Here is a 57,671-nt window from a genome sequence, read left to right as displayed (position 1 = left end):
GCCTAAGCGCAGGTTATCTCTAAAGAAAGCAAAATTTTAGCAGTTGCTAGTTTAATTTTGGTGCTAATATTTTAGGCAACACCTAAGCATGAGGTTTGGTAAATGAAAGCATCAAAAGTCATTCTGGGAATTATATTAACTGTAAATATTTTAGGGATTGGGGCTAGACAGTTAGAAATCCAAAAAGCACAAGCTGCCGCTGCCTTTGAAGAATTGCAGAACCGGGAGGAATATTTAACGTTGGTTTTTCCCAAGCTAATTAGGGAAGTTCAGGTTAGGTTAAACTTGGTGAACGTTCCAGGAAATATTAAGTCTGATTTAAAAGAATATGACCCCAGATACAGAAGAATAATAGAAGCCGCAGGGCAAGAAGCAGACGAAAACCTGGCTGAGTATCCAAGAGAGATAGGTTTTAGTCATATGTTCTGGGCAGAGAAGAAACGCATTTTAAACCAGAAGTACGGAATAAATTGGAAAACCCCACCAGAAATGAATCCAGAAGTCATTTTTGATTGAACCGAGGGCAGCAAAGGTCAAGAGAAAGCTAAAATAGAGCAAATATAGTTGCAAAAGTTGCGATCGCTTAAAGAGCTACTATGACGACTGCTGCTCCGGTAAAAACTCAATACGAAGCCATCATCGGTCTGGAAACCCATTGTCAACTGAGTACCCAAACCAAGATATTCTGCAATTGCTCCACCGAATTTGGTGCAACACCCAATCAGAATGTCTGTCCGGTATGTATGGGAATGCCTGGGGTATTGCCAGTGCTGGATCAAAAGGTGCTAGAGTACGCAGTCAAAGCTGGACTGGCTCTCAACTCTTGCATCGCTCCCTACAGCAAATTTGACCGCAAGCAATATTTTTATCCCGACCTACCCAAAAACTATCAAATTTCCCAGTACGACTTGCCCATCGCCGAACACGGTTATCTAGAGATAGAGTTAACTGATGCGGAAGGCAAACCAATTCGCAAAAAAATCGGCATCACCCGCCTGCACATGGAAGAAGATGCGGGGAAATTGGTTCACGCGGGTAGCGAACGACTCTCAGGTTCCACCTACTCCCTGGTAGACTACAACCGCACAGGCGTTCCTCTAGTAGAAATTGTCTCAGAACCCGATATGCGTTCGGGAGTTGAAGCCGCAGAATACGCCCAAGAACTGCGTCGGATTCTGCGTTATCTTGGCGTGAGCGACGGTAATATGCAAGAAGGTTCCCTGCGCTGCGACGTGAATATCTCCGTGCGTCCAGTTGGTCAGGAAAAATTTGGCACCAAAGTCGAAATCAAGAACATGAACTCGTTTAACGCCATTCAACGGGCGATAGAGTACGAAATCGACCGCCAAATTCAAGCCATCGAATCGGGCGAAAGAATTGCCCAAGAAACGCGGTTGTGGGAAGAAGGCTCTCAACGCACTATTAGTATGCGGAGTAAGGAAGGCTCTAGCGATTACCGCTACTTCCCAGAACCGGATTTGACACCTATCCAAGTTTCCCCGGAACAGCTGGAACAGTGGAAGTCACAACTTCCGGAACTGCCAGCCAAAAAACGCGATCGCTATGAAAGCGAATTGGGTTTATCTCCCTATGATACCCGCGTCCTCACCGAAGACCGCACAGTGGCAGAATATTTTGAAGCCGCTGTTGAGCATAAAGCTAATCCCAAACAAGCTGCTAACTGGGTGATGGGCGACATCACAGCCTACATCAACAACAATAAACTCAGCATCACCGAAATTGCCCTGAAACCCGAAAATCTAGCTGAACTCATCTCCTTAATTGAAGATGGCACTATCAGCGGCAAAATCGCCAAAGAAATTCTGCCAGAACTACTCACTAACGGCGGTTCTGCGAAAGCACTGGTGGAAAGCAAAGGTTTAGTGCAAATCTCCGACACTGGCGAACTTGAAAAAATCATCGATGCGGTTATAGCAGCAAGCCCCAAAGAACTAGAACAGTATCGCAGTGGTAAAACCAAGCTACTTGGTTTCTTTGTGGGACAGGTGATGAAGCAAACTGGTGGACGTGCAGATCCCAAAGTGACGAACCAGTTGATCCAACAGAAGTTGAACAGTTAAACCCTATCCCAACCCCTCCCCGTCCACGGGAGGGGTTAATTGTAATGGGAATATTGCGCCATGTAACGGACATGCAACAGGCGATCGCCTTTTTCACGTTGCTACTCTCGATTGAAATTGTAATCCGTCACAAATAGCTGCAATTCCTTTGGCTGTTGATTTAAGAGAACTTTCAATTGTCTGTGCTTCACAAAAAATCAGAAAAATTTATCAAAAAAACAAAATAGGGGGTGACACCCCTCACCCCTAACTGCTATATTTTGTTTAGTAGATGCACCCTGATGATCGGGAGAGTCGCCCAAGTGACTCTCCTTTTTTTTTTGTTCCGAGTTGTCAATACTTCTGCGATCAGACCGACCTAATCCCCTAACCGTGCCACCCTATTCCGGGAAGGGGAAAATTAAAAGCCATCCCGTAAAAATCTTCCTTTTCCGTGTCCGTATAGGAGAGGTTGAGCCAGAGGTGAAGCGGGATTGGGGAGAGGTTAAGCGATGTCATTAATTAATGACCAATGACCTGTGACAGCTTGGTATAATCTGCTTTCAACCAGGCTTGAGGAAAGAATGATGGCAGGCTGGCAAGAAATATCAGGCGGTGTGACGGCTCCCAGAGGATATCGGGCGGCGGGGATAGTAGCAGGACTGAAACCATCAGGTTTACCAGATTTGGCGTTAATTTATTCAGAAGTGGAAGCGATCGCAGCTGGTGTCTTCACCACCTCTGTTGTCCGCGCTGCTCCCGTAGACTATTGCCGCCAACTTCTGCAAGCTAAGCACGGTGCCAGAGCTATTCTCTGCAACGCCGGACAAGCCAACGCCGCCACCGGCTCTCAAGGCTGGATCGATGCTATCGAAAGCGCCCAGATGTTAGCGCAAGTGCTGAATATTCCCTCGGATACTGTCTTGCTGGCATCCACAGGCGTGATTGGACAACGAATTAAAATGGATGCACTGAAGGCAGCAATTCCTCAGCTAGTCGCAGCAGCATCCGAAGATGGAGGCGACGCAGCTGCAAAAGCCATCTGTACAACTGACTTAGTACCCAAATCTATTGCTCTGGAAACAACTATAGGCGATCGCCCAGTGCGAATCGGCGGCATTTCCAAAGGTTCAGGCATGATTCATCCGAACATGGCGACAATGTTATCCTTTGTAACTTGCGATGCTGCGGTTGCGCCTTCCTTGTGGCAAAAAATGCTCAGTCGCGCCGCCGATCAAAGTTTCAACCAAATTACTGTAGATGGCGATACCAGTACCAACGATACCCTGATTGCTCTAGCGAATGGTCAGTCTCGCACCCCAGCGATTACGGAAATGGGTGCAGAAGCCGAAAAGTTGGAAGCAATGCTGACCCAAGTGTGTCAATATTTAGCGAAAGCGATCGCGCGTGACGGCGAAGGTGCCACCTGCTTAATTGAAGTGCAAGTCACAGGGGCGCACGATGACAAAGATGCGCGTCAAGTTGCCAAAACCATTGTCGGTTCATCCTTAGTTAAGTCAGCAATCTTTGGGCGCGATCCCAACTGGGGACGAATTGCCGCTGCTGCTGGACGTGCTGGCGTAATATTCGATCAAGAAAATCTCCGCATTCAACTTGGAGATTTGTTATTAATGGAAAATGGTCAACCTTTACCCTTCGATCGGGCGGCGGCGAGTGCATATTTAAAAGCAGCAGCAGCAGGCGCTTACCTCAAAGAAGACACGGTTTTAATCTCTGTCAGTATTGGTTCTGGTTCTGGTTCTGGTAAAGCTTGGGGTTGCGACTTAAGTTATGACTACGTGAAGATTAACGCCGAGTACACAACTTGAAGTTTCAGTAGGTAGTTGAATCCACATTTTGTAGCAGTAGTATTAACCGCCTGGGGTTTAAGCCCCAGGCTAACAGCTAAAGTCTTCTTTAGAAGAGTGAGTAAAAATTTGGGTCTATTTCAATGGACATATGCTCACACCCTAGAACTGATGGGAAAGAGACAGTTGCAGAGGTTGAGATGATTAAATCCGAGAAATCAAAGAATATCACTAAATTTCAATCCTATAAGTCTGCTTTGGGAAGAATATAGGGGGCTATTGAAAAAGAATTTTTCCTTCTCCTCGCTAGCAGGAAATGAATTAACAAATCAATTAAATTGTAGTTTGGGATGCGATCGCTATCTTGGGCATCCCCTTGACTTGGGTATACAGCAAAACAGAAAAATTTGCTCTCCCCAAGACGGAGTTGATTTGATGTAACTGATGCTAACCTCAGCTGATAGGAGCTTTCGGGGCTGGGAGCGTAAGTTATGGTCAAGAAAATAGCGTTGTTTTGCCTCAGTTTGATTTTGGTAGTTGTCATTATGCCTCCTTTGACGCTGGCGCAGGGGACATCTTATCTGGAATCACGCCTCTCTAGACTGGAAGCAGAAAACTATCAAATGCGATCGCTTATCACCCAGCTAGACGCTCAAGTAGATGCTCTTCAACAGTCGGGAGCAAGTAGGCGATCGCCGACCGTTCCTTCCATCACTAGAACAACACCTTCATCCGATCCAATGTTTGACCGACTCGCTACTTTGGTAGTTGAACTCAAGCAGCGCATCAACAAACTAGAGGCGCAAGTAGCCAAACTTCAGAAAAAACGCAGTTAATTGAGAATTGGAAATTGGGCAAAAGTCTTACAGCGAATTTTGTTAATTTGCTCATTGTATCCATAGAAATTCCTGCTCTTGTGCGTAGGAGCTATTACAGGTTTTATGCACGTTCAAATAGCTCTAGTTTGTGGCGATAGACATCTTGTAACGCCAAAACAATTGAGAGTCTTTTGTCGTAAAGTGACCCTGCTAAAGATAGCAGCAGAAAGTTAAAGGAAAATGTATTTCAATAGATAGAGATTTTTTCTGGAAACTGTACTGTTTTGCCTTGTCAAACGTAAAAATCTTATCCAGACTTCCTCTAAATTGAGAAGCCTGAATGAAGTTGATAATTTTGCGCTCTTAAGGAAGCAATGCCAGCCTGGAAGGTGGCAACTATTCGGGAGGTGCAGGCGGCGGTGTAGATTCTTCTACAGGTGGCGGCGGTGTAGATTCTTCTACAGGTGGCGGGGGCGTAGGTTCGATTGTAGGCAAGGGTGTAGGCGTTTGCCGCTGTTCCCGTTCTTTTTGTTCCCTAGCTTGACGTTCTCGTTCTTGCTGTTGGGCTTCCCTGGCTTGACGTTCGCGTTCTTGCTGTTGGGCAAGTTCCCTCAGTTGCTGTTCGCGATCGCGAGCTTGACGTTCGCGTTCTTGCTGTTGGCGTCGTTCGCGGGCTTGACGCTCTAAATCGGAGCCTCGCTGAGCAAAGGTAAATGTTTGGGAGATGCCATTCCATCCAGTTTCTGATGACGCTAATTTCCAATTGTTTACTGCTTGTTTAACAGCTTGATCAATAACATCGTGACCGCTAGAGCTGTCAACCCTGACATTATTCACATTTCCGTCGCGATCGGCATCAAATACAACCTTTATGGTGCCTTCCAAACTTCTCGCCCTGCGGGGAAGGGTGGGATCGGGACATTTGCGACAATTGACACGATTCCATCCTGAACCAGACTGAGGATTTGGTTTTGGTATGGGTGGGCTTGGGGCAGTCGCTACCTGCGAACCTGTGCCTGAACCAGAGCCACTTCCTGAACCAGAGCCACTTCCTGAACCAGAGCCACGCCCTGTACCAGAACCACGCCCTGTACCAGAGCCACTTCCCGAACCAGAACCGCTTCCCGAACCAGAACCGCTTCCCGAACCAGAGCCACTTCCTGGTTGCTTGCCGCCAGTACCAGAGCCATTACCTGAAGGAGGTTTACTACCTGCTGCGTTTCCGGAACCGCCCGTAGGTGAGCGATCGCTTCCTCTACTGCTATTACTCGCTCCTCCAGCGTCATTTTTGGCAATTTCTTGATTATTGCTGGAGTTTCTTGGCCTTTGGAAAAAATCTCTAACTCTATCCGAAACCGATCCTCCACTAGAAGGCGGTGGTGTTGGCACTTGCCTTGGTGGGGTTGTAGATGATGGCGTACTAGCTGGCAAAGGTGGCTGCTGTGCAATCCTCGGCGGCGGCGTAGTAGCTGGTTTTGGCGGTAAACCCCCAACTGGTGTTGGGGTTGGGGTTGGCGTTGGCGTTGGTGTTGGGGTTGGTGCTGGGGTTGCTACTGGTTCCGTCGCTAGACGAGGAACGGTAGGAACCGGAGGCAGAGTTTTGCTGACTTCCGGTGTCTCGACTGGCTCTGGCGGCATCGGGACAGGTGTCGGGATCGGTTCCGGTGTTGCTACTGGTGACGGCGGTACACTAGCCACAGGTGTCGGGATCGGTTCCGGCGTTGCTACTGGTGACGGCGGTACACTAGCCACAGGTGTCGGGATCGGTTCCGGCGTTGCTACTGGTTGAACCGACTTACGGAATCTTTTAGAACTAACCGATGGCGGCGATAGCGCGATCGCTTCTGACGCAGAACTGCCACCACCGCCACTACCACCGCCGCCACCACCTCCAGCTTCTGACACGCTTTTGGCTGGAGCCGGCTCTTTTGGTTTTTCTAGCTCGGCGCTAGGCGGTTTAAGAACTATCACTTCAATCGATTCATCTGCCAGTCCAGGCGGTTCCACCGCCAAACTGCCGAAAATCAGCACCGCAATATGCAGCGCCAGCGAACCGATCAGGCTGTAAGTGAGAAAAGACTGCCTAGTTTTGTCTTCTCTTTCTCGTTGCTCCACAGCGATGCTGGACAACCCCATACGTTTTATTGCGAACAATTAGCACTTGATTGAGTAAAGTAAGATGCCAAGTAGCAAATGTCAAGTGAAAAGTCCAAAGATAGGAATTCGCCTGCTTTACTTAACAAGCCTTATAAGTTAGGCTCCGTGGGGCTTTCCGCCCATTTAATATTGGCTAATAAAACTTTTTTTGCTAATTATAGGCTACGATTGCTTGACATTAATTGTCATTAGCCTTACTTTTTTTTGAGAACTTATATCAGTTTTGCCAGTCGAGGACGCTGATAGACTTTCGCTGCTTCCTTTATTGCCTTAGAGACAGTAGAAGTAATGGAAATTAATAAAATCTTTGCGGCGGGCGGCGTGGTAATGTGGCCGTTGCTGGCGTTTTCTGTGACTGCGATCGCGTTAGTTGCAGAACGTGCTGCCTTCTGGTTTCGCATCAATCAACGGCAACGCCGTGTGGTGCGCGATGTCCTATCTCTGTATCAGAACGACACAGCAGCAGCTTTGCAAAAGCTCAAAGCCAATGCCGATCTACCCATTGCGCGAATCTTTTTGGCAGCAATGGAACTGGAGGAACCCACCCCAGAAGAATTTAGATTAGCGCTAGAAAGTGAATCTCAGGCAGAAATCCCTGTACTCAAGCGGTTCAATACCGTCTTTGACACAATTATCAGCCTTTCCCCCCTGCTGGGTTTGCTGGGAACAGTTTTAGGCTTGATTAATTCCTTTGCCTCCCTGCGCTTGGGTGATGTCGGGGGGACTCAAACTACTAACGTCACATCTGGGATCAGTGAAGCGTTGGTTTCCACCGCCGCCGGATTAGTTGTTGCTATTTTTACACTTTTGTTTGCCAATGCCTTTCGGGGATTCTATCTGCGACAAATAGCATTAATTCAAGAGTACGGTGGTCAGCTAGAACTGCTCTACCGTCGTCGATATGAAAAAGGAATATCTCACTATGCGCCTACCCGATGAACCAGATATCCCAGCTCAGATCAACATCGTACCGATGATCGATGTGATCTTTGCAATCTTGACTTTTTTCATCATGTCAACCCTGTTTCTTACCCGTTCTCAAGGGTTGCCAGTAAACTTACCCCAAGCAACAACCGCTAAAGCTCAACCTTCAACTCAAATTACCGTAACGATTAGCCCTCAAGGACAAATTGCACTCAACCGCAACTCAATTCCCATCGAGGCGTTGCAAGGTGAGGTGCGACAACTAATTCCACAAAATCAAGAAGCGCTAGTAATTGTGAATGCTGATGCAGCAGTCGATCACGGTCAAGTCGTCGCCGTTATGGATCAGTTGCGTCAAATTCCCGGTGCCAAGCTAGCGATCGCTACCCAAAGACCATAAACCACAAACCGCAACCATAGGGTGTGTTAGCGATCGCCTAACGCACCTATCCTGGCGTTTTGATATTCGCGTGATATCATCGGAATATCAAGCTAAGCAAAATCCTAGGAGTGAATATGGAGCAGATTAGAGAAGTTCCTGCGTTTAAAGTCAACGGCTTCGCGGTTCTTATCATCCTTCTAGCCTTAGCCATATTTGGCGTATGGGAAGCGTGGCATAGCATACAGGGATTAGCAGAAGTATTAGGCAGAAGCATTAGAGTAGGAGATTTTTTCGGAGACGATATAACCGCAGAACTCGGCGCAACTTTAGGAGCAACACTAATAGCAGTAGTAATTCCCTCCGTGTCCGGCTTCTTTACAGTTGAGCCAAACCAAGCAGTAGTGCTAGTCTTTTTAGGGCGTTACGTCGGTACTGTTCGAGAAGCGGGGTTTTGGTGGAGTAACCCCTTTGCCAGTAAACGGAAGATTTCTTTACGAGTTCGCAACTTTAACAGCAAGCAACTCAAAGTCAATGATGCCCAAGGCAGTCCCATTGAGATTGGTGCTGTAGTAGTTTGGCAAGTAGTAGACTCAGCCAAGTGTCAATTTGATGTTGATGACTACGAAGAATTTATCGCTATCCAAAGCGAGACAGCGATTCGAGCCTTAGCAATTCGCTATCCTTATGACGCGCCTGATGAATCGTCTATTCCTTCCCTGCGAGGAATTCCTGACGAAATCGCTAACGCACTCCAGAAAGAATTGCAAAGTCGATTAGAAGTTGCTGGAATCGAAGTGTTAGAAGCCAGACTCTCCCATCTAGCCTATGCTCCCGAAATTGCCCAAGTAATGCTGCGTCGCCAACAAGCCAAAGCGATTATTGATGCGCGGCGACAAATTGTTGAAAGTGCAGTGGGAATGGTTGATGAAGCGTTAAAGCGGCTAAGCCAACAGCAAATTGTTGAATTGGACGAAGAACGCAAAGCCGCTATGATAAACAATCTGTTGGTAATTTTAACCTCAGATCAGAACGCCCAGCCTGTAATTAACACTGGCAGCCTTTACACCTAACACATGACCCAGAAAAAGCGGTTTTTGCTGCGTTTAGACAACAAACTTTACGAAATCCTTGAGAAATGGTCTGCTGACGAGTTGAGGAGCGTGAATGCCCAAATTGAATATCTTTTGACGGAAGCAGCGCGTAAGCAGGGAAGATGGAAAGAAGATAAGCAGCAAAAAGTTGTCGATGAACAGAAAACTGAGACGGAGGATGCTTGAGTTTTGAGATTTGAGTTAATAGGTTATACCCAATTGAAATAACTTTTATTTTGAGCAACACCAAATAACTCAACACTCCGGAGACGTTTCGCCTCTGGCTTTGCAAAACTTTTTTATTGACCTCCACTTCCAGCAACAGGAGAGCAACCAGTAAGCGTTCCCGCAGGGATAACTTCTTTATTTCTAGCCATATTTTGTAATCGTCCCCGATATGTTACCAATTGCTCCCGCACTCCTCCTGACTTAGGTGCCATATTTATCATTTGGTTAACTGTTGCCACGGCTTGCGACCAATTTTGATTGCAAACTGCTTGTTTCAGCTTGGCGTTAAGCTGTTCTTGGACAACCTTGGGAGAAACTGTAGGTTTTTTAACTTGGCGGCTCTTTGGCGATGCTGCTGGTTTATTAATTACTTGGAATGAATTTAAAAAACCATTAATACTTTTAGATAAGCTTTCTTCCTTTTTTGTTACCGCTAATGTCTGATAAAGCCGTTGCTTGACCAAATACATTCGACTTTTAGCAGTAGCACCTCCGAATATCTGAACTTTTATTTCTCTTCCCGGATAAGTACCCAACTTAATATTCCGTTGACTTACCACACTACCTTGAACGCTCTGTGCAAAACCCTGAATGGTTCCGTTAAATAAATCATTGACATCCTTAGGAGTTTTTATAATTTTACTAGGTACATCAGAGTAAGTAACCCCATACACTGCTTCGTTCGGTCGGATAGATCGAAACCCATACACAGTAATTTTTCCCGCTTCAGTGTTTACAATACGCTTCAATTGGCTTGTTTGACCGGGCATCAATACTTTAAAGTTACCTTTACTTGAAGAAAACTGTTTCCATATCGACTGAGCTGCTTGAGTTGGTTGACTTTGTTGAAAGGCATCAATTGCTAGATATCCACCTACTAACACAGTTGTTAGGAAGAATGGTAAAATGATTTTATTTTTCATAAGTATTTACTCGTTTCCTAGTGGTAGATCATAACTTTAAGCTAAAGCCTACCACAAGAGTATTTTCCCGTAATTAACCAAGTTTCACAAAAAACTTTTACCTGGGATTGGTAATTTGTAGTTGGGAGGCAAAGGAGAAAACGTCAAGTCCTCTTTGTCCCCTACTCTCCAATCCCTTCATTTTTGAGCCTGAATCACCTGGAGACTTCCACCAGCATACAATTCTGGTTCGCATGCCTGAAAACCAACTGCCTCTAGCAACCCAGGTAAATCAGTTTGTAGGAGCTGCCAAGATGTCTGTGTTTCAAACAACCATAGAAATATAGACAAACCAGGCAAAAATAGGGGATTCGTGGGACTATGAAAATCAACTAAGGCGAAGATACCGCCCGGTTTCAGCACTCGGTACACTTCTCGGAAAATTGCCCTTAGTTGTTCGGGTTCCATTTCGTGCATTGCCACACTGGTATGTACTATGTCAAACTGATGATCTGGAAACGGCATTTCTTCAGCTAAAGCTTCTACATATTTCGCTTGGGGGACGTTGTGTTGCGCTCTAGCGAGAGAGACTGGTGAGATATCCAAACCTGTGACATCCTGGGAATATTGCACTAAAAATTGAGTTGCCTGACCGCTGCCACAACAGAGGTCTAGAACTTTGGTTTCTGAGTCAATGGTTAAACCTTTCAAAGGCAGTTGGCGAAATCTTGCCTCTCCACCTACACTCACAGCAGCAAGACGCGCGATCGCATCATACAACCACTGATACTGATAACTCCACGTTCTTAAAATAGTAGCCATTGCTCCACCTCGAATTAAGATGTGTATCCCTTGTTGCAGACCTAAACCGTTGAAAGCATATTATTGTTAAAATCAGTAACGAAAATGAAAGATTGGGAAACTGAAACCGCTATGGGTCGTGTAGGAGTTTTGCTGCTAAATCTGGGTGGGCCGGATGAATTAGACGATGTTGGGCCGTTTTTGTTTAATTTATTTTCTGACCCAGAAATTATTCGCATACCCTTTCGCGGTTTACAAAAACCCTTAGCGTGGCTGATTTCCACGCTGCGAACCAAAAAATCTCAAGAGAACTATCGGCAAATTGGCGGCGGTTCCCCTCTACGACGAATTACAGAAGCGCAGGGTCAAGCACTACAAGAACAATTAAACTCAAAAGGAGAAGACGCTAGGATTTACATAGGGATGCGTTACTGGCATCCTTTTACAGAAGAAGCGATCGCTCGCCTCAAACGCGATGCCATAGATCGTCTGGTAATCCTACCCCTCTATCCCCAATTCTCTATCAGCACCAGCGGTTCCAGCTTCCGCCTTTTGGAAAGACTCTGGCAAGAAGACCCAGCACTCAACAAAATTGAATACACTGTTATCCCATCTTGGTATCAACAACCAGGATACCTCCAGGCAATGGCTCAGCTGATTGCCCAAGAACTCGACTCTTTACCGAATCCCGACCAAGTTCATATCTTCTTTAGCGCCCACGGTGTCCCCGTAAGCTACGTCGAAGAAGCTGGAGATCCTTATCAAAAAGAAATCGAGGATTGCACAGCGCTGATTATGCAGACTCTCAATCGACCAAATCCTCACACCTTAGCTTATCAGAGTCGTGTAGGCCCGGTGGAATGGCTCAAGCCCTACACCGAAGATGCTATCAAAGAATTGGGAGCCTCAGGAATCGAAAATTTGCTCGTAGTGCCAGTTAGCTTTGTCTCTGAGCATATCGAAACTTTAGAAGAAATTGACATCGAATATCGAGAAATAGCAGAAGAAGCTGGTATCCACAACTTTAACCGCGTACCAGCTTTAAATACGCATCCAGTATTCATTGAAGCCTTGGCAGATCTAGTCGTTGATGCCCTGAATGCCCCCAGTTTAAAGCTGTCTCAGGTTACACAACTCAAGAAAAAAGTCAAAATGTACCCACAAGAAAGTTGGGAGTGGGGCATGACCACAACCGCAGAAGTCTGGAATGGGCGGCTGGCAATGCTTGGCTTTCTTGCCTTGATATTAGAGTTAATTAGCGGTCACGGCCCTCTGCACTTTGTGGGACTGCTGTAGAGGAATTTGAGAGTAAGGAGTGAGCAGTTATTAATTCAAAACTGTTTACTCCTTACTTTTTAGTCTGGTTCCTGATAGCCCTTTCTAGAAGGTTTTCGTCCTCGATACCAGCGATACCAGTCCTTAGAACTGCGAAGGGCTAGCCATAACAAAATTAAAGCAATTAATCCTCCCTGCTCAGGCGCGTCAAAGGCGAAGATGACTAGGAAAATGCACAAAGCATCTTCGATAAAGACAGCCCACAGGGGTAAACCACGCAAACGATAGAACCAACCAACCTGAACTAGCTGGAGTACGAAAGCTAATAAGCCACCGACCACAGCAACTATCCAGAGTAACCATGTTGAAGTGCCAGTAATTTGAGCAACGGCGATGCCCAGAATTGCTCCGACAATTGGGCTAAAGACTAGCTGCATAACTTGCAATACGCGCTGTCCCAGAAGCTTTTTAGAGGCAAAAAGCTCAAATAACGACCAGCTGGTAAGCACTCCGATTACCACAGGGGGAGGAAAGCGTGACAAAATTGGTACGCTAGCCCAGAGACTGGTGTTCGGCAATATGCCAATGACTAGCAGGGGCAGAGCTATTCTCATCCCTGCCGCCGACGAAGCAGAGAGCGCGGCGAGGATTTCAATCATAAGACACTTCAGCCGAGGAAGGGAAACTTATTGCTTGACTTTAGGACTCCCTTTTAGGGAGTCTCTATGCTTCTAGTGTCACACTCCTGCACTAAGAACAGCCACTAATCTCCAAGATATTGTATGGATTGCGATCGCATAAGGGGGCTTTCTCCCCCATTCCGATTTTTGTAGCTTTTTGTTAATTTGTTACTTATGCTACAGCGAATCTCGTGTTTTAATGAGTGATAGGAGATGTAAAATCCCAAGACAAGGAATTGATTGCGATACGTGTGAAGCGTAGCAAAGCGGCTGCTAACGCAGCATCGCTTAATAAGTAGGTCGTCAAAATATTCCCCAAATATCCCTAAACCTGAGAAACCCGCGTACTTGCCAAAAGAAGAAACGGGTTGGAAGGATTTTTGTATGTTTTTCACCTATTTATTAACGACCATAGCCAAAGCAATTCATTTCTACTTCCGTGAATCTACTTAGGAAGAAAGTTAAATTTGCATCTGCATACCAACCCAATCGTACAAGAGGAGAAATAGTGGGATGTCAGATTCATTATTTGCTGATGCTAGTCAAAGATTGGAACAAGCCTTGAAATATGTTTCTCTTTCCGACGATGCAACGGAACACCTAAAATATCCTAAAGCAAGTTTAGCCGTTTCAATTCCCGTCCGGATGGACAATGGCACTTTGAGAATTTTTCAAGGTTATCGGGTTCGGTACGACGATACCAGAGGGCCAACCAAAGGAGGCGTGCGTTATCATCCCAATGTATCAATGGATGAAGTGCAATCATTAGCGTTTTGGATGACCTTTAAATGTGCAGTGCTAAATCTACCTTTTGGCGGTGCAAAAGGGGGAATAACGCTAAATCCCAAAGAACTCTCGAAAATGGAATTAGAAAGGTTAAGTCGAGGTTATGTGGATGCGATCGCAGATTTTATTGGCCCTGACATAGACATTCCCGCACCCGACGTTTACACCAACCCAATGATTATGGGTTGGATGATGGATCAATACAATATCATCCGCCGTCAAATTACCCCCGCCGTTGTCACCGGAAAACCCCTATCAATGGGCGGTAGTTTGGGTAGAGATGCCGCCACCGCCACAGGTGCTTTTTTTGTAATAGAAAGCATTATGAGCAAACTTAATCGCCCCCCCCAAGAAACAACAGTAGCCGTTCAAGGATTTGGCAATGCTGGCGCAGAAATAGCCGAATTACTCTCCAAAGCAGGTTATAAAATCGTTGCAGTGAGTGATTCTCAAGGTGGCATCTATACCAAACAAGGACTAGATATTCCCAGCATCAGACAATACAAAAGATCTAGCCAAGGAATCAAAGCCATCTACTGCAAAGGCACAGTTTGCAACATCCACGAACATGAAGTAATCACCAATGAGGAACTTTTAGCGTTAGATGTTGACATTCTAATTCCCGCAGCTTTGGAAAATCAAATTACTGAAGCAAACGTGCAGGACATCAAAGCCAAATATATCTTTGAAGTTGCTAACGGTCCAATTAACTCAGTAGCGGATAAAATTCTCGAACAACGGGGAATCCATGTTTTTCCCGATATTTTAGTCAATGCAGGCGGTGTCACAGTCAGCTACTTTGAATGGGTGCAAAATCGCAGCGGACTCTATTGGACACTAGAGGCAGTAAATCAACAATTAAAAGAGAAAATTGTCAAAGAAACTGAGCAAATTTGGGCAATTTCTCAAACATTAGCCATTTCAATGCGAACAGCCGCTTATGTCCATGCCTTAAACAGATTGGGAGAAGCCATCAACGCCAAAGGTACGCGAGACTACTACATTAACGGTCGAGTTTACGGGTAGCAAGTAGTTGAGTTAAACAGAACCTTCAGAAATAGGGCAGGGAAATTCCCTGCCCTATTTCATTGATATAATTCATCTAATAACCACAGCAACTCCCCAAAAGCCAGCCTTACTCTACTTAGAGGATGTTTGAAAAGTGTTTTCTCTAACGTTACAGGTTAAAGATCCCCCTAAATCGGGAGCATCCCGTATTTGCAAATCGCCAGGGAATGATTTCCTTTTTTATTGTGGAATCCTTTTACTAAGCTACTTGAGCCATTGCGGTGCGAAAAATCAGGGGAATCGACTTTTAATTTTTATTTAGATGATGAGGCAACAATTATCTCACCTGCTTGTTGGCGAGAAAAGTAACATCAGCAGAACGTAGGGAATCGCCCTTGGAACGAAACTTAATATCCCGTAAAGGAGAGCAAGTTTTTGGGTTTCCAAACGGTAATCGCAACCTACAAATTACTGGAACCCTGAATAATAGAAGTCTTGCCATAGTTGGATAGCCACAACTAACTGTCTCTGCAATCATTAAGGTAGACCCATAGAGCCTAAGTAATTGCAATGCCCATAGTCTCGGTTGAAAACCTGAGCAAAGTCTATCCCGTAGCTGTCAAAGAACCTGGACTCAAGGGAACGTTACAGCACTTTGTGCGCCGCACTTACCGCCAAGTTAAAGCTGTGCAAGATGTTTCCTTCCACATTGAAACAGGGGAAGTGGTGGGGTTTTTGGGTGCCAATGGTGCGGGAAAGACTACTACACTGAAAATGCTCACCGGGTTGATTCATCCCTCGGCGGGTGTTGTGAGAGTAGCTGGACACGTTCCCTTTCGCCGTCAAGCGCCTTTTTTACAACAAATAACCTTGGTTATGGGGCAAAAGCAGCAGCTACTTTGGGACTTGCCAGCGATGGACTCATTGAGAATAAATGCTGCTGTTTATGACATCCCCGATAAACAGTTTCGGCGTATCTTGGGAGAACTGACCGAGATGCTTTCGCTAGAAGGGAAGCTGACTCAACCTGTGCGGAAACTTTCCTTGGGGGAACGGATGAAGGCTGAGTTAATGGCAGCACTTTTGCACCAACCCAAGGTACTGTTTTTAGATGAGCCGACGCTGGGATTGGATGTGAATGCACAGGTGGGGGTGCGGGAATTTTTACGCGAGTACAATCAGCGATATCAGGCTACTGTACTTTTAACCAGCCATTACATGGCAGACATTACGGCACTTTGCCAGCGGGTGCTGTTAATTCACCAAGGACAGCTGATTTACGATGGTAGTTTGGATGGACTGCTGGAACGTTTTGCACCCTGTCGCGAGGTTAAGGTGGAATTGGCGCATCCTCTACCTGAATCTGAATTGCCTTATGGCGAAATCAAAGCTTTGGATGGTCAATCTGTGCGTTTCTTGGTGCGTCGGGAGTTGCTGACTCGCACGGTGGCAAAGATGTTGGCAGAATTGGAGGTGCTGGATTTGACGGTGACTGAACCGCCTATCGAAGAAGTTATTGGTCAACTGTTTCGGGCGGGAGAGGTTGTATAAAATACCCGACGACTGTTGGGGGAGCCTGCGCTCTCTTCGCTTAGTCGCGGCTAAACAAACAAAGCCCGCCTGCGTGGGCTAAGAAATAAGTGCGGCTAAACAAATAAATAAAGCCGCGGACTAAGAAATAAGAAATATGATGACTTCATTTGTTAGAAAATCTCAAGTTTTGCTCTTGACGTACTACGCTCATATGGTGGAGTACCGAGCGGAGTTATTTTTGTGGGCGCTGTCGGGTTCTGTACCTTTTATATTGATGGGTATCTGGATGGAAGCGGCACAGGGCGGGAGGTTTGGGCTGTCACCAGTGGATTTTGCCCGCTATTTTATTGCGGCTTTTCTTGTTAGGCAGTTTACGGTAGTTTGGGTGATTTGGGAGTTTGAAAAGGAGGTGGTGCAGGGGAAGTTGTCGCCGCGACTTTTGCAACCTTTAGATCCGGTGTGGCATCACGTTGCTGCCCATATTTCCGAACGCTTTGCCCGGTTGCCGTTTATTGTGGGGCTGGTGATATTATTTTTCACGCTTTACCCGAAGGCTTTGTGGTTTCCTGGCGTGGGGAGAATTTTGTTGTTTTTTGTGGTGGTAGCGATCGCTTTCACTCTTCGCTTTCTCATACAATACACTTTTGCTCTGTTCGCCTTTTGGACGGAACGCGCTAGCGCCATTGAGCAATTCTGGTTTCTGCTATATCTATTTCTCTCTGGTATTGTTGCACCCCTAGAAGTTTTTCCGCCACCTGTGCGCGAAGTGGTGCTGTGGACACCGTTCCCGTATTTGATTCATTTCCCGGCGGCGTTGTTGGTGGGTTTACCAGTAGATTTAGGGCGGGGTTTGTTGGCAATGTTTGGTTGGAGTTTGCTATTTTTTGTGTGGAATCGTTGGATGTGGAGGCAAGGTTTGAAGCAGTATTCGGGGATGGGGGCGTAGGAAGGAAGGCAAAAGGCAAAAGAAAGATGATTTGTCTAATTTGAGAGTTGATAATTTCTGTTGTGGTTATTAAACCGCGAAGATGCAAAGAGCGCGAAGGAAGAGCGGGAAGAGTGCGATCGCGCTTACTCAGTAAGTTACCTATCTACTAACCCGGTTTACTGATAAATTTGCTGCAATTCATCTATAGTGTTCACCATCATCACTCCCCGCTGAATTGCTTTTAATAACTCTAAGTCCGAAATCTGAGATATTTCTGGCATTAGCTGTAACCCCTCAGTGCCGAATTTTACCTCTAAACCGAGTTCAATACTTGCTAGCCGTTCTTGGCGTATCCCGTTTTGCTCGCCCTGTTGTAAAATTTCTTGATACCAAGGAGATTCTTGTAATACTGCCATATCCCACCTCATTATTTGCTGGACTAAAATAACGTGAGTTCGGGTTAAACAGAGTTAGGCAAAAAAGCATCAGATATGAGGGATGGTTTCTTGGGCTGGTGGCAATAGGCAATCAATCCGCAGACCAAATTGACCAAGCAGTTGACGGGTGAACGGTGACGAGAATGCTCAATCTGAGAAATGTTCTTCAACTGGTCAATCACTGATTCAATAATGGCTCGTCGCCGCAGGAGCAGCCGATCTGCCAATGTCATCAAGCGGTTTTTCATGTTTCGTTTGAGCTTGGTAATCAGTTGAATCCCCCAATCGTGCCATAGCTGAAGGGCGAGTTTTTGGGAGACATATCCCCGGTCGCCAAACACCTTGCCAAAAAGCCGTTGCAGCAATTGGGACACAGGCTGACGGTCATCCACATTGCCAGGAGTGAGGATGGCGTTCAACAACTCTCCTCGCTCGTTAATCACCAGGTGCAGCTTAAACCCAAAGAACCAGTCCACGGACGTTTTGCCCCTCGCGGCTAGGGACTTGAACACTTTGTGGGAGGAAATGCGGCGGTTGTGGCAGACCTTGATGCTTGTCGAGTCAATAAAGCTGATTCCAGTACAGTGACCAAAGCAGTGGCGCAAGTAGGCGCACAGTGGCATGAGGGTCGATGGCATCCATTCGACGAGGCGTTGGTAACTGACTAATCGAGGAAAGGCTTTGCGCCAGTAACGACAGACTAACTGAGTATAGAACCACTTGAAGTTACGATACGCGGATTGATGGAAGGCAATCAAGATCGTCATAATCTCGCTTAAGCTCAGAGTGCGGGAGCGGGAACGACGCTGTAACCCCTCACCCAACAGGCGTTGCTGCCAGAGTGGTTCAAACCCTCGGCAGAAATCATCGACATGGCAAAACAAGGCTTCTAGACTAAGCATAGGGTGGTCAGATGCGTTGAGAATTAGGCACTTTCAACTTTATCTGTTCCACCCCTCCTTATCCCGAACTCACGTTAAACTACTTCCTAATACGAAAGTAGCAAAAAATGCCATGACTGTTTCAAAATTACTCAATCGCTCATCGGCACGTAAAACTTGTAATGCTCTTTGTATTGTGGATTCGTCTGAACCATTTTTCAGTACGGGTACAAAGGGGATGAGAGGTGAAGATGGTTCGGCAAATGCTACTTCAGCATCGACTTCCCAAAGATTGATTACGCGGTAGTCTTGACGCGCCTGCAAGCCTGCAAATTCTGACTCGTAGCGAGTGGGAATTTCAACGTCACCTTCTTTTATGATATTAACCAGTACGGGATAGGTGGGTAGGTTGTACTTTTCTTCTGCCAGTGCTGCATAAGCCCGCATCCGTTTGGGCATAGTAGGCTTGTAACGCAGTTGTATCTCATTGAGTACCAAAAAATCGCCATACTCGACACTTCTTGCTTTGATCAGCGCGTCATTCTCGCGGCTTATCCACTGGAATTCGGAGTTAAGAATCTCTCCGGCTACTATGTCAGGAATCTGTGTTGCCCATTTTACCCAGATTTCTGGTGAGAGACTAATTAATCGTTTGCTGCTGATATCTGCGGCTTTTGGCATAAGAGTAGATGCGATCGATCGCTTCTGTTGTAGTTTATGGGTAAACGAACCGCGTTGGCGAAGCCTGCGCCTTAGCGCTTAGACGCTAAGGGTGCGAAGGAAGAGGGAGAAGAGTGCGATCGCGTTATCTTCAAAATGGCAGATTTTGATAGCTTAAGAAGATGCAACGATATCTGACGGTACTGGGGTTATTTTGGAATACAGCGATCGCTGCTGAACTCGAATATCGAGTAAACTTTGTCTTGGCAGCATTCAGCAGTTTGGGAAACCTCGCCGGGAGTATGTTCGGGTTGTCCCTGTTCTACAGCAACGGTTACACTTTTGACGGGTGGAGTTGGGAAGAAGCTTTGGTGGTGTTGGGAATTTTTACACTTTTGCAAGGCTTTTCTGCTACTTTCCTGGTTCCTAATTTAAACCGCATTGTGGATCTGGTTCAGCAAGGAACTTTAGATTTTGTACTTTTAAAGCCAATTAGCAGTCAATTTTGGCTTTCTACTCGCACAATCTCCCCTTGGGGTTTGCCGGATTTATTATTTGGAATTATCCTAATTGCTTATGCTGGTTTCAAGTTGGGTTTGCATATCGGTGACTATTTTCTAAGTGCAGTTCCGCTAATATTTGGTTTTGCCATTCTCTATAGTTTGTGGTTTATGCTAGGTGCGACTAGCATCTGGTTTGTGAAAATCTACAATGTTACTGAGGTACTGAGAGGCTTTCTGGAAGCTGGGCGGTTTCCAATGGTTGCTTATCCTACCGCTTATCGTTTCTTTTTTACCTTTATAGTGCCAGTAGCATTTTTAACAACTATACCAGCGGAGACGATGCTAGGACGTGGCGAAGTTAGTTGGATACTAAGCGCAGGTGTGTTGGCGTTGGTACTGTTAGTTGCTTCACATTATTTGTGGCGATTTGCGTTGCGTTTTTATACCAGTGCTTCGAGTTAGAATTACCCTCTTAGACGTAGAGACACGACAATGCCGTGTCTCTATAGCGTGTTGATAGACAGAATTTGCGATCACTTGTTGAGAACTAACCGTCAGACAGACGATTTCTATCCGCCGATCTTTAATCAATTGAAGGGTAGAAGACGAAGGCAAGGTTTAAGGATGCAAACGAAAGAACTGGGAAATACTGGTGTCAAAATAAGCGCGATCGCACTCGGTGGAATGCCGATGTCTTTAAGTAGCAGACCGCCGGAATCAGAATCAATCAAAGTCATCCATCGCGCCCTCGATTTGGGTGTCACAATGATTGATACTGCTGATTCTTACTGCCAAGATGAATCAGACAAGCACCACAACGAACGACTAATTAGTAAAGCACTTTCATCTTATGGCGATACCAGTAATGTCATCGTTGCTACTAAGGGCGGGCTGATGCGCCCGAATGGTAGCTGGACTCGCAACGGCAATCCGCAGCATTTGCGGGAGACGATTAAGATTAGTTTTGAAGCTTTGGGTGGCAAGAAGCCGATTGATGTTTGGCAGTATCACGCACCAGACACAGATTACACCATAGAGGAGTCGCTAAAGCCAGCAAAAGAAGCTGTGGATGAAGGTTTAATTCGGTTTGTCGGCGTTTCCAACTTTTCCGTAGAACAAATTAAACGCGCCCGTGAGGTTGTTGATATTGTCTCGGTGCAAAATCAGTACAATCCTTGGTATCGTCAGCCAGAGTTTGATGGTGTGCTGGAATATTGCGAGAAAGAAAAGCTGACGTTTTTGCCTTGGAGTCCGCTTGGTGGTAGTCGGCGGGTGGGGAATTTGGAAGATATAAAAGCGATCGCTACCCTATCCCAAGAAAAAGGCGTATCAGTTTACTGTATCGTCTTGGCGTGGTTGCGGGCAAAGTCTCCAGTTGTTGTACCTATTCCGGGTGCGAGTAAAGTTTCCAGCATTGAGGACTCGGTGCGTGCTGTCGATGTGCAACTATCTGATGAGGACGTAGCAAAAATTGACAGCGCTACAGCATCCTGAAACTTTTCTAACATCAGGTGATGTTCGTAATCGCGGCTACACAGACAAAACCTGCCTTCGCAGGTTGTAAAGACACGAAATTTCACGTCTCTACATTAGTCCGCGCAGGCGGACTTTGTTGAATAGAAGCGAAGCAACTTCTGCCCCCCTTCTTCTTGTTGGCGAAGCCTGCGCGTTGGCGTTAGCCTCGCTTTAGCGATAGCGCATAGGGGGGTTGGCGTAGCTGCGATTTCAATCGCCAGGACTAAAGTGCTTCTGTAGTAGGGCTTACGCACGCCAACACGCTGTAGGGGGATGGCAATGCCATGCCCCTACGACAGAATCAGGCATTCACTAATTAACTGCGTAAGTCCTGTGTAGGAACGCCATATAGTCCGCGCAGGCGGACTTTGTTCGTGCGGTTGCGATTTCAATCGCCAGGGCTAAGCTTTGTTTGTGTAGCCGCGATTTCAATCGCCAGGGCTAAGCCACTGCTAGTTCTGACTCTTCCTCAGACTCTTCTGTAGGAACGCCATCCTGAACCAGTGAAGACATCTTTCCGCTTTTCTGCATCATATTACTCACCATTGCCAGCAGCGCGTTTACCTTGCGAGTCCGCCATTCATCCACAATCTGTTGCACAGTCGCCTCTGGGAAACGACGCTGTAACGCCTCGTAAAGATAAGCTGCGTGTCCGGTTTCGTCCTCGGCGATGCTGAGGAGTCCCTTTTTCAAGGCGACACTGTTCGACTCATCCTCTGGCAATACGTTAGCCATGCGAACGAAGTCTTTGCTGGCATCTAGTTCTAGGATATAAGTGCTTGCCATGAACACCGTCCAGTCCATATTTTCTGGTTTTATGGCTTCTGGCGGATATCCCTGAAAGTAAGCCTCGAAAAAGGGACTGCGACGACGTTCGTCTGGCTTTCCTTCGGTTGTGGTTTTGGGAATACTCTTAAAGTCGATGACTTGCTTGTTGATTCGCTTCAGGGCCTGGGCGAAAATTTGACCGTGACGCTTTTCGTCGGAGGCGTGACGGGCAAGTTTTTCAGCTAACCAAGTATCGCCTTCAGCGGCGGCGCGATCGCTTAAAGCTTGCAGAAACGGAACTGAACCAGATTCAGCTAGCTGAAATCCAGCGATAACGTTGGGGCGCGTCAGCGGATCGCGGATCTGGCTGGCACCAATATAAGCGCTGGCGCTGGAACCAGCTAGGTGTAAAAGGTAAGTAAAGAAGTTCATTCGTAAATTTCGTTGATTATGAGGAAGCTACAAATGCGATCTTATCGTTGCCAATAGCAATTAGCTATTGGCTTATTGCTAATGTTCCAAGCAAAAGGGTGTGAGGTGATGTTAGAAAATTTGACTGATTATCCTTATTCTTCCGCCCGACGAGTCGTGATGGGGCAGCAGGGCGCTGTGGCAACTAGCCAACCTCAAGCAGCGATCGCAGGGATGGAAATGCTGTTGGCTGGGGGAAATGCGGTGGATGCGGCTGTAGCGATGGCGATCGCACTTACAGTTGTTGAACCTACTTCCAATGGCATTGGTTCCGATGCTTTTGCTTTAGTCTGGGATGCGCAATTACACGGTTTGAATGCTTCTGGTAAAAGTCCCCAAACCTTGTCGCCGGAACATTTTGCTGGGATGTGGCAAATTCCTCCTTTGGGTTGGTTGACTGTAACTGTGCCTGGTGCTGTGTCAGCTTGGCGGAAATTATGGGAACGTTGGGGAAAGTTACCTTTTGAGCAATTATTTGCACCAGCAATTCGCTATGCCGAAGAAGGTTTTCCGGTGTCGCCGGAGACGGCGCGAGCTTGGAAACGTGCGGCTGATATTTATTTACCTCTAACTGCGCCAGAATTTCAACCGTTTAAAGAGGTATTTTTCCCTTCTGGTCGCGCACCTGCGGTTGGGGAAATTTGGTGCAGTGAAGTTCATGCCAAAACGCTGAAAGCGATCGCGCAAACTGGCGGTGAAAGTTTCTATCGCGGCGAACTAGCCCAAGCGATCGCGTCCTTCGCCGCCAACACAGGTGGCATTTTATCAAAATCTGACTTAGCCGCCCATCAAGCCGACTGGGTGCAGCCAATTTCTACCAATTATCGCGGCGTTACCGTCTGGGAAATTCCCCCCAACACTCAAGGCATCGCCACATTGATTGCTTTAAATATCCTTGAAGGTTACGACTTATCCCAGTATCCCCGCGAATCAGCTTCTAGCTACCATCGGCAAATTGAAGCAATGAAGTTAGCTTTTGCCGATATCCACCGCTACGTTGCAGATTCTAACTTTATGGAGATACCTGTCGAATACCTTTTAGATAAAGCTTATGCGGCTCAACGTCGAAGTTTAATTGGGAAAAATGCGATCGCTCTAGCCGAACCTGGGCTACCCAAAGGCGGAACCGTATATCTCGCCGCCGCTGACTCAGAACTGATGGTTTCCTTCATCCAATCCAACTATAGTGGCTTTGGCAGTGGCATTCTCATCCCCGATACAGGCATCGCCCTGCAAAACCGAGCATCAGGATTCACCTTAGAGGCGGGACACCCAAATCAAGTAGCAGCAGCTAAACGTCCCTTTCACACCATTATTCCCGGCTTTTTGACGCAAGAAAACCAACCCCTCGGCCCATTTGGTGTCATGGGCGCACCGATGCAACCGCAGGGACATCTACAAGTCGTGGCTAACTTGGTGGACTATGGAATGAACCCCCAAGCCGCACTCGATGCCCCTAGATGGCGGTTTATCGCCGGAAATACGGTGCTTTTAGAGCAAGCGGTATCCCGGAATATAGCACTGGCTCTGGTTGAGTGCGGTCACAATGTGCAAATTAGCGCCGAACCTGGAATGTTTGGTAAAGGTCAGATTATTTTACGGCGAGGCGGGGTACTTGTCGCCGCCTCCGAACCTCGTGCTGATGGTTTGGCACTAGCGTGGTAAATCTCGTTCCCAGCCCCCAACTGGGAATGGATTCTGTCCCACCGTGCCCCCTTCCGGCAGAAAAATAAGGCTTCTACGAGGTAGAACCTCATTCAAGGCATTGCCAGTCGGAGACTGGGGAGACGAACTTTTAACTCTCTCTCTCTTTTGGCTGAGTACATTACTCAATTTATCTATTAAGTTTTGTTAACAGGCTATTTAACTTATCTTTACAACCACAGGTAATTCATGAAAGCAAGCAAACAGATTTTAGGAAAACTTTTGTTCAGTGTTCTTAGTGTTGGTAGCCTTGTAGGTCTGTCTGCCTGCGGCAACCCAGAGACAACAGCCACAGCTCCTACTAGCGAGTCTCCCGTTGCAGAAGCTCCCGTAACTACAGAATCACCAATTGCAGAAGCTCCCACAGCTACAGAATCACCCGCAGCTACAACTGAAGACAAAAACCTCGGAGAACTTGCACAATCAGCAGCTAGCGCTGGTTCCTTCACGACGCTAACCAAAGCAGTGCAAGCGGCAGGCTTGACTGAAAACCTGACTGGTAGCACTCCTTACACAGTATTCGCTCCGACTGATGCAGCTTTCGCCGCCTTACCAGCAGGGGTTTTAGACAAGCTACTGCTGCCAGAAAACAAACCAGCGTTAGTGGAGCTTCTGAGCTACCATGTGGTGCCTGGGAAAATCTCTTCTAGCGAACTGAAAGCTGGAGAAGTGAAAACAGTTGAAGGTACTCCCGTCACCGTTGCGATTGATAGTTCCACCAATGACATCACGGTGAACAATGCCAAGGTGATCCAGCCAAACATCCCAGCCAGCAACGGAATTATCCACGTCGTTGACAAGGTAATTCTGCCTCCCGATGTGCAAGCAGGTCTTGACGCTCCCAAGACGGCACAGTAAGCGATCGCTTGACGCTTTGTCACTAAATTCATCAAACTCTTGAAGGGTGGGCAATGCCCGCCCTTTTTAGCTGTCCCTTGTAAGAATTCTTAACACCATTTCTCATGAAATCGGTCTACTGTAACGTTTTAGGTGCTTTTTCAGCCTTTTGAAAAACAGTTACGCTCCTCAGTAGATATTAGGGACAAAAATTTAGCATGAGCAGCAATTTAGCAACAAAATTGCGTGTGGGAACCAAAAAATCTCACACAATGGCAGAAAACGTTGGTTTTGTCAAGTGCTTTTTAAAAGGAGTAGTTGAAAAGAACTCCTACCGGAATCTAGTAGGCAACCTCTACTTTGTCTATTCAGCAATGGAAGAAGAGATGGAACGGCATCGCCAGCACCCGCTTCTCTCCAAGATTTACTTCCAAGAGCTGAACCGGAAAAAGAGCCTGGAACAAGACCTCAGCTACTACTACGGAACCAACTGGCGCGAGCAAGTCTCTGCCTCACCAGCCGCAGAAGAATACGTCAGCCGGATTCGGGAAGTATCTGCCAACTCACCAGAATTACTAATCGCCCACTCCTACACCCGCTACCTGGGTGACTTATCCGGCGGTCAAATTCTCAAGGGAATTGCTCAACGGGGGATGAACCTCAGCGAAGGGCAAGGCACCGCTTTCTATGAGTTCAACGACATTCCCGATGAGAAGGAGTTCAAAGCAACCTATCGCCAAGCGATGAACGACCTGCCGATTGATGATGCCACAGCAGATAAAATTGTGGACGAAGCCAATGCTGCTTTTGCCATGAACATGAAAATGTTCCAAGAACTGAATGGCAACTTGATCAAAGCAGTTGGTCAAATGTTGTTCAACTCGATTACACGCCGTCGCTCTCGTGGTAGCACGGAACTGGCAACTTCCGAAGGGTAAAGCATAAGGAATGAAGGAATTTATTCTTTCTTCCAAATAGCGTTTACTTCTGAATTGAGTTCTGATTTCTAGACAATATCTCCTTTTTTCAAACAATCCTGAAAACTTGGTGATGGTGGTGCCATTATCATCAAGTTTTCAGGATTGTCTGCTTTAATTCAATAATTGTAGGTTGGGTTAAAGGACAGTGAAACTCAACAAATGCTTCAACAGAGCGACAACTTGACATTTTTAAGTGCTTAGAAGACGTGCTTGTTGAATCCATTGCACTATTTCGCCTCTTGATGGGCATAAATCCCGGCGTTGCATTGTTGCCACTTGCAGGCGCAAAATTTGTTGATGTACCTTGTGGATGTGCATTTGAGCTAGTTGCGCGGCGGAAGCAATCCCCGCATGAAGCAGCAACCCGCAATATTGACAACCTACACTAGGAATGCGGGATAAATCGGACAGAGCCACCCATTTAGAAACGTGGTGAATATGAACTTGTAACTTCTCTGATAAGGCGTGTTTTTGCTCTTGGTTATGGCATTGCTGTAATAGTTGCAATGTAGTTGTAATTCCACACTCTATCAGTCGAGCTTGATCTTCAGAACTTATTCCAGGCAATTGCTCAATTCGCCAATTAGTCGGTTTCAAGCGATTTTGAACAGAACGATGAGTATTCATTTTTCTTGCATCACAGCTGATGGACTTTTCGAGGGGCATACAACAATTGTAGGTACTGCAAGCAAGACAATAGCAACGTCCGACCTCAGCAACCACTGTATCAAAACTTCTACACCCAAAAAAGCCACAACCTACCTGTAATTTAAGAATATACACTCTATCAGATACTAATTATCGAAGCAACTGACAGCAGTATTATCTCTTGAGTTCATCCCAAAAGTTAGTATAAAATATTTCCCTCTGCGGAGAGAAGCACAACAAAAATTTATTTTTTAAAGTAACTAAAGCTGAAGTTTTCTTACTCAGCAAACCAACTTTATTAGTTTTACTTGGAGGAGTTTCTCATGGAGTCACATCACCCTTTCTTAGAAAAAGTCAGACAAAAGGCTGATTTGAAGGATCTGGATGAAGCTCGCCGTGCGACAGAGGTACTGTTTCGCACCATGCGCGATGTAATGACCAATGAAGCAGTAGAGCGAGTAGAAGAAGAACTGGATAAAAATCCAGCCTCCGATGAAGTGGAAGAGCTTTGGGAAGATACTAACCCCATCGTCAATTTTTTGAGCAAAATTAGACCCCAATTAAAAATCAAGCCAGAAAACTTTTTAGTAAGACTGAGACAAGAAGGAAATTTACCAGGAGCCGACGCAGAAAAAATTATTAAAGCAATATTTTCTGCTACAAAAGAAGAGTTATCTCCTGAACGTATGCAGGAAGTTGCTAGCTTTCTACCCGGTGAAATTGGCGAAATGTGGGAGCAAGCTTAATTAGCCTTGCATATGAACGCCTAAGTAGGTAAAAGTAAATAAACCGAACTCTAAGGTGGGCTTTTAGCCCGCCTTAATTGATAAGACAGTATTTTAAGCTTGTGTTAATAATCCCAATTGTGCTAATTTAGAGAGCTGTTGATTACAAGTTACTAATTTAAACTTTTTCAAAAAATGGCTACAAAACTCCCCGTAACAGTAATCACTGGCTTTCTAGGCAGTGGCAAAACAACTTTGATTCGCCATCTACTACAAAATAACCAAGGACGACGCATCGCCGTTTTGGTGAATGAATTTGGTGAATTAGGTATTGATGGCGAATTACTGCGTTCTTGTGGCTACTGTCCAGAAGATGGGGACAGCAGCAGTAATATTGTTGAATTGACGAATGGTTGTCTGTGCTGCACGGTGCAGGAAGAATTTTTGCCGACGATGCTAGAGTTGCTGAAGCGGCGAGATAAACTCGATTGCATCTTAATTGAAACATCGGGACTGGCGTTACCAAAGCCGTTGGTGAAGGCGTTTCGCTGGCCGGAAATTCGCAATGCGGCTACTGTGGATGCTGTAATTACAGTCGTTGATTGTGAGGCCGTGGCTGCTGGAACTTTTGCTAGTGATCCAGATGCGGTAAATGTACAGCGTCAAGCAGATCCGAATTTGGAACACGAAACGCCTTTGCAAGAATTGTTTGAAGATCAGCTGGCGTGTGCGGATTTGGTGGTGTTGAATAAAACTGATTTGGTGGATGCTACGCAGCAAGCTGGGGTGGTGGATTTGATTAAAGGAGAGTTGTCGAGAGCTGTTAAGATTGTGGAAAGCAACAGATCGCAACTCGATCCCTCTGTTATTCTTGGCTTGCAAGCTGCTGTAGAAGACAACTTAGATGCCCGTCCCAGTCATCACGATACGGAAGAAGACCACGACCACGACGAGGAAATCACTTCAGCTCACGTTATTTTAAACCGTGCTTTTGATCCCCAGCAGCTGCAAAAACAATTAGAAGCACTGGTGCAACAACAGGAAATTTACAGAATCAAAGGTTTTGTTGCTGTTCCCAATAAAGCGATGCGGTTAGTATTGCAAGGTGTGGGAACAAGATTTGATCAATTTTACGATAGACCTTGGCAACCAGAAGAGAATCGGCAAACTCAGTTAGTCTTTATTGGTCAAAAACTCAATCCAGTTGAAATTGAATCGCAGTTGGCAGCATTAGCTGGGTGAGATTTATTGTAAGCGATCGCATCCACCACATCTTACTCTTGCTAACCCGATAAGCGATCGCTACTGCCATAAATTATTCGATTGCTTAGATAATGCTTGCGGATATCTTTGTCGAATCTTCTAGGTGCAAGACATTCTAGCCAAAAAGCCCTCAAGTCGTATAATCCAACTGTTGCCTTCTTAAAAGTAGCAAATTCTATTTAGCAATACGACTGAATATCCAGCCCACACCGATCTACTAAATAACACAGAGCGCGAAAACGCAAGCCTACCAGTTGCTCGTAAAGTGGATTCAGCTTGCACAGTGGGGGAATATGCGCGATTATGCGACCAAAAATCTTGATATCGCGTTCAAAAGGACACTGTGCAGGAATAGTCTTGGCGAGGAAATGAGCCATCTTAGGGGTATGAATCTCTATCCCGTCCAGCCATTGACGCAATGGTTGTAAGATATCAAATTGTCGTTTTGGAAATTTCGCAGGCTTGGCGGCGTGTACGCTTTCTGCTGAAGCTATTGCTAACGCTTGTAGGGCGCTAGGTTCTTCTTTCGTACATATCCTACTCATAAGTTTACCTTGTTGATATCCGGTTAATTGAGTAATTTGCTCATTTCTATTTACCACGTTACAAACCTTAAAGAATAGTGTGGTAAAAGTTTGAACAAAGTTTCTGATAGTTTCATAAAGTTTTGATGAACTAACCAGAAGTTCAAACTATGACACATAAAAATAGCTAAGGCAAGCTTTTCCTAGCAAATTTCTGCTTTTATATTAAGGGCTGGTTAATATTGATAAGCGCTATTTATAGCTAGGTAAAAATTAGCTTCAGTTAAATGAAAGTTCCGAAGACACTTATCTAACCTCAGTTAGCCACTAGCTTTTATTTATTGCGTCTATAAGTTTATTCAAACGTGGCAAGCCGCGAAATCATAAGTACCCAACGGAGTAATCTTTTTTACCTCAATTGGTGCATTTTCTGACTAAAGATTGAGAGCTGTATCCAAAGCTACAATTCTCTAGAAATTACCGACAATTATTAGGAAAGTCAATTTTTACTTGATAAATATAACACTCTATTGTAGGTTGGGTGAGGTTCCTCAAGCCAACCTACAGAATGTACTATTTGGGTTAAATTTAAACGAGTGCGGGTTCTGGCAATGCTCCCTGCATTTTACCCAACCAAGTTATCAGACTTTCCATCTGTTGATCGGCGCTTAAGGCACCTAAACCGCGAACAGTGACTTTACCAGGGGTATAGACAAAACGAGTTTTCAGGTGTTCTGGCAGATTTGCTCGGATAAGGTTCCAGGCGGGTTCCTCCATTGGTGTCTCTAAGATAACGTGTTGTTTGCCTTCGGGTTTGATGCGACTGAAGCCTAGAGACTTGGCTATTTGTTTAAGTTCCATCACCCGCAACAACTGAGTAGCAGATTTAGGGATGTTACCATAGCGATCGCTCCACTCTGCGGCAATACTTACTAATTCTTCCTTAGAACGAGCCGCAGCAACAGAGCGGTAGGCACTCATCTTTTGATCCAAATCTGTGATGTAGTCAGCGGGGATGAATGCAGTCAGAGCCAAGTCAATCTGAGTATCATCAACTTGGGGAATTTCCTGTCCGCGAATCTCTTTAATGGATTCTTCCAACATTTCCATGTAAAGGTCGAAACCAATTGCATCCATTTGACCAGATTGTTCTGCACCCAACAAGTTCCCGACACCGCGAATTTCCATATCGCGCATCGCCAGTTGATAACCAGAACCCAACTGAGTAAACTCCTGAATTGCTCGTAAGCGTTGCCGGGCGGCATCAGATAGGGCCTTGTGTTTGGGATAAAATAACCATGCGTGAGCTTGGATTCCTGCACGTCCGACTCTTCCTCGCAGTTGGTAAAGTTGCGATAAACCAAATTTCTGCGCGTCTTCTATTAAAATTGTGTTGACTCTGGGGATATCCAAACCGGATTCAATGATGGTGGTACACAGGAGGATATCTGCTTCGCCAGCACTGAAAGCAAGCATCGTCGCTTCTAGTTCAGATTCGTCTAGCTGACCGTGCGCGATCGCTAGTTTAACTCCCGGCACCATTTCCCGCAAAGCGGTGGCAGTTTCTTCAATTCCCTCAACTCGCGGAACAACATAAAATACTTGTCCCCCTCTGTCAAGTTCTTGGCGAATTGCAGTGCGTACCGCATCAGGATCGTATCCAGCTAGGTGAGTTTTAATCGGACGACGAGAAGGCGGTGGCGTGGTAATTAAACTCATTTCCCGAATTCCCGAAAGTGCCATATAAAGTGTGCGGGGAATAGGAGTGGCGCTGAGAGTTAGCACATCAACTTGAGTTCTGAGAGACTTTATTTTCTCCTTTTGGTTAACGCCGAAACGCTGTTCTTCGTCCACCACCAACAACCCTAAATCTCGCACCTGAATATCCTTACTAAGTAGCTGGTGAGTACCAACGACTATATCTAATTCACCCGTCGCCAGCCGCTTAATAATGTTGCGACGTTCCTCAGCGCTGCGGAAACGGTTAAGCAAGCCAACTTCGATCGGGTAAGGAGCGAAACGCTCTTTTAAAGTATGGTAGTGTTGCTGAGTCAGGATAGTAGTAGGGGCGAGAAAGGCAACTTGCTTTCCGGCGGTGACAGCTTTAAAAATTGCTCTAATAGCGACTTCCGTTTTACCAAAACCGACATCACCGCACACCAAACGATCCATTGGGCGATCGCTTTCCATTTCCCGCTTCACATCTTGAGTCGCCTTCAACTGATCCGGCGTTGGTTGATAGGGGAACGAATCCTCCATTTCCTCTTGCCAAGGCGAATCAGCTGGATAAGTGAAACCTTGCTGTTGCGCTCTTTGAGCATACAATTTCAGCAAATCAACCGCGAGTTTCTTAATCGCCTTGCGGACTTTATTCTTAGTATTTTCCCAAGCCTTACCGGACATTTTATTAAGTTCCGGCGCTTTCCCATCCGTGGCGCGAAACCGGGAAAGAGAACCCAGCTGATCCGCCACGACTCGCAGCAAACCATCAGCATACTGCACCACCAAATATTCGCGGGTTTCATTGCTGACAGTCATACTTTCCAACTTGACAAACTTGCCAACGCCGTGATTTCTGTGAACCACATAATCGCCAGGACGCAGTTTGTTGGGGTCAATTTGCTTAGAAGCAGCGCGGCGACGCTTTCTGATATAACTGGGAGTTGTCAGAGAATGCTGTCCAAAAAACTCCCGATCCGTCACCACCACCAACCGGAAAGTTGGCAGAATGAAACCTTCGAGTTCCGCAACCCCAGAATACTTAAGTGCGATGGGAGTCTTGTGAATTTGCAACTTATCAATTGCCGGGAAATCGCGAGGATTAGGAACAAACTGCGCCGGACAATCGTGTTCTTGCAGCAAAGCCACAGAACGCGAAGGTTGAGCAGAAACAATCCAAACCGCGAAACCGCGATCGCGTTCCTGACGCATAGTTTCAGCAATTTTCGCAAACTGATGAGGAGTCACTGGAACTGGACGACTAGCAAGATTTAACCCCTGACCTTCCTCAACCAACTCCGATAAATACAACCGCTGAAAAGCTTCTGTCGCCGCCAGAGATTCATCAAAAGAACGGTGAATTTTTGGTAATGGGGAAGAATCTTCCTCAGCCAATTTCCACTGTTCCTGAGCATGTTCCACCCAGCGATCGCTATGAGCGCGACACTGATCCGGCTCATCAATCGCAACTAAAGTATTCTCAGGCAAATAATCCAACAAAGAAGCAGGTTGCTCAAAAGCTACCCCCAGCAACCGCCGCGTACTCCTCTGGTCTTCCCCCGCGTCTAAAGAGTGGTTTTTTCCTTCCAAAGCCGCCCGCACAATCGGACTAAAATCAGTAGGAGTCAAAACCAGACGCTCAATCTTATCAAGCGATCGCTGAGTAGCCGGATCGAACTCCCGCATCTGGTCTAACTCATCCCCGAACCACTCCAGACGCACAGGCAACTCAGCCGAAACCGGGAACACATCAATAATATCCCCGCGCCGACTCCACTGCCCCTCCATTTCCACCAAAGGAACCCGCGCATAACCCAGAGTTGCCACCTTCTTACTAAACGCTCCCAAATCCCCGATCCCCTCTTGATCCCCGCTTATTAAGGAGGGGTTGGCGGGGATCGTTACGCAGTAAGCTTTAAAAGCTTCAGGGGGCGGCAAATGCGGTTGTAGGGCGCGTTCTGTCGCTACAATTGCTAATCGTCCGTTGTCAGTTGCCAGCTGGCCGTTGTTCGTTGCCACTGACGACTGACCGTTGACCAAATCTGCCAACACCTGCATCTGCCCCCAAATCATCTCGGATTCCGGGTCAAAAGGCTCGTAGGGTGACGCTTCCGAAGTTGGATAAAAATGAACCGTGGCGAAGCCCATCGCTTCCAGAGCCGCGCAACAACGGCTAGCTTCCTCAAGAGTGGCACACACCACAAACAAATTTTGCCCAGAGACTTGTGCCAAGGCGGATGCCACTAAATTTTTTGGCAAGCGAGGAATACCGTTGAGCTGGAGATAGCCCTGACGGTTTAGCTTAGAGACCAGTTCTGTAGTGAGAGGCGATCGCCCCAAGGCACGAATAATAGAAGAAAATGCCATTAGTTGGAGGAAATACTTAATTCGTTCTGACAAAACAGCAGGAGTATATCTCCTTACCTTCATCATTTTAGAAGGCAGATCAAATCGAGACTGGTCTACAGACAGATTTCTGCTCTACCGAATCTGCTAATTTCTCTATAGCCACCGTTTTTTCGGGGAACCCATGTTCCCATACAAAGCTGGCGTCCATCTTAGGCACCGTTAGCCAATACTACTGGCATTACAAATACAAATGTCCCCAACAACCGAAATTCTAATTATTTTCCTGCTTACCATCCTCAATGGCATCTTTGTTATGTCAGAGTTGGCGATCGTCTCCGCACGGAAAATACGACTGCAACAGCTGGCCGATCGGGGAGATATCAAAGCTCGTGCTGCGTTGGAACTAGCTAATGCTCCGAATCAATTTCTAGCTATCGTTCAGGTGGGGATTACCCTGATTGTCATTCTGTCCGGTGCTTTTGGCGAAGGAACGATCGCTAAAAGACTGGTACCTGCGTTAGGTTTAATCCCCTGGTTAGCACCATATAAAGAAGCGATCGCATCCGCGGTCGCCATTTTGATCATTACCTATCTAACGCTGATTATTGGCGAACTGGTGCCGAAGCGCTTGGCGTTAAACTACCCAGAACGTATTGCATCTGCCGTTGCTATCCCAATGCGGATGTTAGCTGCCATTGCTTCCCCGATCGTTTATGTATTGAGCGCTTCTACTGATATGGTGGTGCGGATGTTGGGCATCAAACCCTCCACAGAGCCATTGGTTACAGAAAGAGATATCACAGACTTGATCGAGCAAGGCACCGAAGCGGGAACCTTTGAGGAAGCCGAACAAGACATGGTAGAGCGAGTTTTTGGCTTAGGAGACAAACCCGTAAGCGCCTTGATGACACCTCGACCGGATATTACCTGGCTCGATTTGGAAGACTCCCCAGACGAAAACCAACAAAAGATTATAAATAGTACCTATTCTCGATTTCCAGTCTGCCAGGATAGCCTTGACCACGTTCTGGGCGTGATTCCAGTCTCAGACTTATTAGCCCGCAGTCTATCGGGACAACCGCTTGACCTGACAGTTTCCTTGCAACAGCCCGTTTTTGTGCCAGAAAGCATGGGAGGATTGAAAGTCCTAGAGTTGTTCAAGCAAACTGGCACTCACATGGCGCTAGTTGTAGACGAATACGGTGTCACTCAGGGATTGCTCACTCTCAACGACATCTTTGTAGAAATCGTTGGTGACGTTCCCTCAGCCGATGAGGCAGAAGATCCCCCAATCGTACAACGTGAGGATGGTTCGTGGTTGGTGGATGGGATGTTGCCTGTGCAAGAATTGTTTGAACTGTTAGACATCGAGGAGTTGCCTGGAGAACAAAAGGGTAACTATCACACAATGGGCGGCTTCGTAATGACGCATCTAGGGAAAATTCCTACTGCTGCCGACCATTTTGAATTAGACAGGTTCCGCTTTGAAGTAATGGATATGGATGGCAACCGAGTTGATAAAGTCCTAGTGATGCCCATACCCACAGAATCAATTGATTCTGAATCTGGCGATTAATTAATAGTTAGGGTATCATCCTAATTTTGCAAATTTCTTGTACTAAGTGCAGGCATCTTTGACTAGGAGTCTAATGTATAACAGCTCACTTAAATTAGCCATTGAAAATTCCAGCCCAGGGATAGAAGGAGCCAAGCTGTATTAATTAGTGCAATGAAATAGGAAAGGGTGTTTTACTTTGCATAAAAGCTTTAGGGAATATAATAATTGATGCTACACACAAAGAATAATGTCAAAGACGATGAAGACGATCCCTTCGAGATGGTAGTTAGTGGTCTGGAAGTGGGAGCGATTCAAGAAGACTATTACCCAATCGCACTGGTGACAAGCCGTGGCAAGGTAGAGTGTCGCTACTACCCAGTGGATGGTGCGAAGTGCGGTGCTATTTACGTCGGCGGTGTTGGCGGTGGTTGGGATACACCAGCCAAGGGGCTGTATCCCCAGTTGTGCCAAGAACTCACCGGTGAAGCGATCGCTTCTTTAAGAGTGCGATTCCGGCACCCCACAATACTTGCGGAATCAGTTCTCGACGTTCTGGCAGGCATCAGCTATCTAGAAAGCGAAGGTATTGATACCGTTGCTTTGATAGGTCACTCCTTTGGCGGTGCTGTCGTTATTCAAGCGGCTTTCCTCTCCCAAGCTGTTCGCAGCATCGTGACACTCGCCAGCCAAAGCTACGGTGCTGCGCCTGCTTCCCAGTTAGCACCACGATGCTCAATCTTGCTGATTCACGGTAAACGCGACAAGGTGCTTTCACCGTCCTGTTCACAGTACATCTACAGCCTCAGCCGCGAACCCAAGCACCTCATCCTCTACGATGGTGCCGATCATGGTCTTGATGAAGTTGCCGAAGAAGTTCATCAGGAAGTTCGCCAGTGGATTGTAGAGAAGCTGAAGGAGAGTTTAGAAATTAAAGCTAGTTCGGATGGTGCCAAGAACAATGTCTGAATTGTTTTCGTTGTGATTCGGTGCGGTAAGTCAAATAATACCGGGAGTAATGGCAATATTATCTGTCAACTATTATCTGTGAAAGCTTTCACCAGGACGTAGGAGGAAAGGGAGGAGTTCATAAATAATATAGATATGATAGGCTACCTAAAATATCGCCCTACATCTTCAAGATACATAAACTCCTTCTTTCGCCTTCTCACAATACTTTTGTGCTGCCTCAATAAAAGCAGAGACATCCTCTTGTTTTGTATTAAAAGCAGTCACTAACCGCACCGTAGATTTAGATTCCTCCTCCCAAGGATAAAATCGGAATCCATCAGCGAGAAGACCTTGAATAACTGACTCTGGCAACTCGATAAAAATTTCATTCGCCTCAACTGGGTGACACAATCTTGCCCCAGGCAAAGCTGCTAAATTCTGGGCTAATTTTTGAGCCAGTTTATTAGCATGAGCAGCATTCTTTAACCACAAATTATCTTTAATATAAGCTTTTAACTGTGCTGACAGGAACCGCATTTTGGAAAATAAATGTCCGCTGCGTTTGCGACGATAGCCGAAAGTTTTTGCCAATTCTTGATTAAAAAATATCACTGCTTCCGCTGCGATCGCGCCATTTTTAGTCGCCCCAAACGACAGCACATCTACCCCAACTCGCCAAGTAATATCGGCAGGAGAACAGCCCAAACTCGCCACAGCATTAGCGAAACGCGCCCCATCCATTTGTAATCCTAAATTATGGGTACGGGCAATCTCGGCAATTTGAGAAATTTCCTCTGGTTTATACACACATCCCGCTTCAGTTGCCTGAGTCAAACTGACAGCAGCGGGTTGTACGTGATGCACAACGCCAGCACCAGCTTTATTTAGCACATTTGCCAAGTCAGCAGCGTAAATTTTGCCATCTGCGCCTGGAAGTGTCACCAATTTCGCACCCCCAGTATAGAATTCTGGTGCGCCGCATTCATCGACATTAATATGGGATTGACTGTGGCAGTAAATTGCCCCAAAAGGTGGTGTCATTACAGACAATGCGAGGGCATTAGCAGCAGAACCCGTTGCTACGGGAAAAACAATTAAATCTGTTTCAAATAATTCCTGTAACTGTGTTGACAAGCGCTGAGTATATTCATCATCACCATAGGGCATAGCTGCACCTTCATTGGCAGCAACTACTGCTTCCATGATTTCCGGCGAAACTCCGCTGACATTATCGCTGCAAAAGTTCATATTTCTTATGTTTACCTATACTTATTTCTATGCTAACCATCTCTGCCGAAATCCCCACATTAAGTCTGTGGCTACACAAACAAAACTTGCCAAGGGAACGTCTTAATAAAGTCCGCGCACCATCCGGACGATAATTTGTGTAGCCGATACCCTAAAAGGTGCGGCTACAAATTGGGTATTATATAGCAACCCTATTTAAGTTGTGAACGAGTATTCGCCCTGGTATAGGGACACGGGGCAGTGCCGTGTCCCTACAGGGGTTCACGAATCATTTAGGATTGCTATAGCGTTTCTCAAGTTGGGTGGAATATATCGCGGTTCTGACGTTCGCGCTACCTTGGTAAGGACATGGTATTGCCATGTCCCTACAGATGTATTGCACCCAACCCTTGAATTGTTATGTAGCTTTTGCTGGAAAAAATTGCTTTGTCTTAAACCCAAAAATCGGGGCTAACAAAACATTAGGAAATTGGTTAACTTTCTGATTGTAATTTTGCACAGTTTGGTTATAACGCATCCTTTCAACAGCAATGCGATTTTCTGTTCCTGCTATCTCATACTGTAAATTAATAAAAGCTTGAGAAGATTGCAACTGAGGATTTTTAGCCGCATAACTTCGGAAACGTTCTATAGCTTGAGAAACTTCTGCCGCCGCGGCGGCTTTTTCTGTGGAAGTATCAGCTTGCAGATAGTTTTGTCGAGATTTTGTTAGTAAATCTGCAAGTTGATATTCTTGTTTAGCGTAAGCTTGAGTAATGCTCACTAAATTAGGAATTAAATCGGCACGTCGAGAAAGCTGATTTTCTAATTGCGCCTGGGCTGCATCTACTCTAGATTCAGCACCGGAAAGAATATTGTAAGTCACGATTCCCCAGAGTGCGATCGCGCCCGCCACAGCAGCGCCAATTATCTTCAGCCTTTTTTGTCGCTTTTCTTCTTGTATCCTTCTTTGGCGTACCTCTTGTACCGCTTGTTCAATAAACTCTGGTGGAATGTCTACCTCTGCACCCGCCTCTTTTAATTCTTGCATCGAATAACTTTGATTTTTCTCTGCATACAAGCGAGAAGCAATTTCCAAAACTTCCGGTGCAATTTCTTCAGGAATATTAGGGTTTGATTGGTTCATAAATTTACATAAATATAATTAACTTAAAACTTCTTCTCTTCCTTAACGTTCTATAACCCTAACGCGCATGGCGAGAGCTAGTGCGTCTTGGCAGTTAATTTTTTTCAACATTTTTAGTATTAGATGCTATTCTACCTATTCTCTACTATCTAAAGATATACTAAAAAAAAGAATGAACTGCAACGACGCAAAGGAAAGACAAGTAGAACAGAGGAGTTGATACAATGAGATAATCGGCGGAGAAAAGCATACCTAACAACAGGCGTGAAAAGAAAGCACTTATGCAATCGGTAGCACTTAAACTAAAGCAAAGTTTGTGCGCGTGCGGCTTGAGTGTCGCAATTCTAGGTTTCGCACCGCAGAGTTTAGCCATAACAGTAGAAGAAGTTCCCAACCCCCGACAAGTAAATGGCGGTTGGGTGACAGATATGGCGCAGGTGTTGACTCCCCAGACGGAAGCACAAATCAACGAAATTATCTCCAAGTTAGAAGCTGAAAATGGCAGTGAAATTGCCGTTGTGACAGTGGCAGAAACAGCACCTTCTGCTACACCCAAAGAATTTGCAACATCCCTGTTTAATCGCTGGAAAATTGGGAAAAAGGGACAGGATAACGGCGTGTTGTTGTTAATTTCTAAGGGCGATCGCCGAGTAGAAATTGAAACTGGATACGGCGTAGAATCCCTATTGCCGGATGCAAAAGCGGGTAGCATTATCCAACAAGAAATCACCCCAAGATTCAAAGAAAACAATTTTGATGGCGGTACGCTGGCTGGAACCAAAGCGATAATTGTAGCTTTGCAAACAAATGAACCGTCTACAACTTCTCCTAACACGAACGTACCCGAAGCAGCTTATAACGCTGATGCACCGAGTAAAAACGATAACGCTGGTATACCCGGTTGGTTGTTAGCGGGGATAGGCGGGATAGGCGGGATAGGCGCGATCGCGTATACCCTATCTCGCCGTCCAGTGTACATCGAACCGAAAGGGCGATCGCAAAGTGACAGTTGGTTTCCCGGACGTTTTCATTGTGCTAATTGCAAACAACCGTTGCAACACTTAAAGCCAGATTTATTGTTACCTTATTTGAGTAAAGGCGAGCAAGTTGCACAAAATATTGGCAGCATCCAATTTGAAGCTTGGCAGTGTCCAACCTGTAGTAAAACTCTCAGCGAACCAGCCTTTCATATCCGCGCCGATATTAACAACTTAGGTGAATTTAGCAATTGCCCCAAGTGTCAAGAATACACAGTCATCCGCAACGAAAAAACTCTTAGGCACGCTACAACTTTTTCTGATGGTATACGCCTGATTACTTACGACTGCCAATATTGTTCCGATCATCGGGAGGAAGAAGAAATTATCCCTCGCCTTCCACCACCGCCACCCCCTAGCAGCGGAAGTAGCAGCAGCAGCGGAAGTAGTGGCGGCAGCGGAAGTAGTGGCGGCGGCGGGAGTAGCGGCGGCGGCGGTGCAGGCGGCAGCTGGTAAAAGGATCTGTTGCACCTTGCCAAGAGCAAAAAAATACACCTTATGGCAGGTCTGCGTAACCAAAATTAAATATATCCTTGGAACGGTTATTATTTAAAACTTCAGCAGTTAAGAGCCAGAAGCTAGAATTCAGAATAATCTTAAAAATCCTGATGTGTAAAAGGCTAAATTCTGAATAATCTAATAACTGTCACAGGAAAAATTGTGGGTACTGGTATTATTCAATTTACCTATAAAATTAGGCTTGAATAATGCCAGTGCATTTTCTTAAAAAGCCAGGTGTTTATTAACAGTGAGGCTAATTTAAAGTGAGAATTGGCGCTTGTTACTTGGGCAACGGAAATTGTGAATTTACCGTTTGGTCTCCCACTCTCAAAGAAGTAGCCGTACAAATTGTTGCTCCAGAACAACGTCTCATTCCCATGCAACAAGATGAGGAAGGCTATTGGAAAGTAAAAGCATCAGGCATTGAACCAGGAACGCTTTACTTCTATAAACTTGAAGGAAACAAAGATAGACCAGACCCTGCCTCAAAATTTCAACCACAGGGAGTACATGGCCCTTCTCAAGTAATTGATACCAATACTTTCGCCTGGGATGATACTAATTGGTCTGGCATACCCCTAGATGAAACGATAATCTATGAATTGCACGTTGGCACCTTCACCCCAGAAGGCACCTTTGAGGCAATGATTCCCCGACTTAGTACCTTGCGAGATTTGGGAATTAATGCCATTGAAATTATGCCAATTGCCCAATTTCCAGGTGAAAGGAACTGGGGATACGATGGCGTTTATCTCTTTGCTGCACAGGATTCTTATGGTGGCCCGGCAGGATTCAAAAAACTCGTCAATGCCTGTCACCAACATGGGATCTCAGTAATTCTCGATGTTGTCTATAACCACCTTGGGCCTGAAGGAAATTACCTATCTGAATTTGGCCCCTACTTCACATCCAAATATCATGGTCATTGGGGAGACGCTTTGAATTTGGATGATAAATATAGCGACGGGGTGAGGAATTTTTGTCTAGAAAACGCCCTTTTCTGGCTTAGAGAATATCACGTAGATGCCTTGAGATTAGATGCAATCCAAGGCATCTACGATTTGGGTGCTAAACACTTTTTAGAGGAACTAGCAGAGTTAGTTGATGAATTTTCTCAAGCTAATGGCCGTAAATGTTATATAACAGCCGAAAGCGATTTAAATGATGTTCGAGTAATTCGACCCAAAGAAGTAGGTGGATGTGGAATAGATGCCCAGTGGAATGACGATTTCCATCACGCACTACACACCTTACTAACAGGAGAAAATGACAGGTATTATCAAGATTTTGGCAAGATTGAACAACTAGAAAAATCCTTCCGCGAAGGCTTTGTTTATTCCGGACAGTACGCCCCTCATAGAAAACGCCGTTATGGTAGTAATTCTAAAGAGGAACCCGGATATCGATTCATTGTCTTTTCCCAGACTCACGACCAGATAGGAAATCGCGTTCTGGCGGAAAGATTATCTAAGCTTGTTTCTCTTGAAGGGCTAAAGCTTGCTGCTGGTGCTGTCTTTCTTTCTCCCTTCATTCCCTTTCTTTTCATGGGGGAAGAATACGGTGAAGAAGCACCTTTTTTCTACTTTGTTAGTCACTCAGACCAAGACTTAATTGAAGCCATCCGCAAGAGTAAAGAAGAAGAATTTAAAGTATTTGCCGGACGAGGCGAGATGCAAGACCCCCAGAGTCCTGACACCTTCCATAAGTGCCAGCTTAACTGGGAACAACGAAAAGAAGGAAAACACAAAATTTTGTGGGAATTCTATCAACAACTACTTCAGCTACGTCGGACAATTCCAGCATTAAGAAAGCTGGATAAGAAAAGTCTAGAAGTATCCAGCGTAGAATCGGATAAAATCCTGTTCCTGCGGCGATGGAATGATGATAGTCAGATATTTTGCATTATGAATTTTAACGATAAAGATGTCGCTTTTACGCCTCCTGCGCCGAGTGGCAACTGGCAAAAGATGTTAGATTCTGCTGATACAAAGTGGATGGGTTCTGGTTCCACATTACCTGATAAACTCACACTAGATAAAGAATTGACAATCAAACCCCAAAGTCTCGCCCTCTACGAAATAGCAGGATAACGCAATTCTTCAAGGCAGTCGCCTGGGAATGCAGTTGGGAGGCAGAGTCTCTACCGTTCTCGTTACTAGGCTGAGCCTGGTAACGAGGATTAATCGAACAGGTTATTTAGGAGTAAAAACTCAATCATGCGGATTCCAACAGCAACATATAGATTTCAATTCAATTCTAGTTTTAAATTTGAAGAAGCAAAAAAAATCATTGCTTATCTGGCTGAATTAGGAATTTCTGATCTTTATGCTTCGCCTATTTTTAAAGCCAGACAAGGCAGCACTCACGGCTATGATGTCGTTGATCCTAACCAAATAAATCCTGAACTAGGAACACAAGAAAACTTTGAAGCGCTGGTGAATGAAGTACAGCATTACGACATGGGATGGGTGCAAGATATTGTGCCTAATCATATGGCTTATGATAGCCAAAACCAGTTGTTAATGGACGTGATGGAAAATGGTTCTAATTCCGAATCTTTCGACTACTTCGACATTGAATGGAATCACCCTTATGAAGCTATCAGAGGAAGAGTGCTTACGCCTCTACTAGGAAATTATTATGGAGATTGCTTGGAAAATGGCGAAATTCAATTAAAGTATGATCACTCTGGACTAAGCGTTAATTACTATAGCCTGAGACTACCCGTAAAAATAGAATCTTATGCTAAGTTTGTCACTCTTAATTTGGGTAAATTAACTAAAGCGTTGGGAAGGTATCATCCAGATTTCGTAAAACTACTTGGTATTCTTTATCTGCTTAAAAATCCTTCTGAGGAACCAAGAGGGAAAGAAAGATACGACCAGATAGCTTTTGTTAAAGGACTGCTTTGGGAACTTTATACGCAAAATCCGGAAGTCAAAGAATTTATTGACAGCAACATAGAGTTTTTTAATGGAGAAAAGGGCAAGCCTGAAAGTTTTAATCCTTTAGATAGTTTACTTTCAGAACAGTTTTATCGTCTTTCTTTCTGGAAAGTAGGAGCGGAAGAACTTAACTACAGAAGATTTTTTACTGTTAATGAGTTGATTTCTGTTAAGGTTGAAGAACTAAAAGTTTTCCATAAAACTCATACTTTAATCGGTCAATTAATTGAATCAGGAAAGATAACCGGACTCAGAATTGACCACATAGACGGACTCTACGATCCAACCGAGTATCTGCAAAGACTCAGAGACAAAACCGGAGATGTTTACATCACCGTGGAAAAAATTCTGGAACATAAAGAAGATTTGCCTAATTACTGGCCGATTGAGGGAACCAGTGGCTATGATTTCTTAAACTACGTTAACGGTATTTTCTGTAAAACTGAAAGCGAACAGCAGCTAAAAGAAATTTATTCCAGATTGACGGGTTTTGAAGCTCCCTATGAGCAGCTTTTCCGGGATAAAAAGAAGCTGATTGTAGAGAGGAATATGGCAGGGGATGTAGATAATTTAGCCTACCTGTTGAAAAGAGTTTCGGGTCATTCCAGAGTAGGGAGTGATTTTACCCAGCACGGTCTACAAAGAGCTTTGACGGAGGTGCTAACACTCTTCCCAGTGTATCGAACTTACATCAATCAAGAGGGTTTGAGAGAAAGCGATCGCTCCTACGTCAAGGAAGTTATCCAAAAAGCCAAAGAGCAAGTCCCACTGCTTTTAAAGGAACTTAATTACATCGAAAAGTTACTTCTTCTGGAAGATGAAGAGTTTGTAACCCCAGAACAAAAAGAGTTACAGCGTCACTTTGTAATGCGGCTTCAGCAGTTAACTGGGCCGCTGATGGCGAAAGGAATTGAGGATACACTTTTATATGTGTATAACCGCCTGATATCGCTCAATGAAGTAGGCGGCGATCCTAGCCAATTTGGAATTACAGTTGCAGACTTTCACGAGTTTAATAAAAGGCAGCAAGAACGCTGGCCTTATAAAATGAATGCTACCGCAACTCACGACACCAAACGCGGTGAAGATGTCAGGACGCGAATTAATGTGATTTCAGAAATTCCCGAAGTGTGGGAAAAACAGGTAAAAACTTGGAGCGAGATTAACGCCTCTAAAAAGCGTAAATTGGATAGTCGGACTGTTCCTGAGAAGAATGATGAATACTTGTTTTACCAGACGCTTGTTGGGGCTTTCCCGTTTGAGGAGAGCGAACTGCCAGAATTTGTGGAGCGGGTGAAAGAGTATGCGATTAAGGCTGTCAGAGAAGCTAAGGTGCATACAGCTTGGCTTAGACCAGACACCGATTATGAAAATGGTTTTGTTGCCTTTATTGAAGAGGTAATGAAGCCGTCGGAAGATAATCAATTTTTGCAGGAATTTCTGCCTTTTCAAAAGTTGATATCTTATTATGGAATATTCAATTCACTATCACAAACACTCCTGAAAGTAACGGCTTCTGGCGTACCTGATTTTTACCAAGGAACAGAATTATGGGAGCTGAGTTTGGTAGACCCTGATAACCGTCGTCCGGTTGATTTTGAGCGACGGTTAGGGTTTTTGAAAGACATTAAAGAAAAAGCGCATACAGATATCTTGAAGTTGATTGAGGATTTGTTGGCAAATAAGGAAGATGGCAGGGTTAAGCTTTTCCTAACCGCTAGAATCCTAGAGGCGAGAAAACAAAATTTTGAACTCTTCAAAGAAGGGGATTATTTGCCTCTAGAGGTAGTTGGAAAGTTTAAAGATTGTATTGTTGCTTTTGCGAGGAAGTATGAAAATAGTGTGGCAATTACTATTGCGCCACGATTCCTGACAAGTGTTGTCAAGCAAGGAGAATATCCGCTTGGCGAACAATGGGATGATACCCGGATTGAGTTGGCGCAAGGAATGCCGTCTGAGTGGAAAGATGCGATCGCATCCCAATCAATCAAAGCTAATGCTACAGTGTTGATTGGTGATGCCTTGAAATACTTTCCTGTGGCTTTACTTCTTAGCTAAAGCAATCGTACAATCGTAAAAAAATAAAAAGGAAAAATATTGTGGATCTGAAGTGGCTTGAATGGGCAAAGAAACTACAAGCGATCGCTCAAACGGGTCTGACATACACTACAAACCCTTTTGACATTGAGCGGTACAAGTTGATCCGCGAGATTGCTGCTGAGATAGTGGCTACTTATTCAGAGGGAAATCCACAATATGTCCTCAATCTTTTTGCAGGTGAAGTAGGATATGCCACTCCTAAAGTTGATGTACGAGGAGCCGTATTTCAAGATAATACTCTCTTGTTGGTTAAAGAACGCTCGGATGGTGGTTGGACGCTACCTGGTGGATGGGCTGATGTGGGCGAAAGTCCCAGTGAGTGTATTGAAAAAGAAGTGTATGAAGAATCTGGATTTCATACTCGCGCTGTCAAATTATTGGCTGTCTATGACAGAAACAGACACCCACATCCACCCATTCCAGAGTATGTTTACAAACTCTTTTTTCAGTGCGAGCTATTGAGCGGCTCTCCATCATTGAGTATAGAGACAAGTGAAGTGGCATTCTTTGCTGAAAACGAAATTCCAGAGTTATCTCTCAGTCGCGTTACGCCTACTCAGATAGCCAAAGTCTTCGAGTATTCTCGACATCCAGATTGGCCTACAGCCTTTGATTAGGAGCATTTAACCACCCTTTAGATGATGGGAGCATCCAAATCACTCATAGCTAATGCTACGTTGTTAATTTGGGAAACCTAGAAATATTTTCCTGTGGTTTTACTTATTAGCCACGCAACAACTGAGTACAAAAAAAAACAGTTTCTCAACCAAATTGAGGAGAATATCTTAAATGCTCAGTCAGGCGGAAAAAGATAATTTCAAGCAGCAATTGGCTGCTTTCTTCAATGGGAGAACTAATTACGATAAAGAAAGTGATTTTCACCCTCGTCTTGCTAATCGACTGCTTGAAATTTTTCAGCTACACAACGGTCAAAAAATACTTGATGTGGCAACTGGTACTGGTTTAGTTGCCATCCCTGCTGCAAAAATCGTTGCTCCTGAAGGCAAAGTAATTGGGGTGGATATTTCCACAGGAATGCTCAGTCAAGCGCAACAAAAAATTGATGCCGAAGGTTTGCAGAATATAGAACTTATTGAAGCAGATGCCGACAAGTTAAACTTCAGTAATAATAGCTTTGATGCGATATTATGTTCTTCAGCGATAGTATGGTTTACTGACATACCTGGTGTTTTACGCTTGTGGCATCGTTTTCTAAAAAAAGGTGGGGTAGTAGTATTTTCTACTTTTTCTGACACATCCTTTACTACATATGCACTGATTAAAAAAATAGCTCAAAAATATGGCATTTTTATTTCAGATGTGAAAGAACCGCTTGGTAGCCCTGCTAAGTGTCACAAAATGTTACAAGAGGCAGGATTTGTAGATATTGAAGTCAAAATTGAGCAGTTTGGTGCCTATCTTAATCGCAGTCATGTGGCACAGGCATGGAAAGAAAACTGGAAGACTCCTGGCGGTAATCCGGTGTTGCAGATGGAACTCCAAAAATTAAAACAATTTGAGGCGGAATACATGGCAGAAGTTGAGGTGTTAGCAACAGACCAAGGAATATGGAATGATATTACAACTTTCTTTGTACTAGCTCGAAAGTGAGTAGACTTCCGCCGCAGGGCGGACAGAATGCCCACGCTACAAGAAATATTAAAAGTTAAGGATAAACCGTGAATAGTCAAGATTTAACTCAAAAAGAAACCTTCCTATCTCCCGAAAAAATCAAGGCAGTGAGAGTCTATATCAAGGAAACTTGGAAGACACTATCTCGTTCTCACGAACATATTTTAGATGCTGCCCGCGATCCGAAAATTGACCATTTTCCAGGGAAAAAGTGGCCTATATATATATCGCCAAAAGAAGAGCGATCGCAAATAGAAGCATCTCTACGAAAAGTCCTCAGTCAGGAAGAATTTAATCAAATCGAAATTAGAACTTTACCAGCAGAAGTTGAGCAAATTGAAGAACATGGGTTGCTCTATTTACCTCATGAATATGTAGTTCCTGGCGGTCGCTTTAATGAAATGTACGGATGGGATAGTTATTTCATTCAATTAGGATTACTACAAGATGGAGAACTGGAATTAGCTAAAAGTTTGGTGGAACAGTTAATATATGAAATTGTACATTACGGGACGATTTTAAATGCAAATCGGACGTATATGCTGACGCGATCGCAGCCACCTTTATTAACACCAATGATTCTAGCACTCTATCAGCACACTCAGGATAAGGAGTGGCTGCAATCTGTATTGTCAGCAACAGAAAGTTTTTATTACTACTGGACTTTGCCACCACACTTGAATCAGGCGACAGGACTTTCTCGCTATTTTGCTTTAGGTGAAGGGCCAGCCCCAGAAGTGCTGATTTCCGAACGGGATGAGGAGGGAAGAACTCATTATGACCGGGTACGAGAATATTATCGTAAATTTGAAGTCGAAGCTTATGATGTTAGTTTGTATTACGACCGAGAGAGCGATCGCTTAACTGATTTGTTCTACAAAGGCGACAGGACAATGAGAGAATCTGGCTTTGATCCATCTTATCGTTTTGGCCCTTTCAATGTAGATATTATTCATTATGCTCCCGTTTGCCTGAACGTTTTGATTTACAAAATGGAGGAAGATACAGCAGAAATTAACGATATTTTAGGATACAAAGAAATTGCCCATCAATGGCGCGATCGCGCTGCATCCCGCCGCCAATTAATTGACAAATTTCTTTGGGATGAAGAAGCCGGACTGTACTTTGATTACAACTTTCACACTGGCAAACGTCGCAACTATGAATTTGCTACAACATTTTATCCTTTGTGGGCGGGTATCGCATCCGAAGAACAAGCAAAAAGAGTTGTAGAAAATTTGCCCGACTTCGAGGCCCCCGGAGGATTACTCACCAGCACCCGTGTCACCGGAAGTCAATGGGATGCTCCTTTTGGTTGGGCACCATTACAATTAATTGCAGTTCAAGGATTGCTACGATATGGTTACGAAGAAGATGCTAAACGTTTAGCGCGAAACTTTATATCTTTGTTAGTTCAAGAGTTTGAAAGAACTGGAACACTCCTAGAGAAATATGACGTTTATAACTGTTCAGCCGATGTTTCCGATGAAATTCATTTCGGATACAGTTCCAATGAAATTGGTTTTGGTTGGACAAATGCAGTTTTTCTGGAACTATTAGCCATTTTGGATTAAAACCTCTCGGTACGCAAAGGGACGCAGAGTTAAATATTTCTCTGCGTTGTTTTTTGTTTCCTTTTCAAGAAAGGTGCGATCGCGCCTTTCCCTGAAGGGAGTTTCTGAAGATAGAGAAAAGCTTCTGTCTATTAGGAAAAGAAGCTAAAAAATTTTATAAAGGGTAGTTATTTATTACTAAGAAAAATACTTACTCTGCATTAGCCAACCCTGCCTTCACTGCGTATGTCTTTATCTTTACAAACTAAATACCAGCAGCGTGTATAACTTGTAACCGACTGATTTAACAATAAATCAAGTCTTCAGGTACAAGCAAGCCACCAACATTAGTAGCTAACTTGAAATTATATAAACAAAGTGTTTGTTAAGGCAGTGCTGGAAACGCAACGCTCTGCGATCGCGTTTTCATCAGCATAACAATTAACAATCTACAGCTAACCGCTTTGATTAGAGCTGTAGATTGAGAAATTGAGGTAGAACAGGGGATAGACCATGATTAAAAATGATTTGGAATACTATAACTTGAATGCTGATAAATGGTGGAAGGAAGATGAGGTATTATATCTGCCTGACCATTTAAACAAATCTAGGTTTGAATTTTTTAATAGCTATGTCCCCAATTGGAAAGGACTCAAAGTTTTGGATGTGGGTTGCGGAGGTGGATTAGCCTGCGAATTCCTAGCCAAGCGAGGAGCTAATGTATCTGGTATAGATTTATCTTTCACCTCAATTAAAGCAGCACAAGAACACGCCCAAAAGAGCGGCCTATTAATTGACTACAAATGGGGAACTGCTGAAGACCTCCCTTATGAGGAGAATACATTTGATGCCGTTGTGTGTTTTGATGTTTTAGAGCATATCGCTGATTTGGAAAAAGTTATCTCAGAAGCTTACAGAGTATTAAAGAGAAATGGGATGTTTTTATTTGATACAATCAACAGAACTTTTAAGTCAAAAGTGATAATGATTTGGCTTTTGGAGGATATTTTAAAGCAGATACCGCGAGGGCTTCACGACTGGAATAAATTTATTAAACCCGATGAATTAATTGATTTAATGGAAACAACCGGTTTCAAAAATCTTGAAATTAAAGGGTTTGATCTGACTGATGGCACTAATTTTAAAACGCTAAGAGATATGGTATTTAAAGGGTTAAATAGTCGCAGACATGGGGACAGGGCAGAGTTATTTAACATCCAAATTAACGATGACACTTCTGTATGCTATATCGGCAAAGCTGTTAAGCTATGATGCTAAGGCTGAGGGAATAGGGTTTTCTTCTACTTTCTCTCTCATTCCCAGAACTGGAAATGAAAGAGGAGGCTCCAGCCTCCTCTTGAGCTGAAATCTGTTTGGATTGGAAACGAGAGACAGAGCTTTATTCATGCGTTCCCAGACCACAGCCTGAGAACGAGAAAAGGTATGCTAAGGTAATCGTTCTAAGTAGCAAATGTACCTTTTTTTGCCTTTTTGCCTCTTACTCTTTATCTTGTTAAGACTCGCGTCCTGTCGCCCATTTATCGCGCCATTTTACTGTCCCTTCGTTGGCAATAACCCAACGACGACCGACGTTATTTTCGCGTAATGGTGACTGACCTTCACGCCACAGCGCGTATTTATAAGTAATCAACTTTCCAGCACTTTCGTTAAAGGGAATTTCCCCAAACCAAGTGTTAGTGTTGATGTATTCCAGAGGGTAAGCTTTGGATATATCCCAATTACCTAACTCCGGACAATCTCCCATTACCACAACAGTTTCTCCAGGCTTTGTTTCTACAGCATTGAGTTGTACTCGCACAATGGTTTGCCCTTTGATGCGTTCCCCAACGTGACTGATGACAATTACATCCTGTGCTTCTAGTTCTAAGTTTTGTAACTCTCCGTCTTTAACTTCAAATTTGCGCCGCGACAAAATATCGGCATGTTCTCCTTCTGGTAACTCTGTATCAACTGATTCCAGCTTAACAGCTTCACCACGATTCATCGCCACAAAAAGTATAGAATCTCGGTAACGACGAACGTAACAATAAACATCAGGTGTCAGATATTTTTGCCACTGACTTCCCATAGATACCGCAGGATTTAGTCGTCGCAAACCTGAGAGTAACCGGATATCTCGATAAAGGGGTGAATTGGTATCCCACTGAGTCATCATGGGGCGATTGTAGGGGTCATTACCGCCGTTTGTATCGTCGTGGAGATACTGTTCTGTGCCGTAGTAGATGCAGGGAATGCCGCGAGAGGTCATAATGAAAGCGATCGCTACCCTGAGCATCTCTGGATTGGGATTCAAAGACTGGAATCGGGGCATATCGTGATTATCAATAAATGTAATCAACTCAGTCGCCCCGTAATAGCGATGATCCAAATCTAGAACATCCTGCATCAGGTGAAATCCACCTTCAGCGCCTTGCGCCAAAGCTGCTCGAATTGCTAAACAAAGACCAAAGTCTAGAATTGTCATCCCAGACTCATTGGCAAATTCCACTGAAAGCTCACTTCGAGGATCGCTAAAAATCCACTCGCCAAAAATGAAAACATCCGGCTTGTGGGTTACAATATCAGCGTTAAATTCTTGCCAAAACCAGATAGGCATATGCTTAACGGTATCCACCCGCAAAGCATCAACTCCCCGGTCTAGCCATTGCTTAATTGCGGATTTAATGTAGTTGCGGTACTCGACATTATTTTCGTTGAAGGTGGCTAAACCAGACAGTTCGCAGTTTTGAACTTGCCACTCATCTTCCCAGTTTTTTACTTCACCATAGTGGTGATACCACCCATTTTTATCATCATTAAAATCAGCAATTTTCACTCCATCGTCGTAGAGTTCACCCTTCTTACCGCTGAAATCTGGGTTGCTGTGGTTACACACAATATCCAGCACCAGTTTCATTTTTCGGGCGTGTAATTCAGTAACTAATTTATCAAAAGTCGTATTTCTGGTTTCTTGAGTTTTGTTGAGTGAAGGTTCTTCATCTTTGCCAATAAAGCGAGGATTGATGCGTTTAAAATCCTTTGTCCAGTAGCCATGAATTGCGGCTTGTTCAACAAACAATGCTTCAACTTGCTCGAATAAGGGAGTCAGCCAAAGTGCTGTAACTCCCATATCTTTTAAATAATCGAGTTTATCAATAATTCCCTGTAAATCTCCACCCCAATATTTTCCCCAATCCTTTGCTTCTGAGTCGAAAAGTTCAGGGTTGGGTCCTTCGCTATTGTCAGGATCACCGTCATAAAAGCGGTCTACAACGATAAAATAAATGGTTTCTTGGCGAAATTCAATATCTCTGGTATAAAGAAATTCTAAATCTATTTCGCTGTCTGATTTAGTTTCGGAGACTATAACTTCAACTTCTGCTTTTGGATCGGTAACTTCATATTGACTTGATGAAGCTTGAGATGGAGGAGTTGATACCATAAATTTTAGTAGTACTGTAAGAGTAAGAGTCTAGCCTTGCGATAGACGTTTTTTAAATTTAACGAGATATGTCCTTTTTTGTATATCTGCCTTAAGACAGTGTTCAGAAATTGTAAAAATATGGTATTGGAATTCAGTTTTGGAAATAATTGTGTATTTGGGTTAAATAACATTAATTGCCCAAAATATTGCAGCGTTTAAATAAAACTTTATTGAAAAAAGCTCCTGTGAATGTAATTTGCGGCTACAGAAACTTTTGTCCGCCTGCGCGGATTAAAACCTTGAAAGCCTGCTTTACGCAGGCTTTGTTTACGTAGCGCCACCATAGGAGGGTGAACGCACTAGCGAAAGACTATTTTAGGGCTTACGCACATCAACACGTTGTAGGGGCATTGCCATGCCCCTACAGCAGAATCAGGCATTCACTAATTAACTGCGTAAGTCCTGTATTTAAAAAGCTTGAATCCATTCGCGGACATCGTATTCTGTCCAAATGCCGTTTTGCCAGTAAGGATCGGCTTCGATTAACTGGCGGACAGTGGCTTCGTCTTCGGCTTCGTAGATACCAAAGACTTTGGTGAGATCCTTAGTAGGGCCAATGGTAATTAAAACACCGGATTCTTTTTGGGCTGCAAGACCGTCTAGATGTGCTTGGCGATAAGGCGATCGCTTCTCTAAAACATCCTCGCAATAACTTCCCCACATCACATATTTAGTCATGGCTAATGGCTAATGGCTAATGGTTAATTGCTAATGGCTAATATAAATAATTAGCCATTACCAAAACTTAACTTCTCAGACTGACACTAAATTTCTCGACCAGTGCTTCTCGAATTTTTTGATGTACGGGTTCGACATCTTCATCGGTGAGAGTGCGATCGCTGGCGCGGTAAACTAACCGCAACGCCAAACTTCGCTGTCCCTCTGGGACATTTTGACCGCGATATTCATCAAACAATTCCACCGATTCCAGTAAAGCACCGCCAGCAGACGCGATCGCTCGTTTAATTTCCGCTACAGAAATTTTAGTCGAGGCAAATAAAGCCAAATCCCGGTTAGCACCGGGGAAAGTCGAGAAAGGTTTGAACACAGGTATCAGGTTTTCATCCCGATCCAGATAGTCTAAGACCACATCCAAATCCATCTCAAAAACGTAGACAGCATCTGGTAAACCCCGCTGTTGCCTCATCTGGGGATGCAGTTGCCCAAACGTACCCAAACGATCACCCTGCAACCACAAAGAAGCTGTGCGTCCCGGATGCAGGCGCGGATCGCGTCGGTCTGGTTGATATTCTACAGGCATTCCCAGCCGTGCAAACAAACTTTCCAGCACTCCCTTGGCTTCAAACCAAGTCATCGGTTGTAATGCGCCTCCCCGCGTCCAAGTACCTTGAGTGGGGTCGCCGCCGATAATTCCCGCCACCGAGTCAGCTTCTATTAGTCCGTCCTCTTCCCGCCAGAATACTCGACCAATCTCAAAGGCGTTCAAGGAACCGTTGCCTTGCTCCAGATTGTACTGGAAAGCATTAATTAAGGCAGATACCAACTCAGTTCGCAGCGATGAGTATTCTGCAAACATAGGATTAGCGATCGCTACCTCGCGATCGTCCTCCGTCTTCGCCACCGAGTAAGAGTAGTGCATTACTTCTGTCAATCCTGCTCCCCGCAAAGCTTCCCTCAGCTTGCGCGTCAGCATTTGGTCGGAGGAAAGATACCCAGGTTCAGTTTTATCTGGCAGAGTGTCGCAGAAATTATCGTAGCCGTAAAGACGGGCGATTTCTTCAATCAAGTCAATTTCCCGCTCTAAGTCTCGGTAACGATAGGGTGGTACTTTCACCATCCAGACTGGGGATTGGGAATTGGGAATTGGGGATTGGGAATTAGGACTCCCTTGTCTCCCTTCCCCAGTCACCAGCGATACTTCACATCCCAGCGCAGTCAAGATCCGCTGCACATCTTCCGGTTGAATTTCACCAGTAGCATCTCCCAACTCTACAGGCCCTAGAACCTGGTTTATCCGGTCAAGACGCAGCTCAATCGAACGCATCCAAGCTGAAGGGTCAGGACGAGTGTCGGCAACTTCCTGAGCCACAGGGGTGCCACTAGCGAACTGAGTCAAAAGCGCGATCGCCCTCTGACAAGCCACCGCCAATTCTGCCTGATTCACCCCCCGTTCGTAGCGTCCAGAGGCCTCCGTCCTTAAATTCTGGCTGCGAGCAGATCGTCGAATTGCTACCGGGTCAAACAAAGCCGCTTCTAAAACTAAATTCTCAGTACCCTGATAAACTTCTGTTTCCTCACCGCCCATCACCCCCGCCAAGGCCACAGGCTTGTCATTGGCAGTAATCAGCAGATTTTGGGGTTGCAAGGTGCGAGTTTGCCCATCCAGCGTTTTCAGGGATTCCCCCCCATTAGCAAAGCGCACGCCGATAGTCAGGGTGTCGCCCCCTGCAATCTGTTGTAAGCGATCGCGATCAAATGCGTGTAGCGGCTGACCCCATTCCAGCAAAATGTAGTTAGTAACATCCACCACATTGTTAATTGGGCGCACCCCAGCCGCTTGCAATCGCTGCTGCAACCACGCCGGAGAAGGCGCAATTTTTACCTTTTCAATTACCGTCCCAATATAGGCGGGGCAAGCTTGCCGCTCTGAAATTCGCACATTTAGACCTGCACTTCCCTCTGGGATAGATACAGAGCCAACTTCTGGTAGTCGGAGAGTCGCACCAGTCAGCGCCGCCACCTCCCGCGCCACGCCCACCATACTCAGAGCATCAGCACGATTCGCCGTAGAAGTCAAGTCTAAAATTACATCATCTAAACCGAGAAGCGATCGCGCATCGCTACCCAACTGCGGATTCTCCAGCTCAAAAATATGAATTCCAGCCGATTCCTTCGCCAAACCCAACTCAGCCAAAGAGCAGATCATCCCAGCAGAAGGTACACCCCGGAGTTTTGCCGGTTTAATCTTCAACTCAACAGCAGGCAGATAAGTCCCCACAGTTGCCACAGGCACATAAATATCAGCCCGCGCATTCGATGCCCCGCAGACGATATTCAAAGGAGACGCTGCCCCCACATCCACAGTACAGACCCGGAGCTTATCCGCATTCGGGTGGGGTTGAATCTCCACAATTTTCCCCACCACCACCCCATCCGCCCAAGTCCGGCGGTCTTCAATGTCTTCCACCTCGAACCCAGCCATAGTCAGCGTGTCCGCCAACTGGGTTGGGGTCATCGTCAAATCAACTAATTCTCGCAGCCAGTTGAGAGAGATACGCATTTACTCTATGTTTTTACCTAGTTCACCCCGATCATTTTACCGCTCAACCCTATAACTACCCTCATTCCCTTATCTTGATTCAGTTTGAAGGGTAAAACCATTCACCTAAGAGTGCTTCCGGGTGTGCTATCAAAGAAATGGAAACAGTTCTTGTTGCCATGCACCCTATACTTTATTAGCCCGTTGGTTTGATTACATTTTTATACCTCCTCTTCTGCAATGATGGAAAAACATCCTGAAATTTGCAGCTACCCCCTCTTAGCAAATTCTTTATAGGAAGATAAACCATCTTCAGGCACTCTTTAAAGAATTGTCCGTATAATCAACATTCTTATTGTCCTTTAATGCCTGGATAATTTAAGTTAGGGTAGCAATATCCGGTTGCAGCATCCCGGTGAGTCTGAATGAGCTACTGCCTTAATCCCGCTTGTCCTAGTCCTCAAAACATCACACACGCCGAAATCTGTCGGGCGTGTGGTTCCAAACTCCTGCTGAGAAAGCGCTATCGAGTGCTGGACGCCTTAGGGCAAGGAGGCTTTGGAGCTACCTTCTTAGCTCATGATGAGTCTCTGCCTGGTGAGCCAAGTTGCGTCATCAAGCAACTGAGACCAGCAACTACTGTAGCCCAAGTCTTACAAATGGCACGCGAGCTATTTGAAAGAGAGGCACGAACCCTGGGAAAGATTGGCAATCATCCCCAGGTACCTCGCCTATTGGACTACTTTGAAGACAATCAGCAGTTTTATCTGGTACAGGAGTATATTAGCGGCTTAACTCTACAGCAGGAAGTGAAAGGATCTGGCCCCTTGAGCGAAGCTGGGGTCAAGCAATTCTTGAGCGAAATCCTGCCTGTGATGCAATATATCCACAGCCAGCAGGTAATTCACCGAGACATCAAACCAGCTAACTTGATTCGCCGCGAACAAGACCGCAAACTGGTTCTGATTGACTTTGGAGCGGTGAAAAACCAGGTCAACCAGGCAGCAAGCAGTTCTGAGCAAACAGCTTTAACAGCTTACGCAATTGGCACACCTGGATTTGCCCCACCAGAACAGATGGCCATGCGCCCAGTTTATGCCAGCGATTTGTATGCTTTGGGTGTCACCTGCATTTATCTGCTGACCGGAAAATCGCCAAAAGACTTAGACTACAATCCGACAACGGGCGAAATGCTCTGGCAAAAGCACGTTCATATTAGCCCTCATTTCACCGACGTCCTCAAGAAAATGCTGGAGGTTTCAGTTCGTCATCGCTATCAGTCTGCCGAAGAAGTGTTGAGAGCGCTTGACCTTGAACCTTATCTCGACACTTTGGCTCAAGGCTTGACCACAGGGAAAGCTACCCCGCAGCGACAACCAGGCGGCCGCTTCAACACTGGAGATTTAAGCGCTCCGACTTACTCCTCATCCCCTTCGGCTGGCACGTCAACCTCAGAACGGCTGGCTATGGCAATTAAAGCGCGTCGAGCCAGGTTAGAAGCGAATGACCCGCAAACGGGGGGCGGTATTCATAGTCGGGCTTTGCCTGGTACTGGTTATACGACTACGCTGAAAAACAGCGATGCTACTGCTGGTTCTAAGGGGAAACTTCCGGCGAAGTTGGATGCAGTCAGCGTACTAAATTACTACACAAAAGGTAGAAGAGACTTTGCTTCGCAAGATTTGAGCTTGCTTAATCTTCAGCGGGTCAATCTATCGGGAGCAATTTTTCATCAGGCAAAGTTGAATAAAACCAACCTTCAGGGAGCTGACCTGTCTAATGCTGATTTTGGTAGGGCGAGTTTAACTGGGGCAATTCTGAAGGAGGCAAATTTAGGCAGGGCTTACTTTAGCACTGCTAATTTGGAAGGAGCTGACCTGCGCGGCGCAGATTTGAGCTTTGCTTATCTGAACCATGCTAATCTCCGAGGGGCGAATCTGTGCGGTGCTAATCTCACCGGGGCAAAAATTACCGAGGAGCAGCTGGCGCAGGCGAAGACGAATTGGGCAACAGTGCTACCGAGTGGGAAACGAGGGTTTTGGTAAACTGATATCTTGCACTATTCGCAATAAGCTGGAGGCAACCGCCTCCTGACTGCTCAAATAAGGTGACAAAATGTCAGTTTAGTTAATTACGTCTAATGTGAATTAGACAAAGGAACGGGAGAGATTGAGAATCAAAGTACCACCCATGAAACTCATCTCTCCGATGACTAGCATAGACTTTCCTAACTTGATGATTGTCGTTTTCGTATTAGTTGACGATTGGTATCAACGGCAGATTGCACCACTTCAGATGGCTCATCCGGGTGTGCGTCCTCGGTTTAGTGACAGCGAGATGCTGACCCTAGCCTTGTTGATGGACTATTTGCCATTTCCGGGAGAAACGCAATTCCTCGGTTTCATCCGTGCCAATTACGCTAGTTGGTTTCCCCATCTGTTAGACCAGAGCCAGTTTAACCGCCGCTTAAGACAACTTGATGGGATGCTAGAACAGTTGCGACGCAGTTGGGTGGTGGAGTTGGGCGGAGTGGGTGAAACTCACCTGTTGATAGACACCAAGCCACTGCCTGTCTTGGGACTCAAGCGTGACAAAACCAGAAGTGACTTTTAAAGGCTTTGCGGCTCCTGGCTATTGTGCAGCACGGCAAATGTACTACTTTGGGTACAAATTGACCTTGCTCACTACCTGGAATGGCATCCCAATTGCCTACGATTTGGTTCCTGCCAACACCGATGAACGGGTTGCTGTTGAGTCTTTATTTGACTCGATTCGCGGTTGCACCATCTACGGCGATAAAGAAAGGCTTTATCGATGCCGATTGGCAGCATCAACTGGGTGGTGGTAAATATGTAGTGAAAAGGTAAATATATAAACTAAAACTACTTTCAATTTTCCACTTTGCGGTGGCTATTTATTTGCCTTGGCAAGCGGTTAGTTTGACAATTAGCATA

At 45.2% G+C, this 57,671-nt stretch carries 46 protein-coding genes and 1 pseudogene; 31 read left to right on the top strand and 16 right to left on the bottom strand.

The window, feature by feature from the left end; genetic code table 11:
* The first annotated feature begins 102 nt into the window (after positions 1 to 102).
* From H6F66_RS08320 to H6F66_RS08305, 4 genes are all read left to right on the top strand, one after another.
* Complete coding sequence (locus tag H6F66_RS08320) at positions 103 to 516, top strand: hypothetical protein (protein ID WP_190420121.1); 414 nt, start codon at positions 103 to 105, stop codon at positions 514 to 516.
* Between the two features lie 80 nt (positions 517 to 596).
* Positions 597 to 2,081 carry an Asp-tRNA(Asn)/Glu-tRNA(Gln) amidotransferase subunit GatB gene (gatB, locus tag H6F66_RS08315; RefSeq protein ID WP_190420119.1) on the top strand — a complete coding sequence of 495 codons (1,485 nt, stop codon included), beginning with the start codon at positions 597 to 599 and terminating at the stop codon, positions 2,079 to 2,081.
* A gap of 566 nt (positions 2,082 to 2,647) precedes the next feature.
* Positions 2,648 to 3,889, top strand: coding sequence for a bifunctional ornithine acetyltransferase/N-acetylglutamate synthase (gene argJ / locus H6F66_RS08310; RefSeq protein ID WP_190420155.1), 1,242 nt, complete (start codon positions 2,648 to 2,650; stop codon positions 3,887 to 3,889).
* 470 nt (positions 3,890 to 4,359) lie between these two features.
* Complete coding sequence (locus H6F66_RS08305) at positions 4,360 to 4,704, top strand: hypothetical protein (RefSeq protein ID WP_190420117.1); 345 nt, start codon at positions 4,360 to 4,362, stop codon at positions 4,702 to 4,704.
* 378 nt (positions 4,705 to 5,082) lie between these two features.
* Here H6F66_RS08305 and H6F66_RS08300 read toward each other — a convergent pair whose 3' ends face one another.
* On the bottom strand, positions 5,083 to 6,822 hold the full coding sequence (locus tag H6F66_RS08300) for a TonB family protein (protein WP_190420115.1): 1,740 nt from the start codon (positions 6,820 to 6,822) through the stop codon (positions 5,083 to 5,085).
* Between the two features lie 309 nt (positions 6,823 to 7,131).
* Between H6F66_RS08300 and H6F66_RS08295 the strand changes: the two genes are divergently transcribed.
* The 4 genes from H6F66_RS08295 to H6F66_RS08280 all read left to right on the top strand — a co-directional run bounded on the left by H6F66_RS08295 (position 7,132) and on the right by H6F66_RS08280 (position 9,426).
* Positions 7,132 to 7,782, top strand: a complete 651-nt coding sequence (locus tag H6F66_RS08295) for a MotA/TolQ/ExbB proton channel family protein (protein WP_190420113.1) — start codon at positions 7,132 to 7,134, stop codon at positions 7,780 to 7,782.
* On the top strand, positions 7,766 to 8,167 hold the full coding sequence (locus tag H6F66_RS08290) for a biopolymer transporter ExbD (protein WP_190420111.1): 402 nt from the start codon (positions 7,766 to 7,768) through the stop codon (positions 8,165 to 8,167). The genes H6F66_RS08295 and H6F66_RS08290 overlap by 17 nt, the downstream gene beginning before the upstream one ends.
* Before the next feature lie 116 nt (positions 8,168 to 8,283).
* On the top strand, positions 8,284 to 9,219 hold the full coding sequence (locus H6F66_RS08285) for an SPFH domain-containing protein (protein ID WP_190420109.1): 936 nt from the start codon (positions 8,284 to 8,286) through the stop codon (positions 9,217 to 9,219).
* A 3-nt stretch (positions 9,220 to 9,222) separates the two neighbouring features.
* Positions 9,223 to 9,426: a hypothetical protein gene (locus H6F66_RS08280; RefSeq protein ID WP_190420107.1), complete on the top strand. Its 204-nt coding sequence runs from the start codon at positions 9,223 to 9,225 to the stop codon at positions 9,424 to 9,426.
* A gap of 113 nt (positions 9,427 to 9,539) precedes the next feature.
* Here the strand turns inward: H6F66_RS08280 and H6F66_RS08275 are convergent, their stop codons facing one another.
* Positions 9,540 to 10,391: a hypothetical protein gene (locus H6F66_RS08275; protein WP_190420105.1), complete on the bottom strand. Its 852-nt coding sequence runs from the start codon at positions 10,389 to 10,391 to the stop codon at positions 9,540 to 9,542.
* Between the two features lie 177 nt (positions 10,392 to 10,568).
* Positions 10,569 to 11,192, bottom strand: coding sequence for a class I SAM-dependent methyltransferase (locus H6F66_RS08270; RefSeq protein ID WP_190420103.1), 624 nt, complete (start codon positions 11,190 to 11,192; stop codon positions 10,569 to 10,571).
* Positions 11,193 to 11,303: 111 nt separating this feature from the next.
* Between H6F66_RS08270 and hemH the strand changes: the two genes are divergently transcribed.
* Positions 11,304 to 12,467 (top strand): ferrochelatase, encoded by a 1,164-nt coding sequence (gene hemH, locus H6F66_RS08265; RefSeq protein ID WP_190420153.1) that lies wholly within the window; start codon positions 11,304 to 11,306, stop codon positions 12,465 to 12,467.
* Between the two features lie 59 nt (positions 12,468 to 12,526).
* Here the strand turns inward: hemH and H6F66_RS08260 are convergent, their stop codons facing one another.
* Positions 12,527 to 13,105, bottom strand: a complete 579-nt coding sequence (locus H6F66_RS08260) for a DUF4126 domain-containing protein (RefSeq protein WP_190420101.1) — start codon at positions 13,103 to 13,105, stop codon at positions 12,527 to 12,529.
* Positions 13,106 to 13,639: 534 nt separating this feature from the next.
* Between H6F66_RS08260 and H6F66_RS08255 the strand changes: the two genes are divergently transcribed.
* The 3 genes from H6F66_RS08255 (at position 13,640) to H6F66_RS08245 (ending at position 17,399) form a co-directional block, all read left to right on the top strand.
* A complete protein-coding gene (locus tag H6F66_RS08255; protein WP_190420099.1) occupies positions 13,640 to 14,938 on the top strand; it encodes a Glu/Leu/Phe/Val dehydrogenase in 1,299 nt (432 codons plus the stop codon).
* Between the two features lie 552 nt (positions 14,939 to 15,490).
* Entirely contained in the window at positions 15,491 to 16,471 is a 981-nt protein-coding gene (locus tag H6F66_RS08250; protein ID WP_190420097.1) for an ATP-binding cassette domain-containing protein, read from the top strand.
* Positions 16,472 to 16,610: 139 nt separating this feature from the next.
* On the top strand, positions 16,611 to 17,399 hold the full coding sequence (locus H6F66_RS08245) for an ABC-2 family transporter protein (protein WP_190420151.1): 789 nt from the start codon (positions 16,611 to 16,613) through the stop codon (positions 17,397 to 17,399).
* 158 nt (positions 17,400 to 17,557) lie between these two features.
* On the opposite strand, the gene H6F66_RS08240 is transcribed toward H6F66_RS08245, so the two are convergent.
* From H6F66_RS08240 to H6F66_RS08230, 3 genes and pseudogenes are all read right to left on the bottom strand, one after another.
* Positions 17,558 to 17,797 (bottom strand): hypothetical protein, encoded by a 240-nt coding sequence (locus H6F66_RS08240; RefSeq protein ID WP_190420095.1) that lies wholly within the window; start codon positions 17,795 to 17,797, stop codon positions 17,558 to 17,560.
* A 44-nt stretch (positions 17,798 to 17,841) separates the two neighbouring features.
* Positions 17,842 to 18,720, bottom strand: coding sequence for an IS982 family transposase (locus H6F66_RS08235; RefSeq protein WP_190420093.1), 879 nt, complete (start codon positions 18,718 to 18,720; stop codon positions 17,842 to 17,844).
* 75 nt (positions 18,721 to 18,795) lie between these two features.
* A pseudogene (locus H6F66_RS08230) lies at positions 18,796 to 19,380 on the bottom strand (transposase); the annotation flags it as partial.
* Between the two features lie 161 nt (positions 19,381 to 19,541).
* Here H6F66_RS08230 and H6F66_RS08225 point away from each other — a divergent pair.
* Both H6F66_RS08225 and H6F66_RS08220 read left to right on the top strand, forming a co-directional pair.
* Complete coding sequence (locus tag H6F66_RS08225; protein ID WP_190420091.1) at positions 19,542 to 20,324, top strand: ABC transporter permease; 783 nt, start codon at positions 19,542 to 19,544, stop codon at positions 20,322 to 20,324.
* 162 nt (positions 20,325 to 20,486) lie between these two features.
* A complete protein-coding gene (locus H6F66_RS08220) occupies positions 20,487 to 21,356 on the top strand; it encodes an aldo/keto reductase (protein WP_190420089.1) in 870 nt (289 codons plus the stop codon).
* A 462-nt stretch (positions 21,357 to 21,818) separates the two neighbouring features.
* Here the strand turns inward: H6F66_RS08220 and H6F66_RS08215 are convergent, their stop codons facing one another.
* Complete coding sequence (locus H6F66_RS08215; RefSeq protein WP_190420087.1) at positions 21,819 to 22,577, bottom strand: ferritin-like domain-containing protein; 759 nt, start codon at positions 22,575 to 22,577, stop codon at positions 21,819 to 21,821.
* Between the two features lie 108 nt (positions 22,578 to 22,685).
* Here H6F66_RS08215 and H6F66_RS08210 point away from each other — a divergent pair, with 108 nt between their 5' ends.
* The 3 genes from H6F66_RS08210 to H6F66_RS08200 all read left to right on the top strand — a co-directional run bounded on the left by H6F66_RS08210 (position 22,686) and on the right by H6F66_RS08200 (position 26,095).
* The gene (locus tag H6F66_RS08210) at positions 22,686 to 24,281 is read left to right on the top strand and encodes a gamma-glutamyltransferase (RefSeq protein ID WP_190420149.1); all 1,596 of its coding nucleotides are present in this window, start codon (positions 22,686 to 22,688) and stop codon (positions 24,279 to 24,281) included.
* A gap of 228 nt (positions 24,282 to 24,509) precedes the next feature.
* On the top strand, positions 24,510 to 25,178 hold the full coding sequence (locus tag H6F66_RS08205; RefSeq protein ID WP_190420085.1) for a fasciclin domain-containing protein: 669 nt from the start codon (positions 24,510 to 24,512) through the stop codon (positions 25,176 to 25,178).
* A 197-nt stretch (positions 25,179 to 25,375) separates the two neighbouring features.
* Positions 25,376 to 26,095 (top strand): heme oxygenase (biliverdin-producing), encoded by a 720-nt coding sequence (locus tag H6F66_RS08200; RefSeq protein ID WP_190420083.1) that lies wholly within the window; start codon positions 25,376 to 25,378, stop codon positions 26,093 to 26,095.
* 231 nt (positions 26,096 to 26,326) lie between these two features.
* Here H6F66_RS08200 and H6F66_RS08195 read toward each other — a convergent pair whose 3' ends face one another.
* On the bottom strand, positions 26,327 to 26,764 hold the full coding sequence (locus H6F66_RS08195; RefSeq protein ID WP_190420081.1) for a DUF4332 domain-containing protein: 438 nt from the start codon (positions 26,762 to 26,764) through the stop codon (positions 26,327 to 26,329).
* Between the two features lie 344 nt (positions 26,765 to 27,108).
* Here H6F66_RS08195 and H6F66_RS08190 point away from each other — a divergent pair, with 344 nt between their 5' ends.
* Together H6F66_RS08190 and cobW are read left to right on the top strand one after the other, a co-directional pair.
* A complete protein-coding gene (locus tag H6F66_RS08190) occupies positions 27,109 to 27,531 on the top strand; it encodes a DUF2267 domain-containing protein (RefSeq protein WP_190420080.1) in 423 nt (140 codons plus the stop codon).
* Between the two features lie 174 nt (positions 27,532 to 27,705).
* Entirely contained in the window at positions 27,706 to 28,752 is a 1,047-nt protein-coding gene (gene cobW / locus H6F66_RS08185; protein ID WP_190420078.1) for a cobalamin biosynthesis protein CobW, read from the top strand.
* Between the two features lie 200 nt (positions 28,753 to 28,952).
* Here cobW and H6F66_RS08180 read toward each other — a convergent pair whose 3' ends face one another.
* A complete protein-coding gene (locus H6F66_RS08180) occupies positions 28,953 to 29,318 on the bottom strand; it encodes a Mo-dependent nitrogenase C-terminal domain-containing protein (RefSeq protein ID WP_190420076.1) in 366 nt (121 codons plus the stop codon).
* Between the two features lie 567 nt (positions 29,319 to 29,885).
* On the bottom strand, positions 29,886 to 33,383 hold the full coding sequence (gene mfd, locus H6F66_RS08175; protein WP_190420074.1) for a transcription-repair coupling factor: 3,498 nt from the start codon (positions 33,381 to 33,383) through the stop codon (positions 29,886 to 29,888).
* 232 nt (positions 33,384 to 33,615) lie between these two features.
* Between mfd and H6F66_RS08170 the strand changes: the two genes are divergently transcribed.
* Together H6F66_RS08170 and H6F66_RS08165 are read left to right on the top strand one after the other, a co-directional pair.
* Positions 33,616 to 34,941 (top strand): hemolysin family protein, encoded by a 1,326-nt coding sequence (locus tag H6F66_RS08170; RefSeq protein WP_190420072.1) that lies wholly within the window; start codon positions 33,616 to 33,618, stop codon positions 34,939 to 34,941.
* 210 nt (positions 34,942 to 35,151) lie between these two features.
* On the top strand, positions 35,152 to 35,889 hold the full coding sequence (locus tag H6F66_RS08165; protein WP_199294872.1) for a dienelactone hydrolase family protein: 738 nt from the start codon (positions 35,152 to 35,154) through the stop codon (positions 35,887 to 35,889).
* 168 nt (positions 35,890 to 36,057) lie between these two features.
* Here the strand turns inward: H6F66_RS08165 and H6F66_RS08160 are convergent, their stop codons facing one another.
* Both H6F66_RS08160 and H6F66_RS08155 read right to left on the bottom strand, forming a co-directional pair.
* Complete coding sequence (locus H6F66_RS08160; RefSeq protein ID WP_190420070.1) at positions 36,058 to 37,119, bottom strand: low specificity L-threonine aldolase; 1,062 nt, start codon at positions 37,117 to 37,119, stop codon at positions 36,058 to 36,060.
* A 397-nt stretch (positions 37,120 to 37,516) separates the two neighbouring features.
* Positions 37,517 to 38,245 (bottom strand): LemA family protein, encoded by a 729-nt coding sequence (locus H6F66_RS08155; protein WP_190420068.1) that lies wholly within the window; start codon positions 38,243 to 38,245, stop codon positions 37,517 to 37,519.
* A gap of 281 nt (positions 38,246 to 38,526) precedes the next feature.
* Here H6F66_RS08155 and H6F66_RS08150 point away from each other — a divergent pair, with 281 nt between their 5' ends.
* The 7 genes from H6F66_RS08150 (at position 38,527) to ubiG (ending at position 49,285) form a co-directional block, all read left to right on the top strand.
* Complete coding sequence (locus tag H6F66_RS08150; RefSeq protein WP_190420066.1) at positions 38,527 to 39,738, top strand: TPM domain-containing protein; 1,212 nt, start codon at positions 38,527 to 38,529, stop codon at positions 39,736 to 39,738.
* Between the two features lie 308 nt (positions 39,739 to 40,046).
* Positions 40,047 to 41,873 (top strand): malto-oligosyltrehalose trehalohydrolase, encoded by a 1,827-nt coding sequence (treZ, locus tag H6F66_RS08145; RefSeq protein WP_190420064.1) that lies wholly within the window; start codon positions 40,047 to 40,049, stop codon positions 41,871 to 41,873.
* 126 nt (positions 41,874 to 41,999) lie between these two features.
* Entirely contained in the window at positions 42,000 to 44,786 is a 2,787-nt protein-coding gene (gene treY / locus H6F66_RS08140; RefSeq protein ID WP_190420062.1) for a malto-oligosyltrehalose synthase, read from the top strand.
* A 41-nt stretch (positions 44,787 to 44,827) separates the two neighbouring features.
* Entirely contained in the window at positions 44,828 to 45,445 is a 618-nt protein-coding gene (locus H6F66_RS08135; protein WP_190420058.1) for an NUDIX hydrolase N-terminal domain-containing protein, read from the top strand.
* Positions 45,446 to 45,617: 172 nt separating this feature from the next.
* A complete protein-coding gene (locus H6F66_RS08130; RefSeq protein WP_190420056.1) occupies positions 45,618 to 46,439 on the top strand; it encodes a class I SAM-dependent methyltransferase in 822 nt (273 codons plus the stop codon).
* A 68-nt stretch (positions 46,440 to 46,507) separates the two neighbouring features.
* On the top strand, positions 46,508 to 48,034 hold the full coding sequence (locus tag H6F66_RS08125; protein ID WP_190420054.1) for a trehalase family glycosidase: 1,527 nt from the start codon (positions 46,508 to 46,510) through the stop codon (positions 48,032 to 48,034).
* 492 nt (positions 48,035 to 48,526) lie between these two features.
* Positions 48,527 to 49,285 (top strand): bifunctional 2-polyprenyl-6-hydroxyphenol methylase/3-demethylubiquinol 3-O-methyltransferase UbiG, encoded by a 759-nt coding sequence (ubiG, locus tag H6F66_RS08120; RefSeq protein ID WP_190420052.1) that lies wholly within the window; start codon positions 48,527 to 48,529, stop codon positions 49,283 to 49,285.
* A gap of 241 nt (positions 49,286 to 49,526) precedes the next feature.
* On the opposite strand, the gene H6F66_RS08115 is transcribed toward ubiG, so the two are convergent.
* The 3 genes from H6F66_RS08115 to pheT all read right to left on the bottom strand — a co-directional run bounded on the left by H6F66_RS08115 (position 49,527) and on the right by pheT (position 54,738).
* Positions 49,527 to 51,455 (bottom strand): alpha-amylase family glycosyl hydrolase, encoded by a 1,929-nt coding sequence (locus H6F66_RS08115; RefSeq protein ID WP_190420050.1) that lies wholly within the window; start codon positions 51,453 to 51,455, stop codon positions 49,527 to 49,529.
* A 450-nt stretch (positions 51,456 to 51,905) separates the two neighbouring features.
* Complete coding sequence (locus tag H6F66_RS08110) at positions 51,906 to 52,175, bottom strand: YciI family protein (RefSeq protein ID WP_190420048.1); 270 nt, start codon at positions 52,173 to 52,175, stop codon at positions 51,906 to 51,908.
* Between the two features lie 67 nt (positions 52,176 to 52,242).
* Positions 52,243 to 54,738, bottom strand: coding sequence for a phenylalanine--tRNA ligase subunit beta (gene pheT, locus H6F66_RS08105; RefSeq protein ID WP_190420046.1), 2,496 nt, complete (start codon positions 54,736 to 54,738; stop codon positions 52,243 to 52,245).
* 404 nt (positions 54,739 to 55,142) lie between these two features.
* On the opposite strand from pheT, the gene H6F66_RS08100 reads away from it, so the two are divergent.
* The 3 genes from H6F66_RS08100 to H6F66_RS08090 all read left to right on the top strand — a co-directional run bounded on the left by H6F66_RS08100 (position 55,143) and on the right by H6F66_RS08090 (position 57,565).
* Positions 55,143 to 56,762 carry a serine/threonine-protein kinase gene (locus H6F66_RS08100; RefSeq protein ID WP_190420044.1) on the top strand — a complete coding sequence of 540 codons (1,620 nt, stop codon included), beginning with the start codon at positions 55,143 to 55,145 and terminating at the stop codon, positions 56,760 to 56,762.
* Positions 56,763 to 56,907: 145 nt separating this feature from the next.
* Complete coding sequence (locus tag H6F66_RS08095) at positions 56,908 to 57,330, top strand: hypothetical protein (protein ID WP_190420042.1); 423 nt, start codon at positions 56,908 to 56,910, stop codon at positions 57,328 to 57,330.
* Entirely contained in the window at positions 57,305 to 57,565 is a 261-nt protein-coding gene (locus H6F66_RS08090; RefSeq protein WP_190420040.1) for a transposase, read from the top strand. Before H6F66_RS08095 ends, H6F66_RS08090 begins: the two co-directional genes overlap by 26 nt.
* Positions 57,566 to 57,671: the final 106 nt, after the last annotated feature.

Origin of the sequence: Trichocoleus sp. FACHB-6 (assembly GCF_014695815.1) — a bacterium.
GTDB lineage: Bacteria > Cyanobacteriota > Cyanobacteriia > Cyanobacteriales > FACHB-T130 > Funiculus > Funiculus sociatus.
The sequence above is the reverse complement of the archived record's forward strand: the minus strand, read 5'-3'. Positions and strand labels throughout refer to the sequence as shown.

Bases quoted from the DNA above. Each gene is read 5' to 3' on its own strand.
- H6F66_RS08295 (WP_190420113.1), top strand. From the start codon at position 7,132: ATGGAAATTAATAAAATCTTTGCGGCGGGCGGCGTGGTAATGTGGCCG.
- H6F66_RS08290 (WP_190420111.1), top strand. From the start codon at position 7,766: ATGCGCCTACCCGATGAACCAGATATCCCAGCTCAGATCAACATCGTA.
- H6F66_RS08225 (WP_190420091.1), top strand. From the start codon at position 19,542: ATGCAACGATATCTGACGGTACTGGGGTTATTTTGGAATACAGCGATC.
- H6F66_RS08170 (WP_190420072.1), top strand. From the start codon at position 33,616: ATGTCCCCAACAACCGAAATTCTAATTATTTTCCTGCTTACCATCCTC.
- H6F66_RS08250 (WP_190420097.1), top strand. From the start codon at position 15,491: ATGCCCATAGTCTCGGTTGAAAACCTGAGCAAAGTCTATCCCGTAGCT.
- H6F66_RS08275 (WP_190420105.1), bottom strand. From the start codon at position 10,391: ATGAAAAATAAAATCATTTTACCATTCTTCCTAACAACTGTGTTAGTA.
- cobW (WP_190420078.1), top strand. From the start codon at position 27,706: ATGGCTACAAAACTCCCCGTAACAGTAATCACTGGCTTTCTAGGCAGT.
- H6F66_RS08320 (WP_190420121.1), top strand. From the start codon at position 103: ATGAAAGCATCAAAAGTCATTCTGGGAATTATATTAACTGTAAATATT.
- H6F66_RS08285 (WP_190420109.1), top strand. From the start codon at position 8,284: ATGGAGCAGATTAGAGAAGTTCCTGCGTTTAAAGTCAACGGCTTCGCG.
- H6F66_RS08210 (WP_190420149.1), top strand. From the start codon at position 22,686: ATGTTAGAAAATTTGACTGATTATCCTTATTCTTCCGCCCGACGAGTC.
- pheT (WP_190420046.1), bottom strand. From the start codon at position 54,738: ATGCGTATCTCTCTCAACTGGCTGCGAGAATTAGTTGATTTGACGATG.
- ubiG (WP_190420052.1), top strand. From the start codon at position 48,527: ATGATTAAAAATGATTTGGAATACTATAACTTGAATGCTGATAAATGG.
- H6F66_RS08245 (WP_190420151.1), top strand. From the start codon at position 16,611: ATGACTTCATTTGTTAGAAAATCTCAAGTTTTGCTCTTGACGTACTAC.
- H6F66_RS08300 (WP_190420115.1), bottom strand. From the start codon at position 6,822: ATGGGGTTGTCCAGCATCGCTGTGGAGCAACGAGAAAGAGAAGACAAA.
- H6F66_RS08240 (WP_190420095.1), bottom strand. From the start codon at position 17,797: ATGGCAGTATTACAAGAATCTCCTTGGTATCAAGAAATTTTACAACAG.
- H6F66_RS08130 (WP_190420056.1), top strand. From the start codon at position 45,618: ATGCTCAGTCAGGCGGAAAAAGATAATTTCAAGCAGCAATTGGCTGCT.
- H6F66_RS08200 (WP_190420083.1), top strand. From the start codon at position 25,376: ATGAGCAGCAATTTAGCAACAAAATTGCGTGTGGGAACCAAAAAATCT.
- H6F66_RS08190 (WP_190420080.1), top strand. From the start codon at position 27,109: ATGGAGTCACATCACCCTTTCTTAGAAAAAGTCAGACAAAAGGCTGAT.
- H6F66_RS08235 (WP_190420093.1), bottom strand. From the start codon at position 18,720: ATGCTTAGTCTAGAAGCCTTGTTTTGCCATGTCGATGATTTCTGCCGA.
- H6F66_RS08305 (WP_190420117.1), top strand. From the start codon at position 4,360: ATGGTCAAGAAAATAGCGTTGTTTTGCCTCAGTTTGATTTTGGTAGTT.
- hemH (WP_190420153.1), top strand. From the start codon at position 11,304: ATGGGTCGTGTAGGAGTTTTGCTGCTAAATCTGGGTGGGCCGGATGAA.
- H6F66_RS08115 (WP_190420050.1), bottom strand. From the start codon at position 51,455: ATGGTATCAACTCCTCCATCTCAAGCTTCATCAAGTCAATATGAAGTT.
- H6F66_RS08150 (WP_190420066.1), top strand. From the start codon at position 38,527: ATGCAATCGGTAGCACTTAAACTAAAGCAAAGTTTGTGCGCGTGCGGC.
- H6F66_RS08260 (WP_190420101.1), bottom strand. From the start codon at position 13,105: ATGATTGAAATCCTCGCCGCGCTCTCTGCTTCGTCGGCGGCAGGGATG.
- H6F66_RS08110 (WP_190420048.1), bottom strand. From the start codon at position 52,175: ATGACTAAATATGTGATGTGGGGAAGTTATTGCGAGGATGTTTTAGAG.
- H6F66_RS08095 (WP_190420042.1), top strand. From the start codon at position 56,908: ATGAAACTCATCTCTCCGATGACTAGCATAGACTTTCCTAACTTGATG.
- H6F66_RS08155 (WP_190420068.1), bottom strand. From the start codon at position 38,245: ATGAACCAATCAAACCCTAATATTCCTGAAGAAATTGCACCGGAAGTT.
- H6F66_RS08270 (WP_190420103.1), bottom strand. From the start codon at position 11,192: ATGGCTACTATTTTAAGAACGTGGAGTTATCAGTATCAGTGGTTGTAT.
- H6F66_RS08165 (WP_199294872.1), top strand. From the start codon at position 35,152: ATGCTACACACAAAGAATAATGTCAAAGACGATGAAGACGATCCCTTC.
- H6F66_RS08205 (WP_190420085.1), top strand. From the start codon at position 24,510: ATGAAAGCAAGCAAACAGATTTTAGGAAAACTTTTGTTCAGTGTTCTT.
- H6F66_RS08100 (WP_190420044.1), top strand. From the start codon at position 55,143: ATGAGCTACTGCCTTAATCCCGCTTGTCCTAGTCCTCAAAACATCACA.
- H6F66_RS08195 (WP_190420081.1), bottom strand. From the start codon at position 26,764: ATGAATACTCATCGTTCTGTTCAAAATCGCTTGAAACCGACTAATTGG.
- gatB (WP_190420119.1), top strand. From the start codon at position 597: ATGACGACTGCTGCTCCGGTAAAAACTCAATACGAAGCCATCATCGGT.
- mfd (WP_190420074.1), bottom strand. From the start codon at position 33,383: ATGGCATTTTCTTCTATTATTCGTGCCTTGGGGCGATCGCCTCTCACT.
- treY (WP_190420062.1), top strand. From the start codon at position 42,000: ATGCGGATTCCAACAGCAACATATAGATTTCAATTCAATTCTAGTTTT.
- argJ (WP_190420155.1), top strand. From the start codon at position 2,648: ATGGCAGGCTGGCAAGAAATATCAGGCGGTGTGACGGCTCCCAGAGGA.
- H6F66_RS08215 (WP_190420087.1), bottom strand. From the start codon at position 22,577: ATGAACTTCTTTACTTACCTTTTACACCTAGCTGGTTCCAGCGCCAGC.
- H6F66_RS08255 (WP_190420099.1), top strand. From the start codon at position 13,640: ATGTCAGATTCATTATTTGCTGATGCTAGTCAAAGATTGGAACAAGCC.
- H6F66_RS08180 (WP_190420076.1), bottom strand. From the start codon at position 29,318: ATGAGTAGGATATGTACGAAAGAAGAACCTAGCGCCCTACAAGCGTTA.
- H6F66_RS08220 (WP_190420089.1), top strand. From the start codon at position 20,487: ATGCAAACGAAAGAACTGGGAAATACTGGTGTCAAAATAAGCGCGATC.
- H6F66_RS08160 (WP_190420070.1), bottom strand. From the start codon at position 37,119: ATGAACTTTTGCAGCGATAATGTCAGCGGAGTTTCGCCGGAAATCATG.
- H6F66_RS08280 (WP_190420107.1), top strand. From the start codon at position 9,223: ATGACCCAGAAAAAGCGGTTTTTGCTGCGTTTAGACAACAAACTTTAC.